Origin of the sequence: Leisingera sp. XS_AS12 (genome assembly GCF_041224635.1) — a bacterium.
Lineage (GTDB): Bacteria > Pseudomonadota > Alphaproteobacteria > Rhodobacterales > Rhodobacteraceae > Leisingera.
Map to the genome: position 1 here is coordinate 1 of NZ_JBGFGM010000119.1, position 54,069 is coordinate 54,069.

Consider the following 54,069-nt stretch of genomic DNA (forward strand, 5'->3'; position numbering starts at 1 on the left):
TAAGCACTGTCGCGCCGATGGTACTTGGGCTCAAGCCCTGGGAGAGTAGGTCACCGCCAAACCTAGTAAAATCCAAAACCTCTCTTGAACGATACAATATTACCCGGAAAACGCGCCGATACGGCAAGTCACCGGATAATAACCGGCCTCAAGTAGCGATCCGCGCGGTAGGCCAAACAAAGTGTCGCGGGATGGAGCAGCCAGGTAGCTCGTCAGGCTCATAACCTGAAGGTCGCAGGTTCAAATCCTGCTCCCGCAACCAAAGGTCACGACAGAGCCTCCGCAAAAAGCGGGGGCTTCTTCGATTCAGCGCTCCCCAAAGCCATGATCCTGGCCAGTTCCCCAATAAGCTCAAGCTGATGGCCGCCCGGCGCATCAGCAACCGGAACCATGCGCACCTGCGAAACAAGCGCCCTCAGCTCTGTCATGGCTTCCCGCTTCACCTCCGGCGCGTTCAGAGACCGGGCGAGATCCTCGACCATCTCGCGGTAGGGCTGCGAAAGGCTGGGATGCAGCTGCAGACGCGGTTTCGGGCCACAGAAGGACAGGGGTATCAAAAAATGATTGATCTGTCAGACCGACGAAAGGCGACTGGGGCACTCTCCGGTACCCGCGCCCCTCACGGAGTGGGTGGCGGTTGCCGCACTGGCGCCTGAGCGGGAGGCCCGGCTTCCTCGCCGGGCCGGAGTCAGGAGGACGGGCCGATGGTCTTGCAGGCGATGTTGCGGGCGTTCAGCCGTCGACAGGCCAGTTCTGCGTGTTCCTGGCTCATGCCCAGGAAGTTTGCCTCGAAGCCGCGCCGGGTCTTGGCGACCTTGCGCAGCGTTCCATCCAGCGTTTCAAGTTCGGAAAGCGCGGTGCGCAGCAGAACTTTCTCGGCCTTGTAGCGGTTGGTGTAGAGGCCGACGTTGATGCCCCAGTAGCGCCCGCCCGAGGTCGACAGGCGCGTCACCACGACCGGCTTGGGCTCCGGGTCCGCCTGGGTCAGGCGGGCCGGACGCGCGACGGGGCGCAAGCCGGTGTAGGGCTGCTTGTGTACCGCGGGGCGGATCTTTGGCGCCAGCGGCGCGGCGGCGGCGGGTTGCACCTCGGTCTCGGCCAGGGCCGCGGCGATGCTGCTGAGTACGGCGTCCTTGACCGGGGCTCCGGCGGCGCTGACCGTCTGCAGTTTCTCGATCTGGGCGCTCGGTGGCGTGTCGGCGTCTTCGGTGGTGGCGTCAGCTTCGGCGACGGCCACGGCGACCGCATCCGCATCCGCGGACAGGTCTTCCGGCCGGGGGCGCGGTTCCAGAACCGGCTCAGGCGCCTGCAGGGCTTCTTCCAGGGCGGCCACCAGAACCGGGGAGACGCCGCTGGCCGGGCGCAGCTTGGGACGCAGGCTGGTGGAAACCTGACCGCTGACGCGGATTGTCTTGCCCACGGCCTCGGATGCGGAGATGTCCCCGCTGTCGGCCACGACCACATCCGCGCCCATGTAGGCGGGCCGTTGCGGGCGGCGCAGCTTGGCCCGCGACGGCGCGCGGCGAAAGCCGAGATCGAGCAGCTCGGCGACCTTGGCGTTGCGCGAGGTCGAGGATTTGCCGCCGAACACGGTTGCGATGATGCGCTCATCGCCCCGTTTGGCCGAGGCCACCAGGTTGAAGCCGGCAGCGCGGGTGTAGCCGGTCTTGATGCCGTCGGCGCCGCGGTAGGCGGCGAGCAGGCGGCGGTTGGTGTTGGGCACTTCGCGGATGCCCGCATGGGTCGAGCGGCGCGAGAACAGGTTATAGTACTCGGGATAATCATACAGCAGGTGCCGCCCGAGCGTGGTCATGTCACGGGCTGTGGACAGGTGACCGCTGGCGGTGAGGCCGTGGGCGTTCTTGAAGGTGGTGCGCGTCATCCCGAGCGCCTTGGCGGTGCGGTTCATGCGCCGGGTAAAGGCGGCCTCGCTGCCCGAGAGGGCCTCGCCGATGGCGGTGGCGGCATCATTGGCGGATTTCACCGCAGCGGCGCGAATCAGGTAACGAAAGGCGATCTTCTGCCCCGCCTTCAGCCCCAGCTTCGAGGGCGGTTCCGCGGCGGCCTTGCGGCTGATCGTGACCTTGGTGTCGAGGGTGATCTCGCCGTTGCGGACCGCTTCGAACGCGATGTAGAGCGTCATCATCTTGGTCAGCGAGGCCGGATGCAGACGGGTGTCAGCGTTGCGGGAATGCAGGACTTCACCGGTGCGCGCGTCGATGACCATCGCGGCATAAGGCGCGGCGGACGCCTGTCGCGCGGGCAACCACGTCGCGGCCAGCGTCAGCAGAAGCAGGACAGCAACCCATCGCAGCCCCGCGGTGTGCCAACTCGCGGACGGGCGAGGAAGGGAAGGCGGCGCTGCAAATCGCTGCCGAAACGCGTCGAAACGGGGAAGAAGAAACCGGTTGCGAAGAGACCGGAAACCGACTCGCGGGGTACGGGTAAACCGACCCGCCGCCGGATTGACCTGCGTGTTCACTGCCATGTTTGCCTCATGCCGCCGGTTTTCCGGCTGACGATTTTGCCTGATGCCGAAATCGTACCACAGGGTTTACGAGGAATAAACAGGTGGCGCAGGGCGTCGCCGCAAGGGCTGGCGGCTTTTGGCCGGCATTTAGTGGGTGGCGTTGGTGTGGCCTCTAGATGCGCCAAGTCCTAACAAAAGGTTACCAAAAAAAACTTATGCTTTGCGTGACAAGACCGGGTGCCTCGCCGGGGGGACAGGGGGATTTTCCCCTGTCACCGCCGGTGGCAAGGTCAGTTGCTGATGTCGCGCGCGGTGAAAAACGGGCTGAAAAAGTCCAGCTCAACGGTGAAGGCGCAGGGTTGCGTGATCCGCTTGCTGATGCGGGATTCGATCTCTTCGAGCAGGGCTGTGCAGAACGCCTCGTCGCGGTGCGGCTTGCGCAGCAGAGTGACGCGGACGGCGCAATGGCTGCGGTGAAACCGCTCCGCAGGGTAGGCGCGCCCCTTGCAGGCGCCCGAGCCATCGTCATGGCGGCGAATGATGGTGTCGATCTCTTCCAGAATCGCCTCGGCATCGATGTCGAGGTCGCTGGAGAATTTCAGTTCTGCATGCGGCATTGGCGGCTCCCTTCAGGTTTGCAACCGGATAGCGCCCCGTCGGCGCGGCGTCCAGTTCAGCCCAACTGGTCCAAGAGCGCAGCCAATTCGCCCAGGTCGGCAATTTCGCGGTAGCGAGGGTTGTTGGATGGCGTCTCGGCTTGCTCGACCTCCCAGACCAGCCCGTGCGGCACATAGGTGCCCCAGGCACCGGCCTCGATCGGGGCGACCACGTCGGAGCGCATGGAATTACCCACCATCATTGCGCGGGCGGCCCCGTCGCCATGGCGGTCAAAGATGCCGCGGTAGACCTCGGGGGTCTTTTCTGAGACCACCTCCACCGCGTCGAACAGCTCGCCAAGGCCGGACTGCGCCAGTTTGCGCTCCTGATCGAGCAGGTCGCCCTTGGTGATCAGCACCACCTTGTAGCGGCCTGCCACTGCCTCGACCGCCTCCTGCGCGTGGGGGAGCAGTTCGATCGGGTAGGACAGCATCATCTGCCCGGCGACGAGCAGTTCCTTCAGCACCGAGGCAGGCACCTGTTCCTGGGTCACCTCGATCGCGGTTTCGATCATCGACAGCGTGAACCCCTTCACCCCGTAGCCGTAGCGCCCGAGGTTGCGTTTTTCCGCATCCAGCAGCAGCCGGTCCAGTTGCTCGGGACCGAGGTCATCCGGGGTGTGATCCATCAGCAGTTCGGCAAACCGTTCCTGCGTCACCCGAAAGAACCGTTCATTGTGCCAGAGGGTATCGTCGGCATCGAAGCCGATTGTTGTCAAATTACGTGCCAATCTCTGTGCCTCAGTGTCTTTTCCTGCCCACCCAAGAGGCTATATAAGCGTCAAAGGAAATTCCATGCATCACTGGATCAAATTGCTTATGCCGCTGCAGACCGTAATGATGACTGATCATTCAGACGACGATACCGAATCCGGTGTCCTGACCAAGACGCGGCCCAAGACCAAGCGCCCGCCGCGCTACAAGGTGCTGCTTCTGAACGACGATTACACCCCGATGGAATTCGTGGTGATGGTGCTGGAACGGTTCTTTGGCATGACCCACGCGCAGGCGTTCGAAATCATGCTGACGGTGCACAAGAAGGGCGTTGCCGTGGTTGGCGTGTTCAGCCACGAGGTCGCCGAGACCAAGGTGGGCCAGGTGATGGATTTTGCCCGCCGCCAGCAGCATCCGCTGCAATGCACCATGGAAAAAGAAGACTAATCAAGAGGCTGCACGATGTCCCTACGCCTGTCACTGGCGGTCGAGACGGGCGGCTTTGCCGTGCCGTCCGAAGGCTGCATAGCGGTGTTTCACCCGCGCACGGATCACGATCTGTCACCGCTGCCAAAGGATCGCCTGCAGGTGATCCAGCCGCTGCGTCCTGATCACGAGCATTTTGTCGCCCAGGGGTATGACTGCACCCCGCAGGCCGATCCGCAGACGCCGTTTGCTGCCGCGGTGGTGTTCCTGCCGCGCGCCAAGGCGCTGGCACGGATGCTGGTGGCGCAGGCGGTCGCGGCGACGGATGGGCCGGTGCTGATCGATGGCGCCAAGACCGATGGTGTTGATTCGCTGCTGAAGGCACTGCGCCAGCGCGGCACGCCCTCCGACCCGATTTCCAAGGCGCATGGCAAGGTGTTCTGGATCGACGGCAGCCTGGATCTGTCGGACTGGCGGCCCGCAGCGGAGCAGAAGGTCGACGGGTTTGTCACCGCGCCCGGCGTGTTCTCGGCGGACGGGATCGACCCGGCGTCGGCGTTGCTGGCGGCGGCGCTGCCGCAGAAACTTGGCCGCTGCGTGGCCGATCTCGGCGCGGGCTGGGGGTATCTGTCGGCACAGGTGCTGAAACGCGAAGGAGTCGAAGAGCTGCATCTGGCCGAGGCGGATTATCACGCCCTGGCCTGTGCGCGGCAGAACCTGACCGACGCACGGGCGCAGTACCACTGGGTCGACGTGCGCGGCTGGACGCCGCCGAGCACGGTCAACACGGTGGTGATGAACCCGCCGTTCCACACCGGCCGCGCGGCGGAACCGTCGCTGGGCCAAGCCTTCATCGCGGCGGCGGCCTCGATGCTGGCGGCCAACGGCAGCCTGTGGATGGTTGCCAACCGTCATCTGCCCTACGAGGCGGTGCTGGGCGAACGCTTTGCCCATGTCCGCGAGGAGGGCGGCGACAACCGCTTCAAGATCCTGACCGCCTCCAAGCCCCGGCGCCAGCGCCGATAGCCAAAGTGGCCGCGGGGGATGCCGGGTTGCAATCCGGTCGCCCCGGTCTAACGTGCCTGCAAGACGCGCCAGTCAAACGGCCAAGGGAGCCTTTCGCATGTCCTTTTCAATTTCTGGCAAGACCGCCATCGTGACCGGGGCCTCCAGCGGCATCGGTCTGGCCATCGGCAAACAATTCGCGGCGGCGGGCGCCAACGTGATGTTTGCCGACACCCAGGAGGCGCAGTTGCTGGCCGAGCTGGGCGCGCAGGCGGATGACAGCAATATCCGGTACTTTGCCGGGGATCTCCGCGAGCGGCTGACCATCGCCAACCTTCTGTCGGCCACCATCGACGCCTTTGACGGGGTCGATATCCTGGTCAACGGGGCGCGGCAGATGGTGGCGACCGATCCGCTGGACCCGAGCGATGACACGCTGGACCAGTTGCTGACGCAAAGCCTGCTGCCTACGGTCCGGCTGTCGCAGCAGGTGGCCAAACGGATGATCAAGCAGGGCGAGGATAACGAGGACGCTGATGGGCCGCTGGGCAGCATCATCAACCTGTCCTCGATCGCGGCGCGGCGCACCCACCCGCAGCTGATGGCCTACTCGGTGGCCTCTGCGGCGCTGGATCAGGCCACGCGCTCGCTGTCGGTGGCGCTGGCGCCGCACCGGATTCGGGTGAATTCGATCGCCTTCGGCTCGGTCATGAGCGCGTCGATGCAGGGCACGCTGAAAGACAACCGCAGCTACCGTCAGGACATCGAGGCGCATACCCCTCTGGGCCGTATCGCCTCTCCGAACGAGCTGACCGAAACCGCGCAGTACCTGGCCTCGGACGCCTCCGGCTTCATGACCGGGCAGGTGCTGACGCTGGACGGCGGCCGCACCCTTCTGGATCCGGTGGCGGCGCCGGTACATTGATTGGACTTTGCCATGACGCATGAGATGACAGAGGAAAAGGCCCGCGCGGCTGCCTGGTTCCGTGAATTGCGCGACCAGATCGTTGCGGCGTTCGAACGGCTGGAAGCCGATCACGGCGAAGGCCCGTTCAGCGACCAGGAGCCGGGGCGCTTCGAGGTGACCGAGACCAAACGCAGCGCCGAGGATGGCTCCGATGCGGGTGGCGGGCTGATGAGCGTGATGCGCGGCGGCCGGGTGTTCGAGAAGGTCGGCGTCAACATCTCCGAGGTCTACGGAACCCTGGGCGAGCGGGCGCAGACCGCGATGGCGGCGCGCAAGGGGCTGCCAGGCATGAAGGAAGATCCGCGCTTCTGGGCCTCGGGCATCTCGCTGGTCGCCCATATGCGCAACCCGCATGTGCCGGCGGTGCACATGAACACCCGCATGTTCTGGACCCCGCATGGCTGGTGGTTTGGCGGCGGTTCGGACCTCAACCCCTGCATTGAATACGCGGAGGACACCGCGCATTTCCACGGCGTTCAGAAACAGCATCTGGACTCGCATGGGGGCGATCTTTATCCGCGGCTCAAGGCCTGGGCGGATGAGTATTTCTACATCCCCCACCGCGGCCGGGCCCGTGGCGTTGGCGGCATCTTCATGGATGACCGGAACAGCGGCAGTTGGGAGGCGGATTTCGCCCTGACCCAGGACATCGGCCGCGCCTTTCTGCCCGCCTTTGTGCCGCTGGTGGAAAAGCGCCGGGTGCAGCCCTTTGACGATGCCGACAAGGACGCCCAGCTGATCCATCGCGGGCTCTATGCAGAGTACAACCTGGTCTATGACCGCGGCACCAAGTTCGGGCTGGAAACTGGCCATGACGCCAACGCGGTGCTGATGAGCCTGCCACCGCTGGCCAAATGGGTCTGACCTGACCGGTCCTGCTGCCTGTCCTGAAATCTTGAACGCGCTGTCCTGCTCTGGGCCGCGCGTTTTGCCTTTGGCGGATTTGCGCTGATTTCATGCCGGGATGCGCGACTTTGCCGGTGCGCGCGCTAAGATATGGACAAAGGCGCAAGCATAAGCGCGGTTTCAGGTATCAGGGCAGGGGCATTTCACATGCGCAGATGGGTTTCGGGGTTGCTGGCGGTGGCACTGGTGATGGGCTGCGGTGCGCCGTCCGAGCGCTCGGCACAGGCGCCCGCGGTCAGCCGCGGCGAGCCTGCCAATGGCGCGCTCGCGGGATTGCGCACCTATCCGCGGTTCGGCGATAACGATCCGCATGACTGGGACGGGCGCGCGCCTTGGACCTACGCGGTCCATGGCATTGACGTTTCGCGCTACCAGGGCAATGTGGACTGGCACCAAGTGCGCCGCGCCGGGGTCGCCTTTGCCTATATCAAGGCAACCGAGGGCGGCGACCACACCGATGCGAAGTTCCGCGACAATTGGCGCGGCGCCGACCGGGCGGGGCTGAAGCGCGGCGCCTATCACTACTATTACTTCTGCCGCCCGGCGGCTGAGCAGGCGCGCTGGTTCATCAAACACGTGCCGCGCGACGCAAACGCGCTGCCGCCGGTGCTGGACATGGAGTGGAACCACCGCTCCCGCACCTGCCGCACCCGGCCCGACGGCGCAACGGTGCGGGCCGAGGCGCGCAAGTTCCTGAACATCCTGGAGCGCCACTACGGCAAGCGCCCGGTGATCTACACAACGGTGGATTTCTACCGCGACACCGGCATCGGGCGGCTTGGCGGCACCGAGTTCTGGCTGCGCTCGGTCGCGGGGCATCCGCAGCAGGTCTACCCGGGCCAAAGCTGGAGCTTCTGGCAATATTCCGGCACCGGCGCGGTGCCGGGCGTGGCGGGCAACGTTGACCTCAACACCTTCCGCGGCAGTCCCGAAAGCTGGCTCAGGTGGTCGGGACAGATCTGAGCCGAGGGCGGGCAGGGGGCCTAGCCCCCGCGCTCCATGGACGCTTCCCCTCTTGCCTTTACAGGCCGGAGCGCGGTGCCTCGCTCGCTTACGATTTCCAGTCGAAAAAGCCGGGGCCTGCCTGTTGCAGCAGTTTCGCGGCCATCTCCCGGCCCAGCTGCGCACCGTCTTCCACGGGGCAGGTCTGGTCGTCGCTGATCGCCTCGGACCCGTCCGGGCGCAGCACTTCGCCGCGCAGGCGCAGGGTGGGGCCGTTCAGTTCCGCAAGGCCCGCGATCGGGGTTTCGCAAGAGCCGTCCAGCGCCGCCAGGAAGGCGCGTTCCGCCGCCAGTCGCTGGCCTGTCAGCGCGTCATGGATCGCTGCCAGCATGTCGCGCGCGCGGCTGTCTTCCGCGCGGCGCTCGATGCCGATTGCGCCCTGCGCCACGGCGGGCAGCATGTCGGCGGTCTCGATCGCGGTGGCGGGCACATCGGCCATCGCCAGCCGGTTCAGCCCAGCCATGGCGAGGAAGGTGCACTCGGCCACGCCCTCGGACAATTTGCGCAGCCGGGTCTGAACGTTGCCGCGGAACTCCACCACCTTCAGATCGGGGCGGCGGTTCAAGAGCTGCGCGCGGCGGCGCAGCGACGACGTGCCCACGACCGCGCCCGGCGCAAGATCATGGATCGAGGACAGCGCGGGCGAGATGAACGCATCACGGACGTCTTCGCGCGGCAGGTAGCAATCCAGCTGCAGCCCTTCGGGCTGGGCCACCGGCATGTCCTTCATCGAATGCACCGCGATGTCGATGCCACCGGACAGCAGCGCCTCTTCGATTTCCTTGGTGAACAGCCCCTTGCCACCCAGCGTCTTCAACGGCTTGTCCGCCGCGATCAGCGCCTGATTGTCGCCGGTGGTCTTGATCACCACGATCTCGAAGGCCTCGGCCGGCAGGTCGAAGGCGGCGGCCAGACGGTCGCGGGTTTCATGCGCCTGGGCCAGCGCCAGCGGCGATCCGCGGGTGCCGATTTTCAGGGGCGAAGCGGGGGTGGGCAGGGTCAGTGTCATGGAAAGAAGCCTTAAATCAGTTTGCGCCCCGGTGGAAACAGGTTTTGTCCCTCGCATGGCCTGTGCCGGGCGGCTTTGCCATGGGGCAAAGTGCCCGGGCCGGGGGCGCGGCAGATCGCCCCTGCCCTTGACATTCGCCCGCGCAGGCGTGACCTCAGGGGGCGAAAGATAGCGAGGGTGACATGGCCGGACAAAAGAAGCTGCTGCGTGCATTGGCGGGCGAGAAACAGGATGTGCCGCCGATCTGGATGATGCGCCAGGCGGGCCGCTACCTGCCGGAGTACCGTGCGACGCGGGCCGAGGCGGGGGATTTCCTCAAGCTGTGCTACAACCCCGAGCTGGCGGCCGAGGTCACGCTGCAGCCGATCCGCCGCTATGGCTTTGACGCGGCGATCCTGTTTGCCGACATCCTCTTGGTTCCGCAGGCGCTGGGCGCGGATCTGTGGTTCGTGACCGGCGAAGGCCCGCGGCTGTCGACCATCACGACCGAGGCGGATTTTGCCAAGCTCGGCCCGGTGGCCGACATCCACGAGACGCTGAACCCGATCTATGAGACCGTGCGCATCCTGTCGCGCGAACTGCCGTCCGAGACCACGCTGATCGGCTTTGCCGGTGCGCCCTGGACGGTCGCCACCTACATGATCGCGGGCCGTGGCACGCCGGATCAGGGACCGGCCCACGCACTGCGCGAGGAAAACACCGCCCTGTTCGAGGCGCTGCTGGCCCGTATCACCGAGGCCACCATCGAATACCTCTCCTGCCAGATCGAGGCAGGGGCCGAGGTGGTCAAGATCTTTGACAGCTGGGCGGGTTCGCTGCAGGGCGAGGCGTTCGAGAAATACGCGCTGGAGCCCTGCCGCCAGATCACCGACGCGCTGAAGGCGCGCCACCCGGGCATCCCGGTGATCGGCTTCCCGCGCGAAGCGGGGGAGAAATACGTGGGCTTTGCCAAGGCAACCGGCATCGACTGCGTGGCGCTGGACAACTCGGTCGATCCCGAATGGGCTGCGGCACATGTGCAGGTGGACGGCTGTGTGCAGGGCAACCTCGCCTCGCGCCACATGGTGACCGGCGGCCAGGAGCTGGTGGATGAGACCCGCCGCATCGTTGCCGCCTTCAGAAACGGCCCGCATATCTTCAACCTCGGCCATGGCATCACGCCGGACGCGGATCCGGACAATGTGCAGCTGATGATCGACACGGTGCGCGAAGGCTGATCTTGTGCTAATGCGCAGGATGCGGCAAGAGCTGCATCCTCGCGCATTGTGCGCACAGACCCGGAGGTCACACCATGGACTACAGCAGAATGGGCGGCGCCCGCATGGGCCGCAACAAGCCGCGCCATGCCGAGCATAACGCCAAGGGCACGGCAAATAACCCCTTTGGCAAGCAGGCCAGCAAGGCCGAGCTGCTGAAGCGGATGAAGGCTGCCGCCGAAAAGCCCAAGAAGGACGACTGAGCCTAGCGCAAGCCCAGCTCGGCCAGGATGTCCTGCCCGTGCTGGCCACGCTCCGGGATCTGGGGCGGCTCCCACTCGGGCTGGCCGCTGAACCGCGGCGCGGGGGCGGCTTGCAGCACGCCGTCCGGTGCGGCCCAGGTGCCGCGGGCGTTCATCGGATGCGCCATGGCTTCCTCGGGGTTCAGCACCGGGGCGACGCAGGCGTCACTGCCGTCAAACAGCGTCGCCCAATGATCGCGCGGCTGGGCGGCGAAGAGTCCGGCAAGCCGTGCCGTCAGCACCGGCCACTGCGCCCGGTCGAACTGCAGCTGAAACGCGGGGTCCTCCGCTAGTCCCAGTTTGTCCAGAAACAGCGCGTAGAACTTTGGCTCCAGACATTGCACCGAGATGTGGCCGCCGTCCGCGCAGGCGTAGGTGCGGCTCCAATGCGGGCCGTCCAGCAGGTTCGCCCCGCGCGTGACGCCGAAATGCCCGGCCTGGCGGATGCTCATCAGAAGATTCATCATATGGGCCGAGCCGTCATAGATCGCCGCGTCCACCACGCAGCCTTCGCCGCTGGCGCGGGCCTTCAGCAGCCCGGCCAGCATCCCCGCCACCAGGTACATCGCGCCGCCGCCGATGTCGCCGACCAGCGTGGCGGGCGTCAGCGGCGCATCGCCGGGGTTCGAGGCATACCACAGCGCGCCCGACAGCGAGATATAGTTGAGATCATGCCCTGCCGTCTGGGCCAGCGGGCTGTCCTGGCCCCAGCCGGTCATCCGGCCATAGACCAGCCCCGGGTTCACCGCGTGGCATTCTGCCGGGCCAAGGCCCAGTCGCTCCATCACGCCCGGGCGGAAGCCCTCGACCAGCCCATCCGCCGTTGCGGCCAGTTTCAGGAAGACCTCGGCGTCGGCAGGGGCCTTGAGGTCCAGGGTGATCGACCGCTTGCCGCGGTCCAGCAGCGACCGTTCGGGCATCCCCGGCGTGGGCGGCGCGCCCGGACGGTGGACGCAGATCACCTCGGCGCCGAGATCGGCGAGTGTCATCGCGGCGAACGGGGCCGGGCCCAGCCCCTCGACCTCCAGAATACGAATTCCCTGCAGCATGCGGCCTGCTCCTCCCTGTCGGCGTGCTGCTGCCAGCCTGCGGCAGCCTAGCCGCCGCGGGCAAGCTGCTGGCGGAACTTCCGTGGCGGCATACCGGTGCCCCTGGCAAAAAAGCGGCTGAAATGCGCAGGGTCGGAGAAGCCGAGCTCATAGGCGATCTGGGCGGCGCTGAGGCTGGTGTAGATCAGCAGCCGCCGCGCCTCGCGCAGGGTGCGGGCGCGGATCAGCGCCGAGGCGGGCTGCCCGGTGGCCTGGTGGGCAATCCGGTTCAGGTGGGTGGGGGAGACAGCCAGTTGCCGCGCGTAGTCGGCCAGCGGCAGGCGTTGGCGGAAGCTCTCCTCGACCAGCGCTTCGAAGCGGCCAAACAGCGGGCTGGTCTGAGGTGTGCCCGTGGTGGGCTGCGCGGTGGCGATGGCGCGCGCGGCCAGTGCAGTGGCCGCCAGCGCCAGCCCGCGCAGCATCTGCGCACGGCCAAAGTCGCGGCGCTGGTACTCCGCGATCAGTTGCCGCGCCAGCGCCTCCATCCCGTCGGGCAGCGGCAGCACCGCGGGCAGGTCCAGCGGCGCCTGCACGCCTTCCTGCGCGGACAGCCCCTGGTCCAGAAGGTCGGAGGTCAGCGTCAGCACCCAGCCGCTGGTGCCGCTGGCAAAGCGGAACCCATGCACCGCACCGCGCGGCACGTTGACCAGGCACGGCGGGGAAAGCGGATGGGTGTTTGCGTCAATTTCGGCGCTGCCGCCGCCGCGCATCAGCACCAGCAGCTGGTGCAGGCGGTCGTGCCGGTGCGGTTTCAGCTGCCAGTCATGCAGCTCGGATCGGGCTCGTATGGTTTCCACATGCAGGACATCCGCCAGTTCGGCGGTTTCGCCGAACAGGTTGTAGCTGCTGATGCGGGCGGCGGAGGGCATGTTCGAAATGTACAAGAACTGGCGTAGTTGGTCCATTCGCAAAGCGGCGTTCCGGGCGCATTATGGCCGCCAGCACTTTGTTTGGTCCTCCCTGCGGCGGACCGGTGGTTTGGGGGGAGCCATATGACCAGTTACAAGACCCAGGTTGTCATCATTGGCGGCGGACCTTCGGGGTTGCTGCTGTCACAGCTTTTGCATCGCAAGGGCATCGACAGCATCGTGCTGGAAAAGCGCAGTCGGGAGCATGTGCTGGGGCGGATCCGCGCCGGTGTTCTGGAGCAGGGGCTTGTTGCGCTGATGCGCGAGGCCGGCTGCGGCGCGCGCATGGACCGCGAGGGAGAGACCCACGAAGGCTTCTATATCGCCCATCAGGGGCGGCTCGATCGGATCAATCTGGCGGGCGCCACCGGCGGCGCCACGGTGATGGTCTACGGCCAGACCGAAGTGACCCGGGACCTGTACGCGGCGCGGGACGAGATGGGGGGCGTTGTCCTCCACGGTGTCGAGGACGTTGAGCTGCACGGGCTGCGGGACACCCGCCCTTACGTGACCTGGCAGCAGGACGGCGGCACGCATCGGGCGGATTGCGATTTCATCGTCGGCGCCGACGGCTTTCACGGCGTCAGCCGCAAGTCGATCCCGGCGGATGTGCTGACCGAGTACGAGAAAGTCTATCCCTTTGGCTGGCTGGGAGTTCTGTCGCAGACGCCGCCGGTGGCGGAGGAGCTGATCTATGCGCGTCATCCGCGCGGCTTTGCCCTGTGCTCGCAGCGCAGCAAATGCCTGAGCCGCTACTACATCCAGGTGCCGCTGAGCGACCGTGCGGAGGACTGGAGCGATGACGCCTTCTGGGCCGAGCTGAAACGCCGCCTGCCGCAGGACGTGGCAGCCGGGCTGCAGACCGGGCCGTCGATCGAGAAATCCATCGCCCCCTTGCGCAGTTTCGTGGCTGAGCCGATGCGCTATGGCAACCTGTTCCTGGCGGGCGACGCCGCCCATATCGTGCCGCCCACCGGTGCCAAGGGGCTGAACCTGGCGGCCTCGGACATCTACTATCTGTATCACGGGTTCCAGGATCACTACCTGAACGGCGACAGCGCCGGGCTGGACAGCTATTCGCAAAAGGCACTGGCGCGGGTCTGGAAGGCGGAACGGTTCAGCTGGTGGATGACCAACCTGCTGCACCGCGCACCGGACGGCAATGACACCGACCTGCGGCTTCAGCAGGCCGATCTGGACTATCTGTTTTCCTCCGCCGCGGCGCAGGCCTCTTTGGCGGAGAATTACGTCGGGCTGCCGTATTGAGCTGAGCTGCCTGCCGCAGGGGCGAGGGGCCCCCGCGCCTTTGCCCTGCATCACAGATGCATGTCAAAGCCTTGGGCCGGGCACCGCGCTGGCGCGCGCTGCCCGTCAGCCGTTGCCGAAGCGGTGCGGTGCGCGCCTCGCAGCGCGCTTGGCGCGCTGCTGGGCCCAACGCGGCCCAAGGTCCGGCGTCAGCCGGCCGCCAGGGCCGGGGCGGGAGCGCCCCAGGCAACGGTCAGCTTGCCATGATTGTCGCGGGGGGCTTCGGCGAGATCGATCAGCGCAGAGCCGAAATCCGCGAATGAAATCTGCGAGTTGCCCTCCTCATCCACCACCAGCGTGTCGGTGCCGAAGCGGTAGCGCCCGGTGGCTGGACCCTCCATCAGCATCGCGGGCGGGCGCAGGCAGGTCCACTCAGAGTCGGTGGCGGCATCCAGCAGCGCGTCCTGCGCGGCGCAGGCCTCGGCAATCGGGCGCAGGCTGTCCTGCAGGAAGCCGGGGGCGGTCAGCACCGTGTGGCCGCTGCCATCGGCCAGTTTCAACGTTGCGGCGCCGCCGGTGACCAGCACCGGGATACCGGCCGCCTTGGCGGCCTCCAGCGCCGCGCGGGTCAGGGGCACAAGGTCGGCCTCGCGCCCCACCGGCGGGCGCAGGGCGCTGATGATCAGGTCGTGGCCGACAGCCGCCTCGGCCGCCGCCCGCGGTTGGGCCAGCAGGTCCAGTGGACAGGGGGTGACCAGCGGGTTGATCGCGGCCAGCGCCTGCGGCTTGCGGGCGGCTGCTGTGACCTGATGGCCGCGGGCCACGGCCGCACGCAGAGCCGCGCCGCCAACATCGCCGGTGGCACCAAGGATGAGGATTTTCATTGGGGTGCTCCTTTTGGTTATCTTGATGTCGAGATACTTGTCGATAATCTTGACGTCAAGATAAAAATGCAGCGCTGCCACCCGCTGCCCGTGACAGATGGCTTGGCAGGCCGCGGCCCGTTGGCTAGGTCTGGTGAAACACGCCATGACGCCAGGGAGGCCAAGCCATGCAGATGACTGACCAGAAGGAAATCGCCGCCGATCCCGCCACTGTGTACGCGGCCCTGCTGGATCCCGAGGTTCTGAAGGCCTGCGTGCCCGGCGCGCAGGAGGTGACCGGCACCCCGGAAGAGGGATTCGAGGCCAAGGTCACGCAAAAGGTCGGCCCGGTGAAGGCGACCTTCAAGGGGCAGGTGACGCTGTCGGACATGATGCCGGGCGAACAACTGAAGATCAGCGGTGAAGGCAAAGGCGGCGCGGCCGGATTTGCCAAGGGCGGCGCCACGGTGACGCTGGCCCCGTCAGAGACCGGCACGCTGTTGTCCTATGACGTCGAGGCCAAGGTCGGCGGCAAGCTGGCGCAGCTGGGCAGCCGCATCATCGACGGCTTCGCCAAGAAGATGGCGGATCAGTTCTTCGCCAATCTCCAGTCGCACCTCTCGCCTGAGGACGCGCAGGACGATGCGGCGGAGGCGTCGGAGGCAGAAGCGGATGGCGCCGACAGGAAGGGCTGGTTCAGCAAGGTGACCGGTCGCGGGTGAGGTCGGCTCCTTCGCGCGCGCTCTCTGCGCTGATGCACAGTTGCATATGCGGGTTGCGGGGCTGGCAGATGCGGCACACTGCCGCTAGGGTGGCCGGGATTTGAGCATACACCGGAGGCATCATGGCAGCCATCCTGTCCATCCGCGACCTGCGCAAGGTCTATGACGGCGGATTCGAGGCGCTGAAGGGCGTCTCTCTGGATATCGAAGAGGGTGAAATCCTGGCCCTCCTCGGGCCCAATGGCGCGGGCAAGACGACGCTGATTTCCACCATCTGCGGCATCACCACCGCGTCTTCGGGTCAGGTCAGCGTCGGCGGCTTCGACAATGTGACGGAATTTCGGGCCGCCCGGTCTTTGATCGGGCTGGTGCCGCAGGAGATCACGCTCGAGCCCTTCGCCAAGGTTCTGGACACGGTAACCTTCTCGCGCGGGCTGTTCGGGAAACCCGCGGATCCGGCCCGGATCGAGGCGGTCTTGCGCAAGCTGTCGCTGTGGGAGAAACGCGACAGCAAGATCATGGAACTGTCCGGCGGCATGAAGCGACGGGTGCTGATCGCCAAGGCGCTGGCGCATGACCCGCGGATTCTTTTCCTTGATGAGCCGACGGCCGGGGTCGACGTGGAATTGCGCAAGGACATGTGGGAAATCGTCGCCGAGCTGAAGGCCGATGGCGTGACTATCATCCTGACCACCCATTACATCGAAGAGGCCGAGGCGATTGCCGACCGTGTCGGGGTGATCACCGGCGGCGAGCTGCTGCTGGTGGAGGAGAAGGAGCAGCTGATGGCACGGATGGGCCAGAAGCAGCTGGAAGTGCAGCTGACCGCTCCGATATCGGAAATCCCGGCCGGATTGGCGCCACATCGGCTCGAGCTGGTCAATGGCGGCTACGGGTTGCTGTATACCTACGACACGCGGGCCGAGCGTACGGGGATCACCACCTTGCTGAATGACGTGGCGCAGGCCGGGCTGGTGCTGGCGGACGTGCAGACCCGGGAATCCAGTCTCGAGGACATCTTTGTGGGTCTCGTCGCGCGCAACGGCGCTGACCGGAGCGGCACGGCGGCAGTTTCAGGAGACGCGGCATGAATTGGACGGCAGTGGCCACCATCTACAAGGCGGAAATGGCGCGGTTCTGGCGCACCTTCCTGCAGAGCTTCATCTCGCCGGTTTTGTCGACCTCGCTGTATTTCGTGGTCTTCGGCAGCGCCATCGGCAGCCGCATCGAGGAAGTCGACGGCGTGGAATACGGCGCCTTCATCGTGCCGGGGCTGATCATGCTGTCGGTCATAACCCAGAGCATCTCCAACGCCTCCTTCGGGATCTATTTCCCGAAATTCATCGGCAATATCTACGAGATCCTGTCGGCCCCGATCAATTTTCTCGAGGTGGTCACAGGCTTTGTCGGCGCGGCGGCGACGAAGTCGCTGTTCATCGGCACCGTGATCCTGTGCACCGCTTCGCTGTTCGTTGATCTGCATATCCAGCACCCCATCGCCATGGTGGCCTTTCTGGTGCTGACCTGTCTCAGCTTTGCGCTGATGGGCTTCATCATCGGTATCTGGGCCGGCAATTTCGAGCAGCTGCAACTGGTGCCGCTTCTGGTGGTGACACCGCTGGTGTTCCTCGGCGGGTCCTTCTACTCGATCTCGATGCTGCCGCCGGTGTGGCAGACCATTACCCTGTTCAACCCGGTGGTCTACCTGGTGTCGGGCTTTCGCTGGGCCTTCTTTGGCCAGGCGGATGTGCCGGTGCTGCTGAGCCTCTGCGCCATCGGCGGTTTCACCCTGGCCTGCATGGGCGTGATCTGGTGGATCTTCAAGACCGGTTGGCGCATCCGCGCCTGAGCGCGACTGGCGCGGGGAAGCATATGCTCCCGCCTGCGCCTGCGGCCTGGCGGCCGCCTTGCAGTTGGGCCCGGCACGCTGCGCGTGCCGCGCCGCGCGTTGGCGCGGCGCCCCGCCCAACGGAAAGGCAGTTGCCACGGCAGATGGCCGGACGGGCGGGAGCGTTTTGATCCGGCGGCACGCGGGCCCGGACCGGCAGGTGGTCAGGGCAGGCAGGGCAGCGTTGCATTTTTGCCTGTGGCTGTGTGGTTTTTGCATTTCACCGCAATTCCCCAGGCACCGCATCTTGTTTCACCTCGGGCGGGCCTCTACATCGGCGCCATGAGATTTCACCTGCCTTTCCTGAACAAACAGCCGCTGGTCGCCGTGGTGCGGCTGAACGGTGCCATCGGCATGACCGGCCGCGGCTCTCTCAGCGACACAACCTTGGCGCCCGTGCTCGAACGTGCCTTCCGCAAAGGCAAACCTGCCGCGGTGGCGCTGGAGATCAATTCTCCCGGTGGCTCGCCGGTGCAAAGCTCCCTGATCGGGGCCCGCATCCGCAGCCTGGCCGAAGAGATGGAGATCCCTGTCTACGCCTTCGTCGAAGATGTGGCGGCCTCGGGCGGCTACTGGCTGGCGGCCGCGGCGGATGAGATCTGGGCGGACGCCAGCTCTGTCGTGGGGTCCGTCGGGGTGATCTCGGCCGGCTTTGGCGCCCATGTGCTGCTGGCCCGGCAAGGGGTCGAGCGGCGCGTTTATACCGCGGGCGAGAGCAAATCGATGCTGGACCCGTTCCGGCCGGAAAACCCGGAGGACGTGGAGCGTCTCAAGGTGATCCTGAACGACATCCACGCCAATTTCATCGACCATGTCACCGAACGCCGCGGTGCCAAACTGGCGACGGATCAGAACCTGTTCACCGGCGAGATCTGGCTGGCACGCCGCGCGGCCGAGCTGGGCCTGATCGACGGTATCGGCCATCTCAAGCCCAAGATGCAGGAGCGTTTCGGCAAAAAGGTCCGCTTCCGCCGCTATGGTGTCAAGAAGCCGCTGTTGAGCCGCTTTGGCGTGCAGATCGCCCAGGACGCGCTGGCCGGAATCGAGGAGCGCGCCGAGTTCGCGCGGTTCGGGCTCTGACGTGCTGGTAAAGATCGTTGCAATCTTTCTGGTGGTGATGGTGGTGCTTGCGATGTTCGGCAAGCTGCGGTTTCCCGGCCAGAAACATATCAATTCAAAGCGGTGCCCGTCCTGTGGCCGCTTCAAGATCGGCAGGGGCGTCTGCGCCTGCAAGAACGGAGGGTCTGGCAAATGATGCCATGGCTGTACTCGGCCCTGGGGCTGGTGATTCTGCTGCTGGCAGGGGACGCCCTGGTGCGTGGGGCGGTAAATCTCAGCCTGCGTCTGGGTGTGCCCGCGTTGATCGTCAGCCTGACGATCGTGGCGTTTGGCACCTCGGCACCGGAACTGCTGATCGCCGTCAAGGCTGTCGCGCGCAATGCGGATGGGATCGCGTTGGGCAACGTGGTGGGATCGAACACCGCCAACATCCTGCTGGTGCTGGGCATCCCCGCCCTTATGCGGGCCCTGCACACCAGCGAGTGCAGCACGCGCAAGAATTACATCTTCATGCTGATCGCATCGGTGCTGTTCATCGGCCTCGCCTTCTGTGGCACCTTCACCATCTGGTCGGGCCTGATCCTGCTGGCCGCGCTGTCGGTGGTGCTGGGCATCGCCTTCCGCGAGGCCCGCAACCACCGTCGCAATGGTAAGGCCGCGGAAGATGACCTGGAAGACATCGAGGAAGCCGACCCGGACATGCCCTACTGGCGGGTGGGGCTTTACCTCCTGCTGGGTCTGGTCGGGCTGCCGCTCGGGGCGGATCTCCTGGTCGATAACTCCACCATCATTGCCCGGACCTATGGCGTGAGCGAAACCGTGATCGGCCTGACGCTGGTGGCGGTGGGCACGTCGCTGCCGGAACTGGCCACCACGGTCATGGCGGCGCTGCGTCGGCAGGCGGATGTCGCGCTGGGCAATGTGATCGGCTCCAACATGTTCAACCTCCTCGCCATCGTCGGGCTCGCCACCTTTGTCGGACCGATCTCGGTGGATCCCGAGTTCTTGCGGTTTGATCTTTGGGTGATGCTGGCCGCGTCACTGCTGCTGATCCCGTTCGTGTTCTTCAAACAGGACATTACCCGCATCTGGGGGATCATCCTCAGCGCGCTCTATCTGGCGTATCTGGCGGTGCTGCTCTAACCTCCGGCATGGCAAGGGGCAGGGGCCATCGATTGGCTGCTGTCCCATGGGCCGGGGCAGGAAGGAGACAGCGATGCGGGCATTGGTGACCGGAGCGGGCAGACGTCTGGGGCGTGCCATGGCGCTGGAGCTGGCCCGGGGCGGTCATGCGGTTGCGGTGCATTACGGAACCTCGGCCGAGGCCGCCGAGGAGGTCGCCAGCCAGATCGTCGACGAAGGGGGGCAGGCCGTCACCTTGCAGGCCGATCTGCTGGACGAGGCGCAGTGCCAGACACTGCTGCCGCGTGCCGTGGACGCGCTGGGTGGGCCGATCACGTGCCTCGTGAACAATGCCTCGGTGTTTGAACGCGACACGCTGACCTGCGCCACCCGCGACAGCTGGGATCGTCACATGGCCAGCAACCTGCGTGCCCCTTTCGTCCTTTTGCAGGCAATGGCCGCGCAACAGGGCGTGCGCGAGCTTCGCGACGCGGAGGGCGAGCCGCTGGCCTGGGGGCTGGCGGTCAACATGATCGACCAGCGGGTGCTGAAGCTGACCCCCGATTTCATGTCCTACACCCTGGCCAAGTCGGCGCTGTGGACGCTGACGCGCACCGCGGCACAGGCGCTGGCCCCCTGGATCCGGGTCAATGCCATCGGGCCGGGACCAACCCTGAGGGGAGCGCGGCAAACAGCAGACCAGTTCTCGCGGCAACGCGCGGCCACCATTCTGCAACGGGGGGCCAGCAGCGAAGATGTCACGGCTGCGCTGGCGTATCTTTTGCGCGCACGGGCCGTGACGGGCCAAATGATTTGTCCGGATGGCGGTCAGCACCTGGCCTGGCAGACCCCCGACAGCGACGGTCTGGAGTAGCGTTTGGGGCGACGATTTCGGCTTCGGCCCGGAAAGTTGTACACCGGCTGGAGGGGTGTCACGGAAGCGTTACAAAAACCCCTTTGTTTTCATAACCTTGTCAGGGGTCGTAAAAAGTTTCGTTTATTTTCAATAATTTGGCAAATTGCTTAAATTTTAGGCATTTGGCCGGAATAGCGTAAAAATAAGAAAAAATCGCAGATAGCCCAAAGTTATCTTCGCAGTTATCCACATGTTGCGTGGATTTCCTCTCTCTTGATCCCGCGGGTCAAACATTGCAGCCCAATGCGGGGAATCATATGTCTGTGCGCATGACTGATCAGCCTTCCGACACAGCCCCGGATTCGCCGACCCCAAAGCCGCGTAGTGGCTACGCGGTGATTCAGGATTACGTGAAAACTCTGGATGCCTCGCCCGGCGTCTACCGGATGCTGGATGCCGAGAGCCGGGTGCTCTACGTCGGCAAGGCGCGCAACCTGAGGGCACGGGTGTCGAACTATACCCGGCCCGGCAACAGTCCGCGGATCGAGCGGATGATCGCGCTGACCACCTCGATGATGTTCCTGACCACGCGCACGGAAACCGAGGCGCTGCTGCTGGAGCAGAACCTGATCAAGCAGCTGAAGCCGAAATACAACGTGCTGCTGCGCGATGACAAAAGCTTCCCCAATATTCTGGTGGCCAAGGATCACGACTTTCCGCAGCTGAAAAAGCACCGCGGCGCGCGCAAGCAGAAGGGCAGCTATTTCGGCCCCTTCGCCAGTGCGGGTGCGGTGAACCGGACGCTGAACCAGCTGCAAAAGGCGTTCCTGTTGCGCAATTGCTCGGATTCCATGTTCGAGACCCGCACGCGCCCCTGCCTGCAATATCAGATCAAGCGCTGCTCGGGGCCCTGTGTGGGGCTGATCTCGGAAGAGGACTATGCGGCAAGCGTGCGCGACGCCGAACGATTCCTGTCGGGCCGCTCCACCAAGATCCAGGAAGAGCTGGCGGAGCAGATGATGGCGGCCTCCGAGGCGATGGAGTTCGAGCGTGCCGCCGCCTTGCGGGACCGGATCAAGGCGCTGACGCAGGTGCAGTCCAGCCAAGGCATCAACCCGCGCGGCGTGGCCGAGGCGGATGTGATCGGCCTGCACATGGAGGGCGGGCAGGCCTGCGTGCAGGTTTTCTTCATCCGTGCCAACCAGAACTGGGGCAACCAGGATTTCTATCCGCGCGTCGATGCCGACATGAGCCCGGCAGAGGTGATGGAGGCCTTCCTCGGCCAGTTCTACGCCAACAAGGAGCCGCCGCGGCAGCTGATCCTGTCGGACGCGATCGAAAATGCCGATCTGATGGAGGCGGCGTTGAGCGACAAGGCCGACCGCAAGGTGGAGCTGGTGGTGCCCCAGCGCGGCGAAAAGACCGAGCTGGTGGCCTTTGCCGTGCGCAACGCCCGCGAAAGCCTTGCCCGCCGCATGGCCGAAAGCGCCACCCAGGCCAAGCTTCTGCGCGGCCTGGCCGAGGCGTTCGGGCTGGAGGCGCCGCCGCAGCGCATCGAGGTCTACGACAACTCCCACATCCAGGGCACCAACGCCGTGGGCGGCATGATCGTGATGGGGCCGGAGGGCTTCATGAAAAACGCCTACCGCAAGTTCAACATCCGCGGTGATGACTTGGTGCCGGGCGATGACTTCGGCATGATGAAGGAAGTGCTGAACCGCCGCTTCTCGCGCCTGCTCAAGGAAGACCCGGACCGCGAAAAGGGGCTGTGGCCCGATCTGCTGCTGATCGATGGCGGCGCGGGCCAGGTCTCGGCGGTGGCGGAGATCATGGAAGAGCACGGCGTGCAGGACATCCCCATGGTCGGCGTCGCCAAGGGTGTCGACCGCGACCACGGCAAGGAGGAATTCCACCGCCCCGGTGCGCGGCCCTTTGCGCTGCAGCGCAATGACCCGGTGCTGTATTTCATCCAGCGGATGCGGGACGAGGCGCACCGCTTTGCGATCGGCACCCACCGCGCCAAGCGCGCCAAGGCGGTCAGCGCCACGCCGCTGGACGAGGTGCCGGGCGTCGGTGCCTCCCGCAAACGCGCGCTCCTGGCGCATTTCGGCAGCGCCAAGGCCGTCAGCCGCGCCAACCTTGCAGATCTGAAGGCGGTCGAGGGCATCTCGGCGGCGCTGGCCGAACGGATCTACGACCACTTCCACGCCAGCAGCTGAGAAGACCTCTTGAAAACTGAAACGCCCGGCCCTTCATCTGGCCCAACCTATCCCGGCCGGGGGCATCCGCCCCGGACGGGGCGGATTTTTCAGCGCATGCGCTTTCCACTTTCTAAACAGCCGGATAATGTGCGCCCATGAAATGGACCCTGCCCAATATCCTCACCCTGCTGCGCCTGCTTGCCGCGCCCGGCCTTGCGGTGATGTTCCTCTACTTCTCGCGCCCCTACGCGGATTGGTTTGCCCTGCTGCTATTCATCACGGCGGCGGTGACGGACTGGTTCGACGGCTATCTGGCACGGGCCTGGAAACAGGAAACCAAGATCGGCGCGATGCTGGACCCGATCGCCGACAAGGCGATGGTGGTGATCGCGCTGATGATCATCGTCGGCTATGCTGCCGAACACTGGACCCCCTGGCTGGTGCTGCCCGCCACCGTGATCCTGTTCCGCGAGGTCTTTGTCTCGGGCTTGCGTGAATACCTCGGCGACACTGCCGGCACGCTGAAGGTCACCAAGCTGGCCAAGTGGAAAACCACTACCCAGATGATCGCCATCGCCACGCTGTTCTCGCAGGGTATCTTCGAGCACTATCTGGTGATGTCCTCCTTTGGCATGGACGACCAGATCTATACCCAGATCATCGCGGGCGAGCTGGAGGACCTGTTCGGTCTGCGCTGGAAAGAGGCGGGCGTGTTCTGGACCGGCCGCATCGGCCTGTGGCTGCTGTGGATCGCGGCGGCGCTGACGGTGATCACCGGCGCGGACTACCTGCGCAAGGCGATGCCGCATCTGAAGGAGGCGCATTGATGGAGATCCTGTATTTCGCCTGGGTGCGCGAGCGCATCGGCCTGCCGCGCGAGCGCGTGGAGACCTCGGCCGCCACCGTCGCCGAGCTGGTGGCAGAGCTCAGCGCTCGCGAGGACCGCTATGCCGCGGCCTTTGCTGACCTCTCGGCGCTGCGGGTGGCGCTGGATCAGGAATTGTCGGATTTCGACGCGCCGCTGGAGGGCGTGCGCGAGGTGGCCTTCTTCCCGCCGATGACGGGCGGCTGAGCCGATGCGGATCGCGGTTCAGGAAGCACCGTTCGAACTCGGCGCCGAAAGCGACGCCTTTGCCGCCGGTGTCGCGGGTGCTGGCGCGGTGGTGACTTTCACTGGCTTGGTGCGCGATTCCGACCAGGGCGGTCTGGTGGCGATGGAGATCGAGCATTACCCCGGCATGACCGAAAAGGCGCTGACCGCCATCGCCGAGGAGGCCATGCGCCGCTGGTCGCTGGCGGATGCGCTGGTGATCCACCGCCATGGCCGTCTGGCGCCGGGCGAGCGCATCATGATGGTCGCCACCGCCGCGCGCCACCGCAAGGATGCCTTCGAGGCGGCGGAATACCTGATGGACTACCTCAAATCCCGCGCGCCGTTCTGGAAGAAAGAGATCCTGTCCGGCGGCGGTGCCGACTGGGTCGCAGCCAAGGACGCCGACGAGGACGCGCTGAAACGCTGGTAGACCCTCGCATCACCGGGCGGGCTCCCGCCAGGTGTTCGACCATCCAAGGATGATCTCCGCCTGTTGGGCCCGGCGCCGCGCTGCGCGCGGCGGGGTGGTATCGCTTGGCAGCGGTGGTGGTCTCAGGAAGCGCGGTCATGCTTGGGCAGGGGGCGATTAAGGGTGTCTGACAAATGATGAGGCCCTCCTGCGAAGAGGCCGATGCGAGGATAGCGCTGGCGTGCTTCCCGTAGCATCTTTTGTTGCTCCCCTTTGAACGCCTGTAGATGCCCCTCGAACGCCGCGCGCCGTGCGAAAGAGCGTTTGTTGTCGGCATGAGGTCGAAATTTCTGGTGAGACGAGGTTTGTCTGCCGACCGATAACGTCGCGGGGCTTGGCCTGCACGGTTGCGGGGAGGCGTCTCTCAGCAGGTTGCCGCCGTTGGTTGCGTATTCGCAAGGTGGGGGCGTTTGTGCCGAGACCAAAACGGATATTGCGTGGTGTACTGTCTTTCGGACACGAGTGACTATTCCCGCTCTGCTGGAGCGCAAACGGCAATATGGCCGGGCTTTTGAATGCGCAGGGACTCGCGTTCCAAGCGCTCTGAGCGGCAGCTCGGCAGTGGCTCGCGTGTCCGATGGAATTGGCTGACTATGCTCCTGCACCGCATTGCAGCCCCTTGAAGTGAAGCGGAACCGCAAACAGTTCGGGGCGAGTTGCCCGTTCAACACCGCTATTCTCGCAGCCCTTTACCCTGTCAGAGACATGATCGGTTAAACTAGCTGTGCAGGAGCAATGCGTGCTGATCCAGCGACGAACCTTAACGATCTCTGGTGCAGGCACCTAAGCACCATTTCGGTCGCCCGAGAGTTCCTCTCGAGTGTCATCGGCTGATATCTCGGAACCAGCTTCCCTGAACGACAAAAGGGGGGCGGGGTCATGAACCCGCAGCGACAATCCTATGCAGCATAAAAGAGCCGTGCTCGCAACCTGGCAAGCCATGCTGTTGCCGATTTGCCGGTGGCAAAAGCGGGTGGTGGCATTCAGCCCCCGTCCATATCGCTGCATCTCTCTGGAACTACAGCAAGCGCGATGCCTGGGGCCATCCGCCGGGCCGCCAAATAAACGATCACGCCGTGCGCCAGCACGGCGCTCGGCCCAAGGCTGCTCGGCCGGTGCTGGCGCATAGCCAGCGCAGGCCGCAGGCGCGGGAGTTTCTTCGCCTGCCTTCGGTCAGCCTCGCCGCCTTACTGCGGCAGCTGGGCGCGCAGCTCTTCGGCCTCGCGGCGGGCCTCGCGCAGACCGTCCATGGCGGCGCGCAGCTCGGCTTCGGTCTGGGTCAGCTGGTTGGTCAGCTCCGCCTCGCGTTGCTGCAAATAGGTGATCGCCTGGTCACGGGTCTCTTCGGCCTCGTGCAGCTCCTGGCTCATCCGGTCGAGATCTGCCACGTCGCTCTGCCGCACGCGGGTGAAACGGTGCACCAGCCAGTTGGCAAACCAGCCAAGCGCAAAGGCCACAAACAGGATGATCGCGGTGGTGATGATGAACTCTGTCCTGTTCATTACTCTGAGGTCTCCTGTGCGTCTTCGCTTGTGCCGTCCGCGGCCTCATCATCCGTCTCCGGCGCGTCTTGCGCTTGGGCATCCTCGGGCTGTTCGCCGTCTGCCTCGGCCTGCGGACTCGTGGGCTGGATCAGTTTGAACTCGATGCGGCGGTTGGCCTCGCGGCCTTCCTCGGTGCCGTTGTCGGCAATCGGGTTGCTCTCGCCGTAGCCCTTGGCGGTGAAGGTTGAGGTGACGATGCGCCGGGCCCGCAATTCGTTCAGCACCGACTGCGCCCGTGCCTGGCTGAGGTTCTGGTTCATCGTCTCGCGCCCCTGGCTGTCGGTGTGGCCCTGGATTTCCAGTCGGACGGGGCCGCAGCGGGCCAGAACCTCGGCGATCCGGTCCATCGTGTCGGCACTGTCGGCCGCGATTGTGGCGGAGCCGGGTTCGAAGGTGATCTTGGTTTCGCTCTGGGCGCTGACCAGCTGGGCCTCGCAGAGCTCCGGCGGGATCGGCTGATCCTTCGGGGCGGGCGGTTCCTCGTAGCTGATGTCGAGGTCGTAGGTCTCCGCCTCGCCGAGCTTGGCCGACAGGAAACGGGCGATCTCGGCCGGAGCATCCTTGCGAAAGCTCATGCCGCGCAGCTCCAGGTTTTCCGGCGTCACGGTGACGGCCCCACGCTGTAGATAGGACAGCGCCTCGAGCCCGGCCAGCACCCGTACCGGCCAGTCGGCGGGCAGATCGGCCACCACCCGCGCGGCGCTGTGCACATTGGCAGAGCCGAAGCGGGCCCGTGCATAGCTGTCGACGACCTGGCGCAGGGCGGCGTCGGACAGGCGGCCGCGCAGTTGCACCTGGCCTTCGGGGCTGAGCGTGGCGGTGAACTCCGGTACCCCGTCCGCGTCCTGCGCTTCGGGCACTGGCAGCACCGCATGCAGGGCAAACACCCGGGGCAGAGCGCTTTCCAGCTCACCCACCACATGGTCGAAGCGGGCATTCGGCGTCCCTTCGGCGGCGGCCAGGGTGATGTCGGCATTGGCGATGGTCACCGAACCCGCCCCCAGCTCTGCCAGGGCACCGATGCTCAGCTCTGCGGCCCGCGCCCAATTGGGAGACGGCACGCCCATGCCGATCACGCAGTCGGCGCTGCCGGTCAGCCCGGCCTTGCGGGCGGCGGCCAGGATGCGATCACGGCTTTCTTCGCTCTCGGCGGAGCAGGCATTGAAACTAGCGCCATCCTCGTCCAGCAGGAACCGCAGCGTGAAGGGCGTGATGACAGGGCGCGGCGCCGCGATGTCCAGGGCCAGCCGCAATCCCGGCGGGGCGTTGCGGCCCAGCTGCTCTTCCAGTCGTGCCTTGGCTTCCTCGCTGCCGGAAATCGCGGTGATCGACACCTCGCCCGCCGCCACCGAGATCTTGGCCCGGGGCAGTAGTTTCAGGGCCTCGACCGCGTAGTCCATCGCCTCGGTCCAGCCGTCCGGGATGTCGTATTTGGCCACCTCGAGCAGGTCGGCGACGCTGTCGGGGCCAGCCAGGTCAACCAGCTGGCTGACCAGCGTGCTGCGACCGGACCCGGCCGGGATCAGACCAATGATCGAGATGCCGCCATCGTTGCGCAGGATTTCTGCCGAGAACCGCGGCGGGGCGAGGCCGTCGGCAGGCGGCACTTCCATCCCGTCCAGGATGCGCGCCGCATCCACCACCGTGCCAACCGTGGATTTCACCGAGAACCGGGTGGCTTCGTCCGGGGCGGTGCCCTCCAGCAGAACCTGCAGGCCGTCGGCGGTCACCTCTGCCCAGGTGTACCCCCGCGCATCAAGCGCCCGTCTGACCTCGGTTTCGGTGCCACGTTCGACCGCGGTCACTGCGAACCCGGCGGCGACGAGGCTTAGCCCCGCGGCTGAGGCAAAGGCCAGGACCGGGATGAACAGCTTAGACAGGCGCATATGGCAACAACTTTCCAGTTTGCGTTGAACGCTCATACCGTGCAGGCGGCCGAGGTTCAATCATGCGAACATGGCGATGGTGAAGAAGATGAGCGGAATCAGGCCGGTATCCCGGTTGAGCCGGAACAGCTGCAACAGTCTCGGGTTGTTGTCGGCGTCAAAGATGCGCAATTGCCAGGTCATGTGCCAGCCCATCGCCCAGGGGCCGGCCAGCGCCAGCACCAGCGCCAGCACCGAGGCGCTGGCCTGCATCGCAAGGATGACCGCAAGCGCCATCAGGCAAACGAAGGCCGTAATGAAGCGGCGCAGCCATTTCGGCGTGTCGCTGCCAAACAGCCGGGCGGTGGATTTCACCCCGATCAGCGCATCGTCCTCGGTGTCCTGGTGGGCATAGATGGTGTCGTAGAACAGCGTCCAGGCGATGCCCGCCAGATACAGCAGCACCGGCGGCCAGCTTAAGGTGCCGGTATGCGCCACCCAGGCCAGCATCGCGCCCCAGTTGAAGGCCAGCCCCAGGAAGACCTGTGGCCACCAGGTGAAACGCTTGGCAAACGGGTACACCGCCACCGGCAGGAGCGACAGCACGCCCATGGCAATGGCCGCCTGGTTGAAGGTCAGCAGGATGGCAAGCCCGGCCAGGCATTGCAGCCCCATCCAGACCAGCGCGCCCCTGACCGTGACCTGGCCGGAGGGGATCGGGCGCGAGCGGGTGCGCTCCACCTTGTCGTCGATGTCACGGTCGGTGATGTCGTTCCAGGTGCAGCCCGCGCCGCGCATCAACCAGGCCCCCGCGGCGCAGCCGACGGCGATCCACAGATCCTGCCAGCGCGGGGTCTGGTCCGCCAGGATCGCCAGCGCCAGTCCCCACCAGCAGGGGATCAGCAAAAGCCAGGTGCCAATCGGCCGGTCGGCCCGGCTGAGGCGCAGATAGGGGCGGCTCCAGCCGGGGGCGTATCTGTCGACCCAGTTTCCCGCGACCGCATCCGCGACCTGACCCTCTGGCGCTGGCTGTTGCCCTTGCATATGTAGGACCTCATGAGTGCAAAAATCAGACTGTATGTAGATCACCCGCTGGGGGCAGGGCAAACGGTTCCTTTGGACCGTGACCAGGCGCATTACCTGTTTGGGGTGATGCGGCAGCCGGCCGGGGCCCATGTGGCCCTGTTCAACGGGCGCGATGGAGAATGGCTGGCCGAAGTCGCCGAAGCCGGAAAACGCGGCGGCACGCTCACCTGCCTGGAACAGAGCAGACCGCTGCAGCTGCCCCCCGACCTGTGGCTGCTGTTTGCGCCGATCAAGAAGGCGCGCACCGACTTCATCGTCGAAAAGGCCGCCGAGATGGGCGCGGCACGGATCCTGCCGGTGCAGACCGATTTCACCAATTCCGAACGCATCCGCCAGGATCGCCTGCAGGCCCACGCGGTCGAGGCCGCCGAGCAATGCGGCGGAACCTACGTGCCGGACGTGGCCGAGTTGCAAAAGCTGTCGCGCCTGCTGGACCACTGGCCTGCCGAACGGCAGTTGATGTTCTGCGACGAGGCCGAGGTTGGCAATGCGCTTCAGCTTGCCGCAGAGACCCGCAGAGGCGCGCCCTGGGCGATCCTGATCGGCCCCGAAGGCGGCTTTTCCGAGGCCGAGCGCAAACGCCTGCATGATCTGCCGCAGTCGCATGTGGTCAGCCTCGGCCCCCGCATCCTGCGTGCCGATACGGCGGCCGTCGCGGCGCTGACCCTGTGGCAGCAGGCGCTGGGGGACTGGTGATGGGGCTGTTGCAGCGTTTGCCGCAGGCGGACGCACCGGAAGGTGCCGAGCGCCAGATGCAGCGGGTGCAGCGCCAGGCGCTGCTGAAATGGCCGTTCGGGGGCATCCGGCTGGAAAGCCCGCTGAAGATCGCGGCGGAAGCCTCGGTCTTTCGTGGCTACCGTGGGTCGGACCCCGTGGTCGTGAAGAAGTTCTGGGACCGTGGCACCCGTCGCGAGTTCGTGGGCGGCACCGTTCACGCGCTGAAGCGTTTCGACGGCTTGGGGGGGCACAGCGACTACTCCGTGAACAGGTATTTTGCCAGTTCCGGCAATCTCGGCCTTGTGGTGGTGAGTTTCGAGCAAGGCACGCCAGTGGACGAGCTGTTCCGGCAACCTGAGGCGAACCGTTCGGACGTGAACCGGCGCTGCTGCGCGTGGCATGACTGGGCCGGGCAGGGTGACGTTGCCGCCACTGCCCTGCCAGCAGATCGGTTCGCCGGTGAAATCCACAACGTGCTGGCCACCTCTGCGGATCACCCTGACGCCGCGCTGCTGGCCGAGCTGGCAGATGAATTGCTGGCTATGCTGGCAGATTTCGGCGAACGCCCCGCCCTCAGAGGGCCGGGTCACCCGGATTTCGCGCCGCGCAATCTCATCCTGCGGCCGGATGGGGGTGTCGCCGCGATTGATATTCACCGCGGCGGAACCTTCTTCAGATCCCGGCAGGCGGCCATTTTCCTGGTCTCCAAGGACTTCCAGGGCAGGAAGAGGGAGAGCGAATTCATCTACGGGCTGGACGAAGCCGAGATGCGGCAGTTTCTCGCATACGGCAATGCGCCCGAGGAGGAGGTCGAGAATTTTTTCATCTTCTTTGTCGGTCTGACATTCCTCCGGATGTACTCCAAGAAGACCAAACGCGTGCGCCGCATGCGGATGCGCCGCGCAAGGATCGAGGCCTACCTCAAGGATCTGCGTCAGGGCAGGAAGATCCTGCCGTGAGGTCGGCGCCGTCAAAAACCTGCTCTGCGGTGCCATCGCCGGAAACGGGCCGGGCTGGTTCACCTGGAGCGGAGCCGCGAGGTCGACCCCAGAGGCCGACCAAACCCCTTGGAGCTGTGCGGCGCGCCGTGCAAGGGCTGGGTGGTGTGCTGGGAACTCGGGGCTGCTGATGCCGTGGCGACTGTCGCAGACCGAGGATCTGGCGCAGGTTGAACACCTGCTGCGCCAGCATGTCCAAAGCTCCATGTTCCTGTTGGGCAACCTGCTGGATCACGGGTTGGGCTCGGGCGCGCGCCATGGCCTGACATTGTGGCAGCTGGAGCCTTGCAGGGGCGTCTTTGCGATTACCAATTCCGGCATGGTCCTGATGCAGGCCCCCGATGCTACCAGCCGCGAGTGGCAGGCGGCTGCGACCCTGATTGCCGACCGTCGGCTGAGTGGCGCAAGCGGCGAGGCGGCCCAGCTGCGGCGGTTCCTGCAGGCCACGGGCCTGGATCAGCTCGCGGCCCGCAAGGATGAGGACGAACGGAGCTTCCGTCTGGACCTGTCCGAGCTTGTTCTGCCTGAATGCGACGGCACGACACTTCTGCCATTGTCTGCCATGCCTCGTGATACCGCGGCGGCCTGGCGCAGCGCCTATCTGTCCGAGGCGCTCGGCACGCCTGTCGACGAGGCCGCCGTCACGGCCGTGAAAAACATCGACGTGTACCTGAGCCGCGACAGCCACCGGGTGCTGACGGTGGAGGGACAGCCGGTTGCGATGACCGGCTTCAACGCCGAGGTGCCGGGTGTGGTCCAGGTGGGTGGCGTCTACACGCCACCCCACTTGCGCGGGCGCGGTTACGCCCGTCGCGCGCTGGCCTTGCACCTGGCGCAGGCCCGGGCCCGCGGGGTAGAGCAGGCGGTGCTGTTCACGGGCAACCCGGCCGCGGCACGGGCCTATCAGGCGGTCGGGTTTCAACCGGCAGGAGCCTATGGTTTGCTGCTGTTTGATGCCGCACAGACACTGTGTATCTCTGCGCAGTCGCAGGAGGAGACATGACTTTCATCCGACCTGAAGCCCGCGCCACCCTTTGGCAATGGCGCGAGGTCATCGGCGCCGCGCTGATGACCCTTCTCGGCCTGAAGTGGGCGTTCACCTCGTTTGGGTTTACCGCCATTACCGGCTGGGCGCTGATCGCCACCGGCCTCGTCACCGCTGTCATCGGCGCCCAGCGGATGCGCTTCCGGCGCGGCACGGGCGGTCCCGGCGTGGTGCAGGTGGACGAGGGCCAGATCGCCTATTTCGGGCCGCTCACCGGCGGCGCGGTGGCAGCCTCGGAACTGGAGCGGCTGGCGCTGGACAAATCCGCCCGCCCGCCACACTGGGTGCTGGAACAGCCCGGCCAGCCACCGCTGGCGATCCCGGTCAACGCCGAAGGATCGGATGCACTGTTCGACGTCTTTGCGGCGCTGCCCGGTCTCAGGACCGAGCGGATGCTGAGCGAATTGCGCAAGGGCGGCCCTCACCAGGTCGTGATCTGGGAGCGTGTCCCGAGCCGACCGGAACATCAGCGGCTGCATTGACACCGGGTGCGATTCCGCTCACCACTGACCCTTCATGACAGACCTAACAGGACGGAGTGCCAGGCATGTCCATTCCCCAGTCCGGCGGCGGGCCGATCGAACGCCACGAACAGCTTGCCGAATACCTCGCTGCGGGCTGCAAGCCCAAGGATGCCTGGCGCATCGGCACCGAGCACGAGAAGTTCGGCTATTGCAAGGATACGCTCAAACCGCTGCCCTATGCGGGTGAGCGGTCGATTCTGGCGGTGCTGGAGGGTTTGCGCGACGGTCACGGCTGGGATCCGCTGGTCGAGGGCGACAACCTCATCGGTCTGACCAAGGACGGCGCCAACATCAGCCTTGAGCCGGGAGGCCAGCTGGAGCTGTCGGGCGCGCCGCTGGAAACCATCCACGAGACCTGCGACGAGGTGAACGCCCACCTGCGCGACGTGAAGGACATCGCCGACAAGATCGGCGTCGGCTTCATCGGCCTCGGCGCAGCCCCGGTCTGGCGGCACGAGGACATGCCGCTGATGCCCAAGGGCCGCTACAAGCTGATGGACAGCTACATGCAAGAGGTCGGCACCATGGGCACCACCATGATGCGCCGCACCTGCACCGTGCAGGTGAACCTCGACTTCTCTTCCGAGGCCGACATGGTGCAGAAGATGCGCGTGGCGCTGGCGCTGCAGCCGGTGGCCAATGCGCTGTTCGCCAATTCACCCTTCCTGGACGGCAAGCCGAACGGGGTGAAATCTACCCGGGGACTGGTCTGGCGCAACCTGGACGCGGCGCGCACCGGCATGCTGCCCTTTGTCTTCGACGAGGGCTTCGGGTTCGAGGCCTGGGTGCAATACGCGCTGGATGTGCCGATGTATTTTGTCTACCGCAACGGTGAATACATCAACGCGCTGGGCATGTCGTTCCGCGACTTCCTCAAGGGCGAGCTGCCGGCACTGCCGGGCGAGACTCCGACCCTCAGCGACTGGGCTGACCATCTGACCACAATCTTCCCCGAGGCGCGGGTGAAGAAATTCATCGAGATGCGCGGCGCCGACGGCGGCCCCTGGCGCCGCCTTTGCGCGCTGCCCGCGTTCTGGGTCGGCCTCACCTACGACCAGTCCGCGCTGGACGCCGCCTGGGACCTGGTCAAGGGCTGGGACGCCGAAACCCGCGAAGAATTGCGCGCCGCCGCATCCGAGCACGGCCTGCAGGCGCAGGTCGGCGGCATCAACATGCATGAGCTGGCCCGCGAAGTGGTGGCGATTTCCGAAAGCGGTCTGAAGGCGCGTGCGCGTCCCGGCGCCGGTGGCCTGGTCCCGGATGAGACCCATTTCCTGAATGCCCTGAAGGACAGCCTGGAAAGCGGCAAGGTGCCCGCGGATGAGCTTCTGGAGCGCTACAACGGCGCATGGGGCGGGGACCTGAGCCGGATCTACGGCGAATTTGCCTATTGATCAGCGGCTTGCCGCACAATGCCCAACGAACGGGGCTGCGTCGATGACGCGGCCCTTCTTCGTGTCAGCAGCCCCCGCATGAAAAAGTCGGCGGCAGGTCGTCCTGCCGCCGACCGTTCCGGCTGAGTGGTGCAGGTGTTTACTGCTGCAGCTCTTCCGGCGACTTTTCGGCGATGTCGGTCCAGTTGGCGTCGGCGTTCTGGATAAAGCCGGGAATGTCGCCCTCCCAACGCTCCTGAATGTCCTCAGACAGGTTCAGGTACAGGGTGTTGTCGACGATCTTCCAGTGGTTCGGGTCGCCGTCGAACTTGAAGCCCATAGCGGTGCCGAAGGCGCAATAGCCGCCATAGGCCGGCACATAGGCCTCGGGGTTCTTCTCAAATGCCGCCTTGTGCTCTTCCGAGGCAAAGCGGTAGGTCGCGTCATTGTAAATCGAGGTGATCTTGTAGCTGCCCTTGGTCGGGGCGCCATCGGTGAAATATGCAACCGGATCATAGCCCTGCATCGCCAGCCCGGTGGAGGAGGCGTTGATCTCCACACCGGCCGCCAGCGCCGAGGTTGCCAGGGCCACCGACAGGGCCACACCGCCGAGGAGCGCTTTTACCTTGTTCATTGTTCCGTCCTTTTGAAAATCCGCCGGGGGCTGAAAATACCTGCCCCGGCCAGAGGGTCACATGTTCTGTTGTTCGTGCCGCGCATCAGTGCGGGTCACGCAACCGAAGTGGGGCATCGGGCGATCACGTTCAAAACAACTCAAATTGTCTGTGCAGCGGCGCGGCTGGCCTGTGCGCCCCTGCGCACACGCGGGCGTGAAGGCAGGGAGATCGCGGTTCAAGAACTCGTTGGTACGGCCCCCGGATCGGCGAGGTGAACCGCGTCAAGCGGGGGCAGCCAGCGGTGCTCCATGTGCTGAGGCCCAGCAGAGAGGTGCAGGGCATTTGGGCCAGTCGCCGTGCGGGGCGCGGCTCAGCCCGTGACGCGCAGGGCGAGGACGAAGCGGATCACCTTTTGCTCCGGCATCTCGCAGGGCTTCAGCCGCGCGCCGCTGGCCAGCCGGTAGAGGTTCAGGCTGATGTAATCCTTGCCGCCCAGCTCATGCGCGACCAGTTTCTGCGCTTTGCCATCGGCCATATCCTGACGGCTGACCCGGTATCTGCGGCCCTCGGCGGTGCCGGTGAAACTTCCTGGCGGCAGGGCGTCAAAGGCGGCAAGGAATGCCGCCAGCCCGCCGCCGGGGGTCATTTCTGGCCGATTTTCGGCTCGGTTCCGGTGCGCAGCCGGGTGATGTTGGCGGAATGGCGGATGAACACCACCGCCGCCAGCACCGCCGCCAGCAGTGCCACCGACTGATAGCCCAGCAGGATCGACCAGACCACCGCAAGCGCCGCCGCAACCAGCGCGCTGAGCGAGGAAATCCGGCTGATCAGCGCGGTCGCCAGCCAGCTCAGGCAGCAGGCCACGCCCACCGGCCAGGCCAGCGCCAGCATCAGGCCCAGGAAGGTGGCCACGCCCTTGCCGCCCTTGAACCCCAGCCAGACCGGGAAACAATGGCCAAGAAAGGCGGCAAGCCCCGCGGCCTGCGCCGCATCCTCGCCCGCCAGCGCCCGCGCCAGCAGCACCGCGGCCGCGCCCTTGCCGCCGTCCAGCAGCAAGGTCAGCGCCGCCGCCGTCTTGCTGCCGGTGCGCAGCACATTGGTGGTGCCGATATTGCCGGAGCCGATCTGGCGCAGGTTGCCGAGGCCGAACAGCCGGGTGACCACCATGCCGAACGGCACCGAGCCAAGGCCGTAGCCGATCAGCGCCCACAGCAGCAGCGTGGCGGCAGAGCTTTCGATAACGGGCATCAGTCCCTCCGGTAGACGGCTTCACCCGCCACAAATGTTGCCTCGACGCGGCCCTGCATGCGCTGGCCGTCATAAGGGGTGTTCTGCGATTTCGAACGCAGTTTGAACCGGTCCAGCACAAACGGCACATCGGCGTCGAACAGCACCAGATCGGCAGGCGCGTCGACGGCCAGGCGGCCGCTGTCCAGCCCCAGCCGCCTGGCCGGGTTCAGGGCCATTGCGCGGAACAGGGTTGGCAGATCCAGCAGCTCGGCATGGTACAGCCGCAGCGCGGCCGGCAGCAGGGTTTCCAGCGCCACCGCCCCGGCGGCGGCTTCCTCGAACGGCAGGCGCTTGCTTTCCTCGTCCTGCGGCGTGTGCATCGAGGAAATGATGTCGATCAGCCCCGTGCGCACCGCTTCGACCACCGCCAGCCGGTCGTCCTCGGCGCGCAGCGGGGGCTTTACCTTGAAGAAGCTGCGGTAGCCCGCCACGTCCAGCTCGTTCAGCGTCAGATGGTGGATCGAGGTGCCCGCGGTGATGTCCAGCCCGTTGGCCTTTGCGCGCTCCAGCGCGGGCAGGGCGCGGGCGGTGGTGATCTGGTCGGCGTGGTACTTCGCGCCGGTCATCTCCAGCAGGGCGATGTCGCGGTCCAGCCCCATGCGTTCGGCCATCGGCGACACCGCGGGCAGGCCATACAGCGCGGCGAACTTGCCGCTGGTGGCAGCGGCGCCGCGGCTCAGCACCGGCTCCTGCGGGTGGGCAATCACCAGCGCCCCGCAAGAGCGCGCATAGGCCAGCGCCCGCTGGAATACCTTGGTGTCGGTGACCACGTGGTCGCAGTCGGAAAAAGCCACCGCGCCGGCATCCATCAGAAAGCCGATCTCGGTCATCTCGCGCCCCTCGCGCCCCTTTGTCAGGGCGGCCATCGGCAGCACGTTCACCGGCGTGTCGGCCTGGGCGCGGCGGGTGACGAACTCCAGCGTCTCCGGGCTGTCGATCGCGGGGGCGGTGTCGGGCCGGGTGACGATGGTGGTGACCCCGCCCGCCGCCGCCGCGAGGCCCGCGGTCTTGTAGCTTTCCTTGTGCCGCTCGCCCGGCTCGCAGACCTTGACGCCGATATCCACGATCCCCGGCGCCAGGCACCTGCCGCCGCAGTCCTGCACGGTCACGTCTTCGGCGCGCAGGCCCTGCGCCGCCAGCAGCGCCGCCGGGTCAGAGGCCGCATCGACCGCGGCGATGCGGCCGTTGCGGACCAGCAGCTGGCCCGGCGCATCGGTGCCGCCTTCGGGATTAATCAGGCGGGCATTGGTGAAGAGAGTGGTCATGTGCGTACCTTGACTGAATTTCTGGAGATCCGGTGCGCCGTCACGTCGCCAGCGCCCAGACCAGGAGGGCGATCAGGATCATTCCGATTGCGAAAAGCGTTGCGCCGATGCGCTGCGCCTTGGCGCGGGCTTCGCGCGGCGGCAGCGGCGGGGCCGAGTTGGGCTTGGCGCTCTCGGCGGTCAGCGGGGCGCCGCTCCAGTCGGTGGCGCGCTCGCCGTAGCTGCCGATCAGGGTGATCTGGCTGGCCGGTGTCAGCCGGGTTTCGCGCCCGTCAAAGGCGCGGGAGCGGATCAGCAGCACATGGCCCTCCAGCGCGTCCAGCCTGTCACGGTCGGCCTCGATCTGCTCGGACGGCACCCCCAGCCCTTCGCGCAGGTAGCCTGCGAGGCCGATGTCCTCCAGGTCGCTGACCGGGAAGATCTCCACCTGCTCCAGGTCGATGTTTTCAATTCCCAGCACCTGCGCCAGCGCGCCGGGCTCCTTGAGGAACATCGCCTGCTCGGGGCGCATGTCCAGCGCAAACAGCCGCACGACGCCGCGCTCGCCTGCCGGGATATGGATTACGTCGGTCATGAGGTCACCCCGCTTTTGCCTGGCGCTCCGCCCGCAGGTTGCGCGCCAGAAGGTCCATTGCCGCCATCCGCACCGCAACGCCCATTTCCACCTGCTCCTGGATGACCGAGCGGTTGATGTCATCGGCGAGCGTGCCGTCAATCTCCACGCCGCGGTTCATCGGGCCGGGGTGCATGACGATGGCATCGGGCTTGGCCAGCGCCAGCTTCTCGGCGTCGAGGCCATAGCGGTGGTAGTACTCGCGCTCGGAGGGGATGAAGCCGCCGTCCATCCGCTCTTTCTGCAACCGCAGCATCATCACCACGTCAACGTCCTTCAGACCTTCGCGCATGTCGTCATAGATCTCGGCGCCGAACTCGGCGAACTGGCCGGGCACCAGCGTCGGCGGGCCGATCAGGCGGATGCGGTTTTCCATCTTGCCCAGCAGGATCAGGTTCGACCGCGCCACGCGGGAATGCGCAATGTCGCCGCAGATCGCGATGTTCAGCCGGTGCAGACGGCCCTTCGAGCGGCGGATGGTCAGCGCGTCCAGCAGCGCCTGTGTCGGGTGCTCATGCTTGCCGTCGCCGGCGTTCAGCACCGCGCAGTTCACCTTCTGCGCCAACAGATCCACCGCACCGGAATGCGGATGCCGCACCACCAAAAGATCCGGGTGCATCGCGTTCAGCGTCATCGCGGTGTCGATCAGCGTCTCGCCCTTCTTGATCGAGGAGGCCTGCATCGCCATGTTCATCACATCCGCGCCCAGCCGTTTTCCCGCCAGTTCGAATGAGGCTTGGGTGCGGGTGGAATTCTCGAAGAACATGTTGATCTGGGTCAGCCCCGCCAGCACGTCGGAGTGCTTTTCCGGGCGGCGGTTCAGCGCCACGTATTCGTCGGCAAGATCGAGAATCGCGGTGATTTCGTGCGGCTTCAGCGGCTCGATGCCAAGCAGGTGGCGGTGTTCAAAGGACATGGGGGCGGCTCCGCGTGATTTGCGGCTTGTTATAGGCGGGGCGGCTGCGTGCGGCAAGCGCTGCGGCAGTTTGCGCCGCGCGCGCAGGCGAGGGGCCGGCCCCTCGCGCTCCCCGGAGTATTTCCAAAAAGGTGAAGGGGTTGAAAGTTGGGGTGAGGGGGCCGAGAGGTGTTCCGCTCGGGGGCGGGGCGGAGTAGCTTGGGCCTATGGAATCGGCATTGGATTACTGGAGCGCCCGGGCGCTGTTGGAGTGGCAGGTGGAGCTTGGCGCCACCGATGCCCTGTGCGAGGCGCCAGTGGATCGCTATGCGCTGGAGGACCCGGCGCCGAAGCCCAAGCCCGGGGCGGCCCCGGCGCCACCGCCCAAGCCCAAGGAGGTCGACCCGGTCGAGGAGGCGCGCAAGGCGGCGCGCGCTGCCGACAGCCTGGCCGCCCTGCGCGCGGCGATGGAGGCCTTCAGCCATTGCGAATTGAAACTCGGCGCCCGCAACCTGGTTTTTTCTGCTGGTGCGCCGGGGGCGCGGGTGATGCTTATAGGGGATGCGCCCAACCGCGAGGAGGATCGTTCGGGCCTGCCGTTCGCGGGGCAGGCGGGGGCGCTTCTGGAACGGATGCTGGCGGCCATTGATCTTGAACGTGACGCCCAGGTCTACATGACCAATGTGCTTCCATGGCGCCCGCCTCAGGGGCGCGACCCGACGGCTGCGGAGATCGCCATGCTGACACCGTTCCTGGAGCGGCATGTGGCGCTGGCGGAGCCGGAGGTGCTGGTGCTGATGGGCAATGTCGCCTGTCAGGCGGTGCTTGGCAAACGGGGGCTGTCCCGGCTGCGTGGCAAGTGGGAGCAGGCGTGGGGCAAGCCCGTCGTGCCCATGTACCATCCGGCCGACCTGTTGCGCCAGCCACGTCAGAAGCGGCTGGCATGGGCGGATCTGCTGGCGCTTCGCGCCCGGCTGGATGCCGTCAGCTGATCTCGGGGGGAGCCGATGAAGATCCTCGCCTTTTCCGACCTGCACCTGTCGGCGCCGCACGCCTCGGCGCTGGTGGCGGCCAGCGCCGAGGCGGATCTGGTGATCGGAGCCGGAGATTTCTGCAACATGCGGCGGGGGCTCGACCGGGCGGCGGCCATGCTGGCGGACCTGCAGGCACCGATGGTGGCTGTGCCCGGAAATGGCGAAAGCGCCGAGGAGCTGCGCGCTGCGGGCTTTGCCGCGACAACGGTTCTGCATGGTGAGGGGACAAAGAGCGCAGTACTGCGCCTGTTCGGCCTTGGATATGGCGTGCCGCAAACGCCCTTTGGCAGCTGGTCCTGCGATCTGAGCGAGGCAGAGGCCGACGCGATGCTGGCGGGCTGCGACACCGCCGATATCCTGATAACGCACTCCCCGCCCAAGGGGGTTGCCGATGTGACATCCGGCGGGATTTCGGTGGGTTCCACCGCGATCCGCGCCGCTGCTGAGCGGATTCAGCCGCAATTGCTGTTGTGCGGCCACGTGCATGATTGCTGGGGGCAACGCGGCAGGATCGGAAAAACGCAGGTGGTCAACCTCGGCCCCGGCGTGATGTGGTTCGAGGTGGAAAGATGATCGATCTTTTGACATTGCTGGCCTTCATTCCGGCGGCGCTGGCGCTGAATCTCACCCCCGGGGCGGACATGATGTTTTGCCTCGGCCAGGGGTTGCGCTCGGGGCGTGGTGCTGCGGTGGCGGCCAGTGCTGGCATCACCGCCGGGTGCATGGTGCATGTGGTGCTGGCGGGACTGGGGCTCGGGGCCGTGGTGGCCGCGCTGCCGGGGCTGTTCGACGTGATCCGCTGGGTCGGTGTCGGCTACCTTCTGTATCTGGCCTGGGGCGCGTGGCGCGGCCGACAGGTGGCCGCGGACGGAGTGCCGGTGCCCGCGGCGCGGGCGTTCCGGGCGGGGTTCATCGTGAACCTGACGAACCCCAAGGTGATCCTCTTCGTGCTGGCCTTCATCCCGCAGTTCGTGGTGCCCGAAGCCGGGCCGGTGTTCGGCCAGTTCCTGATCTACGGCGCGGTGCTGTCGCTGGGCGGTTTCATCATCAACGGGCTGGTCGGTCTTTTTGCCGGGCAGGCCGGGCGCAAGCTGACGGGTTCGCCGGTCTTTGCCCGCTGGCTCGGCGGGGTGTCGGGAACGATTTTTGCAGCGCTGGCGGTACGGCTGGCCATCATGGAAAAGGTGTGACGCTCATGTCCCGGATCGACGAAACGCGGGAGTTCATCCCGGTACGCATCGCCGTGCTGACGGTCTCCGACAGCCGCCGACTGGAGGACGACCGCTCCGGCCAGGTGCTGGTGGACCGGCTGCGCGACGCAGGCCATGTGCTGGCGGATCGCAAGATCATCCCGGATGAGCGCGCGGAGATCGCGGCGCAGCTGCGTGCCTGGGTGGCTGACCCCAAGGTTGATGTGGTGATTTCGACCGGCGGCACCGGTCTGACCGGGCGCGATGTCACGGTCGAGGCGCATCGCGACGTTTACGAAAAGGAGATCGAGGCCTTCGGCACCGTCTTCACCATCGTCTCGATGCAGAAGATCGGCACCAGCGCGGTGCAGTCGCGTGCCACGGGCGGCGTCGCGGGGGGCACCTATCTGTTTGCGCTGCCCGGCAGCCCCGGCGCCTGCAAGGACGGCTGGGACGAGATCCTCTGCAAACAGCTCGATTACCGGCACCGGCCCTGCAATTTCGTGGAAATAATGCCCAGATTGGACGAACATCTGCGTCGGAAATGACGGTGGCTTGCGTGTAAGCTCGAAAACCCCTGCGCAAAACGGTATGTTTGCAAGCGGGTTCAAGGCGTTCGCGCCCAGGCACAGCAATGCGGCGGCCCCGGAAGCAACCGCCACCGGAAGGATTTGAAGATGCGCTTTTTGCGGCAGAGTGTGACAGGCCTTTTGCTGGTGGCGGTGACGGCGGCCCTGCTGATCTTTGCCGCGCAGCTGATTGTTGACGCGGTGCAATCGCGGCTGGGGGCCGAACGCACCGCGCCACCGGCGCGCGAGCGGGTGTTCGCGGTGAATGTCGTCACCGCGCAGATGCAGACCGTGGCCCCGGAGCTGACCGCCTTTGGCCGTATCGAGAGCCGCCGGACGCTCGAGCTGCGCACCGCCACCTCGGGGCGGGTGGTGCAGTTGGCGGAGGGCTTCGTCGAAGGCGGCAGCGTGCGCGCGGGCGAAGTGCTGGTGCAGATTGACCCGGCGGACGCGCAGGCCGCCTTGGACCGCGCCGAGGCCGACATGATGGACGCCCGCGCCGAGGAACGCGACGCCGGCCGGGCGCTGATCCTGGCGCAGGACGAGCTGCAGGCGGCGCAGGATCAGGCGCAACTGCGCGAGCGGGCGTTCCAGCGTCAGCAGGATCTGCAGGCACGTGGCGTCGGCACCGCCGCCACCGTTGAAACCGCCGAGCTGGCGGCGGTGCAGGCCCGCCAGGCGGTGATCTCGCGCCGTCAGGCCGTCAGCCAGGCCGAGGCCCGCGCCGACCAGGCCGCCACCCGGGTGGCGCGCGCCGAGATCGCGCTGGACGAGGCCCGCCGCGACCTTGAGGATACCACCATCACCGCCGGTTTCAGCGGTACCCTGCAGGGCGTCAACCTGGTGCAGGGGCGGCTGGTGTCGGCCAATGAAAAACTGGCCGAACTCGTCGACCCAGACCTGCTCGAGGTCGCCTTTCGTGTGTCTACCGCGCAATATGCCCGGCTGCTGGATGCCGAGGGGCGGGTGCTGACAGCGCCGGTGCGGGTGACGCTGGATGCCGCCGGTGCCGGGCTCAGCGCCACAGGTCGGATCACGCGCGCCAGCGGCGCGGCGGGCGATGGGCAGACCGGGCGACTGATCTACGCCGAACTCGACGCCGCGCCGGGGTTCAAACCGGGTGATTTCGTCACCGTGCGGGTGACCGAGCCGGAAGTCGCGGGCGTGGCCCGCGTCCCGGCTTCGGCGCTGGGCGCGGATGGCAGCGTGCTGGTGCTGGATGCCGACAACCGGCTGGAGGCATTGCCGGTGGAGCTGGTGCGCCGCCAGGGCGACGACGTGCTGATCCGCGGGGCCGGTCTCGCCGGGCGCGCGGTGGTCACCGGGCGCACGCCGCTGCTTGGGGCGGGCATCAAGGTCCGCCCGCTGCGCCAGGGCGCCGAGGCGCAGGCGCGTCCGGACCTGCCGGATCTGATCGAACTCAGCGACGAGCGCCGCGCCCGGCTGGTGGCCTTTGTCGAGGCCAGTGGCACGATGCCGTCGGAGGAAAAGCAGCAGATGCTGCAGAAACTGGCCGCGGCACGGGTGCCAGCGGGGCTTGTCAGCCGCATTGAATCGCGGATGGGAGGCTGATCCCGATGGTCCGCGATCTGCCGCACACCGCCCGCGGGCTGTTCAGCTACTTCACCCGCCATCGCACCGCCGCCAACCTGATGCTGGTGCTGATGCTGGTGCTGGGGGGCATGGCGATCCCCAACATGCGGGCGCAGTTCTTTCCCGATGTGATCGTCGAAAGCGTCACCGTCTCCGTGGAATGGGAAGGGGCAGGCCCGGAGGATGTCGACAGCGCCATCGTGCAGGTGCTGGAACCGGTGCTGCTCGCGGTGGACGGGGTCGAGGAAACCACCTCCACCTCGCGCGAGGGCAGCGCCACGCTGACGCTGGAATTCGAGCCGGGCACCGATATGGGGCAGGCTGCCGATGACGTGCAATCTGCCGTGGATGGCGTCACCACGCTGCCGGAGGAGGCCGAGGAGCCCAGCGTGCGCCGGGGCGCCTGGCGAGATCGGGTGACAGACGTGGTGATCTCCGGCCCGGTGGCGCCGGGGCAGCTGGGGCAGTTCGCCGATGAGCTGGTCGTGCGCCTGTTCGAGGCCGGGGTGACCCGCACCACCATCCGCGGCGTGGCGGCGCCCGAAACCATCGTCGAGGTGCCCACCGCCAGCCTGATTACCCATGACATCACCATGCGCGAAATCGCCGATGCCATCGCCGCCGAGGTCGATGCCGACCCGGCAGGCGACATCAGCGGCGCCAATGCCCGGGTCCGCACCGGCAGCGAGAAACGCAAACCCGATCAGCTGGCGTCCATCGTGCTGCGCACCAATGCCGATGGCTCGGTGCTGACTGTTGGCGGTGTGGCGCAGCTACGGGTCGAAGGTGTCGACCGCAACCGCTCCTACTTTGTCGGTGACAATCCGGCGATGTCGATCCGTGTCGACCGCTCGGACCAGGGCAATGCGATCCGCTTGCAGGCGCAGGTGCAGGAGGTGGTGGACCAGTTGCAGGCCAGCCTGCCGCAGGGGGTAACCGCCGAGCTGATCCGCACCCGGGCGCAGGCGATCACTGACCGGTTGGATATCCTGGTCGACAACGGGTTGGCGGGGCTGGGGCTGGTGATGTGCCTGCTGTTCCTGTTCCTGAACACCCGCATCGCCTTCTGGGTTGCGGCAGGGATCCCGGCGGCGATGTTTGCCGCCGTGGCGCTGATGTATGCCGCGGGCATCACCATCAACATGATCAGCCTCTTTGGTCTCATCATCACGCTGGGGATCGTGGTGGATGATGCCATCGTGGTGGGGGAGCATGCTGACTTCCGCGTGCGCCGCCTGGGCGAAAGCCCGGTCGAGGCCGCCGAGAACGCCGCCCGCCGCATGGCGATGCCGGTTTTTGCGGCGACACTGACCACCATCATTGCCTTCTTTGGCCTGGTGTCGGTGGGGGGGCGCTTTGGTGAGCTGATCCGCGACATCCCCTTCACCGTCATCGCGGTGCTGGCGGCCTCGCTGGTGGAATGTTTCCTGATCCTGCCCAACCACCTCGCCCATGCGCTGACCCACGCGCAGGCGCGGCACTGGTACGACTGGCCCAACCGGATGGTGAACCGCGGCTTTCGCTGGCTGCGCGACCATGGCTTCCGCCCGCTGATGGCGCTGGTGGTGCGGGCGCGCTACGCGGTGCTGGCGGGGGCACTGGCGGTGCTGGCGAGCCAGGCGGCCCTGTTCATCAACGGCGACGTGAAATGGCGCTTCTTCAATGCGCCGGAACGCGGGTCCGTCACCGGCAATTTCGCCATGGTCGAGGGCGCCACTCGTGCCGACTCGCTGGCGATGATGCAGGAGATGCAGCGCGCGACCGAGGCGCTGGGCGCCGAGTATGAGGCGCGGTATGGCCGCAATCCGCTGGCCTTCGTGATGGCCGAGGTCGGCGGGAACAGCGGGCGTGGGCTGTCCGGCGTCGAAGCCAAGGAAGCCGATCTCCTTGGCGGCATCTCGATCGAGCTGATCGAGGCTGACCTGCGCCCTTATTCCAGCTTTGCCTTCGTTGCGGAACTGCAGGAGCGAGTGGTGCGCCACCCGCTGGTCGAGACAGTCTCCTTCCGCGGCTGGCGTTCCGGGCCGGGGGGGGACGCGCTGGACGTTCAGTTTTCCGGCGCTGACGTGCAGGTGCTGAAAAACGCTTCCGAGGATCTGAAGACCGCGCTGCTGCGCTTCCCCGAGGTATCCGCGGTCGAGGACAACCTCGCCTATGACAAGGAAGAGCTGATCCTGGACCTGACCCCGCAGGGGCAGGCGCTCAACTTTACCATCGGCAGCCTGGGTCAGGCGCTGCGGGCGCGGCTGAACGGGATCGAGGCCGCGACCTACCCGGATGGGCCGCGCAGCGCCACCATTAGGGTCGAGCTGCCGGAGGGCGAGCTCACCGCTGATTTCCTGGAACGCACCCTGATGCGCGCCCCCAGCGGCATTTACGTGCCCCTCGCTGACATCGTCTCGGTCGAGCGGCGCAGCGGATTTTCCACCGTGCGGCGCGAAAACGGCGTGCGGGTGATCAGTGTGACCGGTGACATCTCCGAGGATGACCCCGCCCGCGCCGAGGCGGTGATGCAGGCGCTGCAGCAGGAAATCCTGCCGCAGATCGCCAGTGAACGGCAGGTGGACTGGCGGCTGTCCGGTCTGGCCGAGCAGGAACAGACCTTCCTGCAGGAGGCAGGCACCGGGCTGGTGCTGTGCCTGACCGGCATCTACCTAGTGCTGTCCTGGATCTTTGCCAGCTGGACCCGGCCGCTGGTGGTGATGGCGATCATCCCCTTCGGCCTGGTGGGGACCATCTGGGGCCACTACATGTGGGAGGTGCCGCTGAGCATGTTCACGGTGGTCGGGCTTCTCGGCATGACCGGCATCATCATCAATGATTCCATCGTGCTGGTGACGACCATCGACGAATACGCCAGGGACCGCGGGCTGATTCCCTCGATCATCGACGCGGCGGCGGACCGGCTGCGCCCGGTGATGTTGACCACGATGACCACGGTGCTGGGGCTGGCGCCCTTGTTGTTCGAGCGCTCGCAGCAGGCGCAGTTCCTGAAACCCACGGTGATTACCCTGGTCTACGGTCTGGGCTTCGGCATGTTCCTCGTGCTTCTCGTGGTGCCTGCCCTGGTGGCGGTGCAGCGCGATCTCAGCCGACCGGTGACCTCCTTCCGGCGCGCCCTGCGACGCGGTGCCGGGCGGCTACGCTGGCTGATTACGGGGGCTGCGATGGTGCAACTGGGCTGGCTGGTTCTGGCGCTGGGCTGGCCGATGGCCACCGGTGCGCTGCATCCGGCCCTGCGGTCGCTGCCATCGCTGGCAGCGATGGAGCCGGTGCGGGCGGGGCTGCTGGCCTTTGTCCTCGGGGCGCTGGTTCTGGCGCTGCTGACCTACCTTGTCGGCGGGTTGGCGTTGCGGGCCAGCTCGCGCCAGCGCGCCTGAACTGCCAGCGCGACTTCCGGCACCTGGTCCAGAAGTTGCAGCCCGCGGGTGGCGATCTCTGCCACCGGGATCCATTCGGCCTGCTTGGCGTCATCTTCCGGTGCCGGGGTGCCGTGCAGATATTCGCAGAGCACCACGCACAGCAGGTATTGCTGCTGTGCTGCGCCGTCCGCGTCCCGGGCAATCACGTCAATGTTGGTCAGGTATTCGACTGGCCGCGCTTGGACGCCGGTTTCCTCCAGAAGCTCCCGGGCCGCCGCCTCCAGCGCGGTTTCTCCCAATTCCACGTGCCCGCCCGGAAAGCCCCACCAGCCCGCGTTGGGCGCTTTGCCGCGCTGCACCAGGATGACGTGATCCTGCCCGTCAATCCGGTGGCACACCACTGCGATGGCCCCCAGAACCGGGCGTTTCACGACTGGATCGGGCAGGGGCTCGGGGGTTGCGTCCACGGTGGGCAGGGACTTGGCCTCGGGCATGCGTCGACTCATCCGGCGTCACAGCCGCGGATGTCCACCGCGTGGTCGCGGCCCAGCACCGTGATCCGAAGTTTCGAGCGATCGATGGCATAGGCGCGGCCCTCGGCAGGCAGAAATTCTGTCTGTGCGATCAGCCGGTTGCCCTCGCGCCGCGTCTTGGTTTCCCCGGCGTGCAGGGTGGGGCTGCCGGGTTCGATCACCGCGATCTCCTCGCCACCGGCCGAGGGCATGGTGATGCGGGCGGTGACCTGCATGCCGTATTTGGTGGGGCGCAGGCTGCAGGTGGCGGCGCGCACGCCCGCCTCGCTGGCCGACCAGGGGCGGCTGGCCAGGGCGGCGGCTATCGCCGGGTGGCGCGGCGCGCCCGGATCAAGCTGGTGGTCAAAGCGCACGTCTGCGGGCACGCAGACATCCTTGCAGACACCCAGTTCCATCCGCCCCTTCAGGCGCACCGGCTTGCCCGGGGTCTGTGGCGTCACCTCAACCGGCAGCACCAGCTGGTCGTGATAGCCGATGGTGCGAAAGCCAGAGGTCAGGAAAATCTCGGGCGTCGGCCAGGTGAAGGCGACCGCGCCGAGGTTGCGCGCACCCCGCCAGGAGAAGGTCGGCGGAATGCCCGCATCGCCTGGCGCCCGCCAGTAGGTTTTCCAGCCCGGCTGCAAGGTGATCCGCAGTGCCGCCTGCAGCGTGCCGCGCGCGGTGGTGCCGCCGTCCAGCACCTCGACCCGCACGATTTCCCCGGTTCCGGCGCGCGCGGTGGCACCAAGGCCAAAGAGGCCGCAGGCCAGCGCAGCGGCCACTGCCAGCGCGGTTGCGACGGATGAAAGTCGTTGTCTCATGCCCGGATACATGCGCCGCGCGGCGGGGTTTGCCAAGTCACGTTGCAGTCATCGTGCTGTGTTTGCGGCAATTTTGCCGGAGAGTTGGCGGCCGCGCGCCGATGCGCCCCTTGCGTGCCGGCGGGCTGGGCGGCATGGTGGGAGAACGCAGCAGAAAGATGGACGGTCATGGATCTTACTGGCAAGCTCTTGATTGCAATGCCCGGAATTGGCGACCCCCGGTTCGAACATTCGGTGATCTTCCTGTGCTCGCATGGGGAAGAAGGTGCCATGGGGCTGATCGTCAACAAGCCAGCCGATGGTGTGGTATTGGGCGATCTGCTGGAACAGCTCGAGATGGGGGGCGAGGCCAGCTCTGCCGCCACGCTGCCGGTGCGCTTTGGTGGTCCGGTCGAGACCCAGCGCGGCTTCGTGCTGCACTCGCCGGATTACGAATCAGACGTCAGCTCGTTGAAGGTGTCTGGCGGCTTCTCGATGACCGCGACGCTGGACGTGCTGGAAGATATCGCCCAAGGCAAGGGACCGCGCGACCTTCTGGTCTTGTTGGGATACGCCGGCTGGGGACCGGGACAGCTGGAGTCGGAAATCGCCATGAATGGCTGGCTGACGGCCGAGGCGAGCCCCGAGCTGGTCTTTACCCTGGCGGATGACAGCAAATGGGGCGCGGCGCTGAAGACGCTGGGCGTTGATCCGCTGAACCTGTCGGCCAGCGCAGGTCATGCCTGACCGCGGTCGCCGCAGGCGCATCCGGAGCGTCTTTCACCCAAAACGCCGATTGGCCCGGTTTGCGGGCCGGACCCCGACAGAAACACGGGCTCCCGCCCTTTGACCCAGTCATCAGAGATGACCGGGCAAAGGTTGGGCCCGGCGCCGTGCTGCGCACGGCGCTCCCATCCCAGTCCGAGAGGGGCCGGGTGAATTGAGAGCGGGCAGGCGGCGGTTTCGCCTGTTGTCCTGGCCTGTGGCCTCCGCCAATGATCGCGGCTACCGGGATCCAGTCGCGCCTGCGCGCCGTCTATTCAGTCTCGTGGTGCGGCGGCACGGCGCAGGCGGTCGTTGATGGCCGCGCCCAGTCCGTGATCCGGGATCGGTGCCACCGCGATGGGCTGTCCCAGCGCATCCAGCCGGTGCAGATGGCCAAACAGGTTGGCCGCGGCCTCGGCCAGATCACCGGTTTCCGACAGGTTGAGGTCGCAGGTCTGCGCATTGCCCATGGGGCCAAAGCCCAGATACAGCTCGCCCGGGGCCGCGGTGCTGGCGTTCAGGCGCACCGAGGCGCCGGGGGCGTAATGCGACAGCAGCTGGCCCGGCGCGGTCAGCGGGTCGTGAACGTTGCGCATCACCAGTTTCCGGCCCAGCACCGCTTCGATCTCCTCCGCCGCCAGCCCGCCGGGCCGCAACAGCATCGGCTCTGGCCCGGCGAGGCCGATGATGGTGGATTCCAGCCCGACGCCGCAGGCACCGTCATCGAGGATGGCGGCGATGCGGCCGCCCAGTCCTCCGGCAACATGCGCCGCGGTGGTCGGGCTGATCCGGCCGGAGGGATTGGCCGAAGGCGCCGCAACCGGCCCGTCCAGTGCCTGCAACAGGGCCTGACCAGCCGGATGCGCAGGCACGCGCAGCCCCAGCGTTTCCAGACCTGCCGTCACCAGCGGTGAAATCCCGTGCCCGTCGCGCAGCGGCAGAACCAATGTCAGCGGCCCCGGCCAGAAGGCCTGCGCCAGCCGCTCGGCCAGGTCATTCCAGCGCACGTAACGCTGCGCGGCCTCGGCGGAATGCACATGGGCGATCAGCGGGTTGAAGCTGGGCCGCCCCTTGGCCTCATAGATCGCGGCCACGGCCTGCCCCTGCCGCGCATCCGCGCCGAGCCCATAGACCGTTTCGGTGGGGAAGGCGACCAGCGCGCCCTGGCGCAGCAGCTCGGTTGCGCGGGCGAAGCCGGGGCCGTCGGCGGCAAGAATTTCGGTGCTCAACTGGGGCATTGCGTGTGACGCGGCGTTTTGGTTGCTTGAAACGGGGGGGCGGGTAGGTAATCGATCAAGCCCCAGACCTTAATGGGCCGGCTCGGGGATGCCAAGACCGCCCGATGCAAACGACCCGTCCAGACCACCAAAGGATGCGCCATGACCTTCCGTTCCCCCGTTGCCGAGTATGAATTTCTGCTGAAACATGTTGCCGGCTACGACCGGATCGCCGCGACCGACCGCTTTGCCGATGCAACTGCGGATGTCGTCAGCGCCATCCTGACCGAGGCAGGCAAGATGTGTGACGGCGTGATGGCTCCGTTGCAGCGCGACGGGGATCTGACGCCGGCCCGCCTGGAAAACGGGGTGCTGCGGACCTCTCCCGGGTTTGCCGAGGGTTACAAGGCGATTGCCGAAGGGGGCTGGATCGGCATCAGCGCGCCAGAGGAATATGGCGGCATGGGGCTGCCACTGACCCTGGCGACCGCGGTGAACGAGATGATGGCGGGGGCCTGCCTGTCGTTGCAGCTCGCTCCGCTGATGAGCCAGGGCCAGATCGAGGCGCTGGAGCACCACGCCTCGGATGCGCTGAAGGAACTGTACCTGCCCAAGCTGATTTCGGGCGAATGGTCGGGCACCATGAACCTGACCGAGCCGCAGGCCGGTTCCGACGTTGGCGCGCTCAGCTCCAAGGCGGTGGCGAATGGCGATGGCACCTACGCGGTGACGGGGCAGAAGATCTTCATCTCCTGGGGTGACAATGACTTCTGCGAGAACGTCTGCCACCTGGTGCTGGCGCGACTGCCCGACGGCGTGCCGGGGACCAAGGGCATCTCGCTGTTCATGGTGCCGAAATACCTGCCCGATGCCGACGGCAATCCGGGCAAGGCCAACGATCTGAAGGTGGTCAGCCTGGAGCACAAGATGGGCCTGCACGGCTCGCCCACCTGCGTGATGCAATATGACGGCGCCACCGGCTGGCTGGTCGGCAAGGAGCACGGCGGCATGGCGGCGATGTTCACCATGATGAACAACGCGCGGCTGGGGGTTGGCGGCCAGGGTGTTGGCGCGGGCGAAGGGGCCTACCAGCAGGCGCTGGCCTATGCGCTGGAGCGCAAGCAGGGCAAATCCGCCAGCGGCGTTATTGCCGACCACGCCGATGTGCGCCGCATGCTGATGGAAATGAAGGCCGATCTGTTTGCCTCCCGCGCCATCCTGCTGGCCTGTGCGCAGGCCATCGACATGCAGACGGCCACCGGGGACGCGGTCTGGGCCGCGCGGGCCGCTTTCCTCACGCCGATCGCCAAGGCCTTTGGCACCGACACCGGCATCCGGGTGGCGGAAACCGGGGTGCAGGTGCACGGCGGCATGGGCTTCATCGAGGAAACCGGCGCCGCGCAGTTCTACCGTGATGTGCGGGTGACCGCGATCTACGAAGGCACCAACGGCATCCAGGCAATGGACCTCGTGGCGCGCAAGATGATGGACGGGGGTGAAGCCGCCTTTGCCCTGATGGAGGAAATCGAAGAGCAGGCCGAACGCGCCCGCGCCAGCCACCCCAACATGGCCGAAGCTGTCTGGCAGGCCTGCGAATCCCTGCGCGAGGCCAGCGAATGGCTGGTGGCCCAGAAAGACCTGCAGGACCGGTTTGCCGGAGCGGTGCCGTTCCTCAAGGCCTTTGCCCGGGTTCTGGGCGGTCACTACCACCTCGCCGCCGCGATGGCCGATCCGGGCGGCGCGCGCGAGAAACTGGCGCGCTTCTACATCAACCGGATGCTGCCCGAACACGCTGGCCTGCTGGCCCATGCACAGGCCGGGGCGGAAGGGGCCTTCGCTCTGAGCCTGGACGAGCTGGCAGGGTAAGCCCGATGACCAGCGTTCCCGACGTCGCCCCGCGCACCCCCTGGCAGGACCCCCCGGCCGAGGGGGAGGCGATCGAGGTGGCCGAAGGTGTGCTGTGGATGCGCCTGCCGCTGCCGATGAAGCTCGATCACGTCAACGTCTATGCGCTTGATGACGGCGACGGTTGGACGGTGATTGATACCGGCATGAACAGCCGCCGCAGCCGCGCGATCTGGGAGCGGCTCATGACCGGCCCGCTGGGCGGCAAGCCGGTGCGCCGGGTGGTGGTGACCCACCACCATCCCGATCACATCGGCCTCGCGGGCTGGTTCCAGCGCGCGCACGGGGCCGAGCTGGTCACCACCCGCACTGCCTGGCTGTTTGCCCGCATGCTGACGCTGGATGTGCAGGAAGCCTGGCCGGAGGAAACACTCGCCTTTTATCGCAGTGCGGGCATGGACCGCGCGTTCTACGACAAGCGCGCGGCTGAGCGCCCCTTCAATTTCGCCGACACCGTGCATCCCATGCCGCTGGGCTTTACCCGCATCCGGCAGGATGACGTGATCCGCATGGGCGGTCGCGACTGGGACGTGCATATCGGCAACGGCCACGCGCCTGAACATGCCACGTTCTGGAGCCGCGATGACAACCTGGTGCTGACCGGCGACCAGATCCTGTCGACCATCAGCCCCAACATCGGCGTCTATGCCACCGAGCCGATGGCCGATCCGCTGGGCGAGTGGCTGGAGGCCTGCGAGCGGCTGGCGCCGCTGGCGCGCCCCGAGCACCTGGCGCTGGGCGGGCACAAGCTGCCGTTCTCACGCCTGCCGCTCCGGATGCAGCAGCTGATCGGCAATCACCACGGCGCGCTGGAACGGCTGCGCGAGCATCTGAACCAGCCCCGCACCGCCGCGGATTGCTTCTCCGTTCTGTTCAAGCGCACGATTGGCGAAGGGGAATACGGCCTTGCACTGGTCGAGTCGGTGGCCCATGTAAATCACCTGTACCACATTGGTCAGGTGACCCGCTGGAAACGCGAGGACGGCGCCTGGCTCTACCAGAACCGGGGGTAACGCACCTTCGGGCGACATCACCATCGGGGGGAAGCATGGACAACGAAATTTCAACCAGCGCCGAGGCGGCCGAGGCCGCGATCCTGCCCTGCGTGCACGAGGTCCACGCCGATCCCGAGGCCTGCGCCGGGCTGACCAAGGTACCGGAACGCCTGCAGCAGCCGGATGCCACCAAAAGCGCGTCGCGCTGGGCGTATGAACGGCTGATCCTCTACATCCAGAATTTCGAGAAGCAGCTGGACAGCGAACACGAAGTCGCCATGGGCTTTGCCGGTGGCGACGCCGGCGTGCTGCGGATCGAGGGCATCGGCTATTTCGATCCCGACATCATCACCTTCTACGGCAGCGAGGCCAACGGCACCAAGACACAGCTGGTGCAGCATGTCAGCCAGCTCAACGTCATGCTGCGCGCGGTGCCCAAGCTGCGGCAGGCGGAACCGGCAAACCGGATCGGCTTCCGGCTGGCGTCCGATCTGGACGCGGTCTGAGGCGCGTCCGATTCGCGCCAACGCGGCGGCAGGGCTGGCCGCAACGGCCAGCTCGACGCTGCTCGGTGGCAATTGTGGCCCACTGGCCCCTGTCAGCTCGTGCCGGGGCGGCGATTTGTGGCAGCTGCGCCGGAATGACGTGGTGACAGCCCGGGCCAAATCCAGTAATCAGCGGCAAAACGCACGCGAATTTTGAGGGATACGCACATGGCTGAACATCAGCACGGCTCCATGGACATCACCACTCAGGAAAAGGTCTATGCAGGGTTTTTGACTTTCATCACCCGCTCCTGCATCGCGCTGGTCTTCTTCGCGCTGTTCCTGGCGATCTTCGCAACCTGATCTCCTGATCCAAGGACGGTGCCGATGCGCAAACTGCTGTGTCTTGGCGCGGCGCTGCTGGCGCTCGCGGGCTGTGCTGCGCCGCAGCAACCCAATGCGGACGCCGCAACGCTGGCGCAGGTGGCCTATCGCCACCCCGGCCCGCCCAAGCTCACTCTTTATACGATGATCAACAACCGCACCGGCAGGGGCGGTCACACCTCGTTGATGATCAATGCCTCCGAGCGGGTGATCTTCGATCCTGCGGGCTCTTTCTACGCCCCAGTGGTGCCGGAGCGGAACGACGTGCTCTACGGGATCACCCCGGCGGTGGAAAAGGCCTACCGCGGGTCGCACGCGCGCAGCACCTTCCACGTGATGGTTCAGGAGGTTGAGGTCACGCCGGAGCAGGCCCAGCAGGCCTATCAGCTGGCGGTGACCAACGGTCGGGTGCCGGGGGCCTTCTGTGCCCAGGCTACGGCGGCGATCCTGCAGCGGATCCCGGGGTTCGAATCCGTTGAACGCACCTTCTACCCGGAAAAACTGGCGGAGCAGTTTGCCACTTTGCCGGGCGTGCGCACCACCCGCTATTACGAAGACGACAGCGCCGATCTCAAGGACGGGATCGCCCGCAGCAACGCCGAGCTGGCCGCCACCGTCAACTGATGGGGCGGCCCGGCGCGCAGCGCGTCATGCGGCGAGATACAGTAACAGCAATGACACGCCGCCCGCAGCCAGCGCATACAGCACGTTGCGGGTCACATAGCCGACCGTGAAGGTCGCGGCCGCGGCCGCGAAATGGATCAGGCTCGGTGTGCCGTCGGTCGGGGCAGGCCAGACCACCAGCGGCGCCACCAGCGCGGGCAGCACCGCAACCGCGGTATAGCGAAGATGCCGCATCAGCCAGGGCGCAATCGGGCGTCCCCCCATGAAACCCAGAAACACGAAGCGCAGCGCATAGCTGCCAAGCGCCAGTCCGGCGATGACGGTCCAAAGGACCGGGTTGGGGATGCTGCTCATTTCAGGGTCTCCGCCTTCGATTTCTGTCGCTCCAGCCACAATTCTGCCTGCGCCCCGGCAATCATGCCAGCGATCCCTGCAACGATCAGACCCAGGTTGTAGGGCAGCATCGCCGCGGGCAGGGATGTCGCGACCGCCACCAGGCAGGCCACGATATGCGCCGGGGTGCGCAGCATCGGCCCGATCATCGTCAGGAACGCCAGCGGCAGTACGAAATCCACGCCCCAGCTCTCAGGGATGCGGCTGCCCGCCATGACCCCGGCCACGGTCGCAATCACCCA

57 protein-coding genes and 1 tRNA gene (1 of these 58 only partly in view) are annotated in these 54,069 nt (G+C 66.3%); 36 read left to right on the top strand and 22 right to left on the bottom strand.

Annotated elements, in window-relative coordinates; translation table 11 throughout:
- The first annotated feature begins 185 nt into the window (after positions 1-185).
- A tRNA-Met gene (locus tag AB9K35_RS18515) sits at positions 186-262 on the top strand.
- Between the two features lie 4 nt (positions 263-266).
- Here the strand turns inward: AB9K35_RS18515 and AB9K35_RS18520 are convergent.
- The 4 genes from AB9K35_RS18520 to AB9K35_RS18535 form a co-directional block, all read right to left on the bottom strand.
- Positions 267-557: a hypothetical protein gene (locus AB9K35_RS18520; RefSeq protein ID WP_369928377.1), complete on the bottom strand. Its 291-nt coding sequence runs from the start codon at positions 555-557 to the stop codon at positions 267-269.
- Between the two features lie 131 nt (positions 558-688).
- Positions 689-2,488, bottom strand: coding sequence for a D-alanyl-D-alanine carboxypeptidase family protein (locus AB9K35_RS18525; RefSeq protein ID WP_369928379.1), 1,800 nt, complete (start codon positions 2,486-2,488; stop codon positions 689-691).
- A gap of 272 nt (positions 2,489-2,760) precedes the next feature.
- Positions 2,761-3,087 (bottom strand): hypothetical protein, encoded by a 327-nt coding sequence (locus AB9K35_RS18530; protein WP_369928380.1) that lies wholly within the window; start codon positions 3,085-3,087, stop codon positions 2,761-2,763.
- Positions 3,088-3,143: 56 nt separating this feature from the next.
- A complete protein-coding gene (locus AB9K35_RS18535; RefSeq protein WP_369928382.1) occupies positions 3,144-3,857 on the bottom strand; it encodes an HAD family hydrolase in 714 nt (237 codons plus the stop codon).
- Between the two features lie 64 nt (positions 3,858-3,921).
- Here AB9K35_RS18535 and clpS point away from each other — a divergent pair, with 64 nt between their 5' ends.
- From clpS to AB9K35_RS18560, 5 genes are all read left to right on the top strand, one after another.
- Positions 3,922-4,287 (top strand): ATP-dependent Clp protease adapter ClpS, encoded by a 366-nt coding sequence (gene clpS, locus AB9K35_RS18540; protein ID WP_222456385.1) that lies wholly within the window; start codon positions 3,922-3,924, stop codon positions 4,285-4,287.
- 15 nt (positions 4,288-4,302) lie between these two features.
- Positions 4,303-5,292, top strand: a complete 990-nt coding sequence (locus AB9K35_RS18545) for a methyltransferase (protein ID WP_369928384.1) — start codon at positions 4,303-4,305, stop codon at positions 5,290-5,292.
- Between the two features lie 97 nt (positions 5,293-5,389).
- Positions 5,390-6,196 (top strand): SDR family oxidoreductase, encoded by an 807-nt coding sequence (locus AB9K35_RS18550; RefSeq protein WP_222456383.1) that lies wholly within the window; start codon positions 5,390-5,392, stop codon positions 6,194-6,196.
- Positions 6,197-6,208: 12 nt separating this feature from the next.
- Complete coding sequence (hemF, locus tag AB9K35_RS18555) at positions 6,209-7,102, top strand: oxygen-dependent coproporphyrinogen oxidase (RefSeq protein ID WP_369928386.1); 894 nt, start codon at positions 6,209-6,211, stop codon at positions 7,100-7,102.
- 189 nt (positions 7,103-7,291) lie between these two features.
- Positions 7,292-8,107, top strand: coding sequence for a GH25 family lysozyme (locus AB9K35_RS18560; protein WP_369928388.1), 816 nt, complete (start codon positions 7,292-7,294; stop codon positions 8,105-8,107).
- A gap of 88 nt (positions 8,108-8,195) precedes the next feature.
- On the opposite strand, the gene hemC is transcribed toward AB9K35_RS18560, so the two are convergent.
- Positions 8,196-9,155, bottom strand: a complete 960-nt coding sequence (gene hemC, locus AB9K35_RS18565; protein ID WP_369928390.1) for a hydroxymethylbilane synthase — start codon at positions 9,153-9,155, stop codon at positions 8,196-8,198.
- A gap of 182 nt (positions 9,156-9,337) precedes the next feature.
- On the opposite strand from hemC, the gene hemE reads away from it, so the two are divergent.
- Both hemE and AB9K35_RS18575 read left to right on the top strand, forming a co-directional pair.
- The gene (hemE, locus tag AB9K35_RS18570; protein WP_369928392.1) at positions 9,338-10,372 is read left to right on the top strand and encodes a uroporphyrinogen decarboxylase; all 1,035 of its coding nucleotides are present in this window, start codon (positions 9,338-9,340) and stop codon (positions 10,370-10,372) included.
- A gap of 74 nt (positions 10,373-10,446) precedes the next feature.
- Positions 10,447-10,614 carry a hypothetical protein gene (locus tag AB9K35_RS18575; RefSeq protein WP_369928394.1) on the top strand — a complete coding sequence of 56 codons (168 nt, stop codon included), beginning with the start codon at positions 10,447-10,449 and terminating at the stop codon, positions 10,612-10,614.
- Between the two features lie 2 nt (positions 10,615-10,616).
- Here AB9K35_RS18575 and AB9K35_RS18580 read toward each other — a convergent pair whose 3' ends face one another.
- Entirely contained in the window at positions 10,617-11,702 is a 1,086-nt protein-coding gene (locus tag AB9K35_RS18580) for a CaiB/BaiF CoA transferase family protein (protein WP_369928396.1), read from the bottom strand.
- A 47-nt stretch (positions 11,703-11,749) separates the two neighbouring features.
- On the bottom strand, positions 11,750-12,646 hold the full coding sequence (locus tag AB9K35_RS18585) for a helix-turn-helix domain-containing protein (RefSeq protein WP_369928398.1): 897 nt from the start codon (positions 12,644-12,646) through the stop codon (positions 11,750-11,752).
- A gap of 87 nt (positions 12,647-12,733) precedes the next feature.
- On the opposite strand from AB9K35_RS18585, the gene pobA reads away from it, so the two are divergent.
- Positions 12,734-13,915, top strand: a complete 1,182-nt coding sequence (gene pobA, locus AB9K35_RS18590; protein WP_369928400.1) for a 4-hydroxybenzoate 3-monooxygenase — start codon at positions 12,734-12,736, stop codon at positions 13,913-13,915.
- Between the two features lie 188 nt (positions 13,916-14,103).
- On the opposite strand, the gene AB9K35_RS18595 is transcribed toward pobA, so the two are convergent.
- Positions 14,104-14,778, bottom strand: coding sequence for an NAD(P)-dependent oxidoreductase (locus AB9K35_RS18595; RefSeq protein WP_369928402.1), 675 nt, complete (start codon positions 14,776-14,778; stop codon positions 14,104-14,106).
- A 167-nt stretch (positions 14,779-14,945) separates the two neighbouring features.
- Between AB9K35_RS18595 and AB9K35_RS18600 the strand changes: the two genes are divergently transcribed.
- The 10 genes from AB9K35_RS18600 to AB9K35_RS18645 all read left to right on the top strand — a co-directional run bounded on the left by AB9K35_RS18600 (position 14,946) and on the right by AB9K35_RS18645 (position 24,128).
- A complete protein-coding gene (locus AB9K35_RS18600; RefSeq protein ID WP_369928404.1) occupies positions 14,946-15,479 on the top strand; it encodes a CoxG family protein in 534 nt (177 codons plus the stop codon).
- Positions 15,480-15,601: 122 nt separating this feature from the next.
- Positions 15,602-16,570: an ABC transporter ATP-binding protein gene (locus tag AB9K35_RS18605; protein WP_222456372.1), complete on the top strand. Its 969-nt coding sequence runs from the start codon at positions 15,602-15,604 to the stop codon at positions 16,568-16,570.
- A complete protein-coding gene (locus AB9K35_RS18610) occupies positions 16,567-17,328 on the top strand; it encodes an ABC transporter permease (RefSeq protein WP_369928406.1) in 762 nt (253 codons plus the stop codon). The genes AB9K35_RS18605 and AB9K35_RS18610 overlap by 4 nt, the downstream gene beginning before the upstream one ends.
- A gap of 321 nt (positions 17,329-17,649) precedes the next feature.
- The gene (locus AB9K35_RS18615) at positions 17,650-18,447 is read left to right on the top strand and encodes a S49 family peptidase (protein ID WP_222456370.1); all 798 of its coding nucleotides are present in this window, start codon (positions 17,650-17,652) and stop codon (positions 18,445-18,447) included.
- A gap of 171 nt (positions 18,448-18,618) precedes the next feature.
- Complete coding sequence (locus AB9K35_RS18620; protein ID WP_222456369.1) at positions 18,619-19,569, top strand: calcium/sodium antiporter; 951 nt, start codon at positions 18,619-18,621, stop codon at positions 19,567-19,569.
- 46 nt (positions 19,570-19,615) lie between these two features.
- Positions 19,616-20,422, top strand: coding sequence for an SDR family oxidoreductase (locus tag AB9K35_RS18625; protein WP_369928409.1), 807 nt, complete (start codon positions 19,616-19,618; stop codon positions 20,420-20,422).
- A gap of 311 nt (positions 20,423-20,733) precedes the next feature.
- Positions 20,734-22,623 carry an excinuclease ABC subunit UvrC gene (uvrC, locus tag AB9K35_RS18630; RefSeq protein ID WP_369928411.1) on the top strand — a complete coding sequence of 630 codons (1,890 nt, stop codon included), beginning with the start codon at positions 20,734-20,736 and terminating at the stop codon, positions 22,621-22,623.
- 137 nt (positions 22,624-22,760) lie between these two features.
- Entirely contained in the window at positions 22,761-23,432 is a 672-nt protein-coding gene (gene pgsA, locus AB9K35_RS18635) for a CDP-diacylglycerol--glycerol-3-phosphate 3-phosphatidyltransferase (RefSeq protein WP_222456366.1), read from the top strand.
- On the top strand, positions 23,432-23,677 hold the full coding sequence (moaD, locus tag AB9K35_RS18640; RefSeq protein ID WP_369928414.1) for a molybdopterin converting factor subunit 1: 246 nt from the start codon (positions 23,432-23,434) through the stop codon (positions 23,675-23,677). Before pgsA ends, moaD begins: the two co-directional genes overlap by 1 nt.
- 4 nt (positions 23,678-23,681) lie before the next feature.
- Positions 23,682-24,128, top strand: a complete 447-nt coding sequence (locus tag AB9K35_RS18645) for a molybdenum cofactor biosynthesis protein MoaE (RefSeq protein WP_369928416.1) — start codon at positions 23,682-23,684, stop codon at positions 24,126-24,128.
- 1,226 nt (positions 24,129-25,354) lie between these two features.
- On the opposite strand, the gene AB9K35_RS18650 is transcribed toward AB9K35_RS18645, so the two are convergent.
- The 3 genes from AB9K35_RS18650 to ubiA are packed head-to-tail and all read right to left on the bottom strand — an operon-like array spanning position 25,355 to position 28,620.
- Positions 25,355-25,669, bottom strand: coding sequence for a hypothetical protein (locus AB9K35_RS18650; protein ID WP_222456363.1), 315 nt, complete (start codon positions 25,667-25,669; stop codon positions 25,355-25,357).
- Positions 25,669-27,597: an OmpA family protein gene (locus AB9K35_RS18655; protein WP_369928418.1), complete on the bottom strand. Its 1,929-nt coding sequence runs from the start codon at positions 27,595-27,597 to the stop codon at positions 25,669-25,671. Before AB9K35_RS18655 ends, AB9K35_RS18650 begins: the two co-directional genes overlap by 1 nt.
- A 60-nt stretch (positions 27,598-27,657) precedes the next feature.
- Positions 27,658-28,620 (bottom strand): 4-hydroxybenzoate octaprenyltransferase, encoded by a 963-nt coding sequence (gene ubiA / locus AB9K35_RS18660; protein WP_222456361.1) that lies wholly within the window; start codon positions 28,618-28,620, stop codon positions 27,658-27,660.
- 12 nt (positions 28,621-28,632) lie between these two features.
- Here ubiA and AB9K35_RS18665 point away from each other — a divergent pair, with 12 nt between their 5' ends.
- The 5 genes from AB9K35_RS18665 (at position 28,633) to AB9K35_RS18685 (ending at position 33,340) form a co-directional block, all read left to right on the top strand.
- Positions 28,633-29,358 carry a 16S rRNA (uracil(1498)-N(3))-methyltransferase gene (locus tag AB9K35_RS18665; protein WP_369928421.1) on the top strand — a complete coding sequence of 242 codons (726 nt, stop codon included), beginning with the start codon at positions 28,633-28,635 and terminating at the stop codon, positions 29,356-29,358.
- Positions 29,358-30,338 (top strand): hypothetical protein, encoded by a 981-nt coding sequence (locus AB9K35_RS18670; protein WP_369928423.1) that lies wholly within the window; start codon positions 29,358-29,360, stop codon positions 30,336-30,338. Before AB9K35_RS18665 ends, AB9K35_RS18670 begins: the two co-directional genes overlap by 1 nt.
- 169 nt (positions 30,339-30,507) lie before the next feature.
- The gene (locus AB9K35_RS18675) at positions 30,508-31,380 is read left to right on the top strand and encodes a GNAT family N-acetyltransferase (protein ID WP_369928425.1); all 873 of its coding nucleotides are present in this window, start codon (positions 30,508-30,510) and stop codon (positions 31,378-31,380) included.
- Positions 31,377-31,904: a hypothetical protein gene (locus AB9K35_RS18680; RefSeq protein ID WP_222456357.1), complete on the top strand. Its 528-nt coding sequence runs from the start codon at positions 31,377-31,379 to the stop codon at positions 31,902-31,904. The genes AB9K35_RS18675 and AB9K35_RS18680 overlap by 4 nt, the downstream gene beginning before the upstream one ends.
- Positions 31,905-31,969: 65 nt before the next feature.
- Positions 31,970-33,340, top strand: coding sequence for a glutamate--cysteine ligase (locus AB9K35_RS18685; protein WP_369928427.1), 1,371 nt, complete (start codon positions 31,970-31,972; stop codon positions 33,338-33,340).
- 139 nt (positions 33,341-33,479) lie between these two features.
- Here AB9K35_RS18685 and AB9K35_RS18690 read toward each other — a convergent pair whose 3' ends face one another.
- From AB9K35_RS18690 to AB9K35_RS18715, 6 genes are all read right to left on the bottom strand, one after another.
- On the bottom strand, positions 33,480-33,953 hold the full coding sequence (locus AB9K35_RS18690) for a YHS domain-containing (seleno)protein (RefSeq protein ID WP_222456355.1): 474 nt from the start codon (positions 33,951-33,953) through the stop codon (positions 33,480-33,482).
- A 353-nt stretch (positions 33,954-34,306) separates the two neighbouring features.
- Positions 34,307-34,582 (bottom strand): hypothetical protein, encoded by a 276-nt coding sequence (locus tag AB9K35_RS18695; RefSeq protein WP_369928429.1) that lies wholly within the window; start codon positions 34,580-34,582, stop codon positions 34,307-34,309.
- Positions 34,579-35,184 (bottom strand): glycerol-3-phosphate 1-O-acyltransferase PlsY, encoded by a 606-nt coding sequence (gene plsY / locus AB9K35_RS18700; protein WP_222456353.1) that lies wholly within the window; start codon positions 35,182-35,184, stop codon positions 34,579-34,581. Before plsY ends, AB9K35_RS18695 begins: the two co-directional genes overlap by 4 nt.
- Positions 35,184-36,491: a dihydroorotase gene (gene pyrC, locus AB9K35_RS18705; RefSeq protein ID WP_369928432.1), complete on the bottom strand. Its 1,308-nt coding sequence runs from the start codon at positions 36,489-36,491 to the stop codon at positions 35,184-35,186. The genes plsY and pyrC overlap by 1 nt, the downstream gene beginning before the upstream one ends.
- 40 nt (positions 36,492-36,531) lie before the next feature.
- Positions 36,532-37,065, bottom strand: coding sequence for a hypothetical protein (locus AB9K35_RS18710; protein ID WP_369928434.1), 534 nt, complete (start codon positions 37,063-37,065; stop codon positions 36,532-36,534).
- 4 nt (positions 37,066-37,069) lie between these two features.
- A complete protein-coding gene (locus AB9K35_RS18715) occupies positions 37,070-38,020 on the bottom strand; it encodes an aspartate carbamoyltransferase catalytic subunit (RefSeq protein WP_369928436.1) in 951 nt (316 codons plus the stop codon).
- A 206-nt stretch (positions 38,021-38,226) separates the two neighbouring features.
- On the opposite strand from AB9K35_RS18715, the gene AB9K35_RS18720 reads away from it, so the two are divergent.
- The 6 genes from AB9K35_RS18720 to AB9K35_RS18745 all read left to right on the top strand — a co-directional run bounded on the left by AB9K35_RS18720 (position 38,227) and on the right by AB9K35_RS18745 (position 45,765).
- Positions 38,227-38,991 (top strand): uracil-DNA glycosylase, encoded by a 765-nt coding sequence (locus AB9K35_RS18720; protein ID WP_222456349.1) that lies wholly within the window; start codon positions 38,227-38,229, stop codon positions 38,989-38,991.
- Positions 38,992-39,006: 15 nt separating this feature from the next.
- Positions 39,007-39,606 (top strand): metallophosphoesterase family protein, encoded by a 600-nt coding sequence (locus AB9K35_RS18725; protein WP_369928438.1) that lies wholly within the window; start codon positions 39,007-39,009, stop codon positions 39,604-39,606.
- Positions 39,603-40,223, top strand: a complete 621-nt coding sequence (locus AB9K35_RS18730) for a LysE family translocator (protein ID WP_369928440.1) — start codon at positions 39,603-39,605, stop codon at positions 40,221-40,223. The genes AB9K35_RS18725 and AB9K35_RS18730 overlap by 4 nt, the downstream gene beginning before the upstream one ends.
- Positions 40,224-40,228: 5 nt before the next feature.
- Positions 40,229-40,771, top strand: a complete 543-nt coding sequence (gene moaB / locus AB9K35_RS18735) for a molybdenum cofactor biosynthesis protein B (protein ID WP_369928442.1) — start codon at positions 40,229-40,231, stop codon at positions 40,769-40,771.
- 129 nt (positions 40,772-40,900) lie between these two features.
- A complete protein-coding gene (locus AB9K35_RS18740; protein WP_369928445.1) occupies positions 40,901-42,364 on the top strand; it encodes an efflux RND transporter periplasmic adaptor subunit in 1,464 nt (487 codons plus the stop codon).
- A gap of 5 nt (positions 42,365-42,369) precedes the next feature.
- Entirely contained in the window at positions 42,370-45,765 is a 3,396-nt protein-coding gene (locus tag AB9K35_RS18745) for an efflux RND transporter permease subunit (protein ID WP_369928447.1), read from the top strand.
- Here AB9K35_RS18745 and AB9K35_RS18750 read toward each other — a convergent pair.
- Complete coding sequence (locus tag AB9K35_RS18750) at positions 45,714-46,241, bottom strand: NUDIX hydrolase (protein WP_369928449.1); 528 nt, start codon at positions 46,239-46,241, stop codon at positions 45,714-45,716. The genes AB9K35_RS18745 and AB9K35_RS18750 overlap by 52 nt on opposite strands.
- Positions 46,242-46,249: 8 nt before the next feature.
- Positions 46,250-47,080: a protein-disulfide reductase DsbD domain-containing protein gene (locus AB9K35_RS18755; protein WP_369928451.1), complete on the bottom strand. Its 831-nt coding sequence runs from the start codon at positions 47,078-47,080 to the stop codon at positions 46,250-46,252.
- 168 nt (positions 47,081-47,248) lie between these two features.
- On the opposite strand from AB9K35_RS18755, the gene AB9K35_RS18760 reads away from it, so the two are divergent.
- The gene (locus tag AB9K35_RS18760) at positions 47,249-47,806 is read left to right on the top strand and encodes a YqgE/AlgH family protein (RefSeq protein WP_369928453.1); all 558 of its coding nucleotides are present in this window, start codon (positions 47,249-47,251) and stop codon (positions 47,804-47,806) included.
- A gap of 293 nt (positions 47,807-48,099) precedes the next feature.
- On the opposite strand, the gene AB9K35_RS18765 is transcribed toward AB9K35_RS18760, so the two are convergent.
- On the bottom strand, positions 48,100-49,062 hold the full coding sequence (locus AB9K35_RS18765) for an L-threonylcarbamoyladenylate synthase (protein WP_369928455.1): 963 nt from the start codon (positions 49,060-49,062) through the stop codon (positions 48,100-48,102).
- A 141-nt stretch (positions 49,063-49,203) separates the two neighbouring features.
- On the opposite strand from AB9K35_RS18765, the gene AB9K35_RS18770 reads away from it, so the two are divergent.
- The 5 genes from AB9K35_RS18770 to AB9K35_RS18790 all read left to right on the top strand — a co-directional run bounded on the left by AB9K35_RS18770 (position 49,204) and on the right by AB9K35_RS18790 (position 53,434).
- Positions 49,204-50,907 (top strand): acyl-CoA dehydrogenase, encoded by a 1,704-nt coding sequence (locus AB9K35_RS18770; RefSeq protein ID WP_369928457.1) that lies wholly within the window; start codon positions 49,204-49,206, stop codon positions 50,905-50,907.
- A gap of 5 nt (positions 50,908-50,912) precedes the next feature.
- Positions 50,913-51,959, top strand: coding sequence for an MBL fold metallo-hydrolase (locus AB9K35_RS18775; protein WP_369928459.1), 1,047 nt, complete (start codon positions 50,913-50,915; stop codon positions 51,957-51,959).
- Positions 51,960-51,994: 35 nt separating this feature from the next.
- Positions 51,995-52,447, top strand: a complete 453-nt coding sequence (locus AB9K35_RS18780; protein WP_222456337.1) for a DUF6173 family protein — start codon at positions 51,995-51,997, stop codon at positions 52,445-52,447.
- Between the two features lie 207 nt (positions 52,448-52,654).
- The gene (locus tag AB9K35_RS18785) at positions 52,655-52,789 is read left to right on the top strand and encodes an aa3-type cytochrome c oxidase subunit IV (RefSeq protein WP_222456336.1); all 135 of its coding nucleotides are present in this window, start codon (positions 52,655-52,657) and stop codon (positions 52,787-52,789) included.
- Positions 52,790-52,813: 24 nt separating this feature from the next.
- A complete protein-coding gene (locus AB9K35_RS18790; protein WP_369928462.1) occupies positions 52,814-53,434 on the top strand; it encodes a hypothetical protein in 621 nt (206 codons plus the stop codon).
- A gap of 24 nt (positions 53,435-53,458) precedes the next feature.
- Here the strand turns inward: AB9K35_RS18790 and AB9K35_RS18795 are convergent, their stop codons facing one another.
- On the bottom strand, positions 53,459-53,788 hold the full coding sequence (locus AB9K35_RS18795) for an AzlD domain-containing protein (protein ID WP_369928464.1): 330 nt from the start codon (positions 53,786-53,788) through the stop codon (positions 53,459-53,461).
- Positions 53,785-54,069, bottom strand: the 3' portion of a protein-coding gene (locus AB9K35_RS18800) for an AzlC family ABC transporter permease (RefSeq protein WP_369928466.1). Its footprint extends 444 nt past the window's final position; 285 of the gene's 729 nt are visible here — the last part of the coding sequence; the start codon falls outside the window, past its right edge; its stop codon occupies positions 53,785-53,787. The genes AB9K35_RS18795 and AB9K35_RS18800 overlap by 4 nt, the downstream gene beginning before the upstream one ends.

Bases quoted from the DNA above. Each gene is read 5' to 3' on its own strand.
- AB9K35_RS18740 (WP_369928445.1), top strand. From the start codon at position 40,901: ATGCGCTTTTTGCGGCAGAGTGTGACAGGCCTTTTGCTGGTGGCGGTG.
- AB9K35_RS18595 (WP_369928402.1), bottom strand. From the start codon at position 14,778: ATGAAAATCCTCATCCTTGGTGCCACCGGCGATGTTGGCGGCGCGGCT.
- AB9K35_RS18545 (WP_369928384.1), top strand. From the start codon at position 4,303: ATGTCCCTACGCCTGTCACTGGCGGTCGAGACGGGCGGCTTTGCCGTG.
- plsY (WP_222456353.1), bottom strand. From the start codon at position 35,184: ATGCCCGTTATCGAAAGCTCTGCCGCCACGCTGCTGCTGTGGGCGCTG.
- AB9K35_RS18615 (WP_222456370.1), top strand. From the start codon at position 17,650: ATGAGATTTCACCTGCCTTTCCTGAACAAACAGCCGCTGGTCGCCGTG.
- AB9K35_RS18580 (WP_369928396.1), bottom strand. From the start codon at position 11,702: ATGCTGCAGGGAATTCGTATTCTGGAGGTCGAGGGGCTGGGCCCGGCC.
- AB9K35_RS18725 (WP_369928438.1), top strand. From the start codon at position 39,007: ATGAAGATCCTCGCCTTTTCCGACCTGCACCTGTCGGCGCCGCACGCC.
- AB9K35_RS18715 (WP_369928436.1), bottom strand. From the start codon at position 38,020: ATGTCCTTTGAACACCGCCACCTGCTTGGCATCGAGCCGCTGAAGCCG.
- AB9K35_RS18710 (WP_369928434.1), bottom strand. From the start codon at position 37,065: ATGACCGACGTAATCCATATCCCGGCAGGCGAGCGCGGCGTCGTGCGG.
- AB9K35_RS18600 (WP_369928404.1), top strand. From the start codon at position 14,946: ATGCAGATGACTGACCAGAAGGAAATCGCCGCCGATCCCGCCACTGTG.
- AB9K35_RS18655 (WP_369928418.1), bottom strand. From the start codon at position 27,597: ATGCGCCTGTCTAAGCTGTTCATCCCGGTCCTGGCCTTTGCCTCAGCC.
- hemF (WP_369928386.1), top strand. From the start codon at position 6,209: ATGACGCATGAGATGACAGAGGAAAAGGCCCGCGCGGCTGCCTGGTTC.
- uvrC (WP_369928411.1), top strand. From the start codon at position 20,734: ATGACTGATCAGCCTTCCGACACAGCCCCGGATTCGCCGACCCCAAAG.
- AB9K35_RS18625 (WP_369928409.1), top strand. From the start codon at position 19,616: ATGGGCCGGGGCAGGAAGGAGACAGCGATGCGGGCATTGGTGACCGGA.
- AB9K35_RS18730 (WP_369928440.1), top strand. From the start codon at position 39,603: ATGATCGATCTTTTGACATTGCTGGCCTTCATTCCGGCGGCGCTGGCG.
- AB9K35_RS18785 (WP_222456336.1), top strand. From the start codon at position 52,655: ATGGCTGAACATCAGCACGGCTCCATGGACATCACCACTCAGGAAAAG.
- AB9K35_RS18665 (WP_369928421.1), top strand. From the start codon at position 28,633: ATGAGTGCAAAAATCAGACTGTATGTAGATCACCCGCTGGGGGCAGGG.
- pobA (WP_369928400.1), top strand. From the start codon at position 12,734: ATGACCAGTTACAAGACCCAGGTTGTCATCATTGGCGGCGGACCTTCG.
- AB9K35_RS18645 (WP_369928416.1), top strand. From the start codon at position 23,682: ATGCGGATCGCGGTTCAGGAAGCACCGTTCGAACTCGGCGCCGAAAGC.
- AB9K35_RS18605 (WP_222456372.1), top strand. From the start codon at position 15,602: ATGGCAGCCATCCTGTCCATCCGCGACCTGCGCAAGGTCTATGACGGC.
- pgsA (WP_222456366.1), top strand. From the start codon at position 22,761: ATGAAATGGACCCTGCCCAATATCCTCACCCTGCTGCGCCTGCTTGCC.
- AB9K35_RS18525 (WP_369928379.1), bottom strand. From the start codon at position 2,488: ATGGCAGTGAACACGCAGGTCAATCCGGCGGCGGGTCGGTTTACCCGT.
- AB9K35_RS18770 (WP_369928457.1), top strand. From the start codon at position 49,204: ATGACCTTCCGTTCCCCCGTTGCCGAGTATGAATTTCTGCTGAAACAT.
- AB9K35_RS18685 (WP_369928427.1), top strand. From the start codon at position 31,970: ATGTCCATTCCCCAGTCCGGCGGCGGGCCGATCGAACGCCACGAACAG.
- AB9K35_RS18780 (WP_222456337.1), top strand. From the start codon at position 51,995: ATGGACAACGAAATTTCAACCAGCGCCGAGGCGGCCGAGGCCGCGATC.
- AB9K35_RS18720 (WP_222456349.1), top strand. From the start codon at position 38,227: ATGGAATCGGCATTGGATTACTGGAGCGCCCGGGCGCTGTTGGAGTGG.
- AB9K35_RS18745 (WP_369928447.1), top strand. From the start codon at position 42,370: ATGGTCCGCGATCTGCCGCACACCGCCCGCGGGCTGTTCAGCTACTTC.
- moaB (WP_369928442.1), top strand. From the start codon at position 40,229: ATGTCCCGGATCGACGAAACGCGGGAGTTCATCCCGGTACGCATCGCC.
- AB9K35_RS18560 (WP_369928388.1), top strand. From the start codon at position 7,292: ATGCGCAGATGGGTTTCGGGGTTGCTGGCGGTGGCACTGGTGATGGGC.
- AB9K35_RS18670 (WP_369928423.1), top strand. From the start codon at position 29,358: ATGGGGCTGTTGCAGCGTTTGCCGCAGGCGGACGCACCGGAAGGTGCC.
- hemC (WP_369928390.1), bottom strand. From the start codon at position 9,155: ATGACACTGACCCTGCCCACCCCCGCTTCGCCCCTGAAAATCGGCACC.
- hemE (WP_369928392.1), top strand. From the start codon at position 9,338: ATGGCCGGACAAAAGAAGCTGCTGCGTGCATTGGCGGGCGAGAAACAG.
- AB9K35_RS18620 (WP_222456369.1), top strand. From the start codon at position 18,619: ATGATGCCATGGCTGTACTCGGCCCTGGGGCTGGTGATTCTGCTGCTG.
- AB9K35_RS18530 (WP_369928380.1), bottom strand. From the start codon at position 3,087: ATGCCGCATGCAGAACTGAAATTCTCCAGCGACCTCGACATCGATGCC.
- AB9K35_RS18550 (WP_222456383.1), top strand. From the start codon at position 5,390: ATGTCCTTTTCAATTTCTGGCAAGACCGCCATCGTGACCGGGGCCTCC.
- AB9K35_RS18750 (WP_369928449.1), bottom strand. From the start codon at position 46,241: ATGCCCGAGGCCAAGTCCCTGCCCACCGTGGACGCAACCCCCGAGCCC.
- AB9K35_RS18775 (WP_369928459.1), top strand. From the start codon at position 50,913: ATGACCAGCGTTCCCGACGTCGCCCCGCGCACCCCCTGGCAGGACCCC.
- moaD (WP_369928414.1), top strand. From the start codon at position 23,432: ATGGAGATCCTGTATTTCGCCTGGGTGCGCGAGCGCATCGGCCTGCCG.
- clpS (WP_222456385.1), top strand. From the start codon at position 3,922: ATGCATCACTGGATCAAATTGCTTATGCCGCTGCAGACCGTAATGATG.
- AB9K35_RS18675 (WP_369928425.1), top strand. From the start codon at position 30,508: ATGCCGTGGCGACTGTCGCAGACCGAGGATCTGGCGCAGGTTGAACAC.
- AB9K35_RS18585 (WP_369928398.1), bottom strand. From the start codon at position 12,646: ATGGACCAACTACGCCAGTTCTTGTACATTTCGAACATGCCCTCCGCC.
- AB9K35_RS18760 (WP_369928453.1), top strand. From the start codon at position 47,249: ATGGATCTTACTGGCAAGCTCTTGATTGCAATGCCCGGAATTGGCGAC.
- AB9K35_RS18765 (WP_369928455.1), bottom strand. From the start codon at position 49,062: ATGCCCCAGTTGAGCACCGAAATTCTTGCCGCCGACGGCCCCGGCTTC.
- AB9K35_RS18755 (WP_369928451.1), bottom strand. From the start codon at position 47,080: ATGAGACAACGACTTTCATCCGTCGCAACCGCGCTGGCAGTGGCCGCT.
- AB9K35_RS18795 (WP_369928464.1), bottom strand. From the start codon at position 53,788: ATGAGCAGCATCCCCAACCCGGTCCTTTGGACCGTCATCGCCGGACTG.
- pyrC (WP_369928432.1), bottom strand. From the start codon at position 36,491: ATGACCACTCTCTTCACCAATGCCCGCCTGATTAATCCCGAAGGCGGC.
- ubiA (WP_222456361.1), bottom strand. From the start codon at position 28,620: ATGCAAGGGCAACAGCCAGCGCCAGAGGGTCAGGTCGCGGATGCGGTC.
- AB9K35_RS18690 (WP_222456355.1), bottom strand. From the start codon at position 33,953: ATGAACAAGGTAAAAGCGCTCCTCGGCGGTGTGGCCCTGTCGGTGGCC.
- AB9K35_RS18575 (WP_369928394.1), top strand. From the start codon at position 10,447: ATGGACTACAGCAGAATGGGCGGCGCCCGCATGGGCCGCAACAAGCCG.
- AB9K35_RS18680 (WP_222456357.1), top strand. From the start codon at position 31,377: ATGACTTTCATCCGACCTGAAGCCCGCGCCACCCTTTGGCAATGGCGC.
- AB9K35_RS18650 (WP_222456363.1), bottom strand. From the start codon at position 25,669: ATGAACAGGACAGAGTTCATCATCACCACCGCGATCATCCTGTTTGTG.
- AB9K35_RS18695 (WP_369928429.1), bottom strand. From the start codon at position 34,582: ATGACCCCCGGCGGCGGGCTGGCGGCATTCCTTGCCGCCTTTGACGCC.
- AB9K35_RS18790 (WP_369928462.1), top strand. From the start codon at position 52,814: ATGCGCAAACTGCTGTGTCTTGGCGCGGCGCTGCTGGCGCTCGCGGGC.
- AB9K35_RS18610 (WP_369928406.1), top strand. From the start codon at position 16,567: ATGAATTGGACGGCAGTGGCCACCATCTACAAGGCGGAAATGGCGCGG.